This is a genomic window from Cellvibrionales bacterium (genome assembly GCA_016713115.1).
Taxonomy (GTDB): domain Bacteria; phylum Pseudomonadota; class Gammaproteobacteria; order Pseudomonadales; family UBA7239; genus UBA7239.
Genome location: JADJPU010000001.1, coordinates 286,105 through 343,775, shown reverse-complemented (window position 1 = coordinate 343,775; position 57,671 = coordinate 286,105). Strand labels below are relative to the sequence as shown.

Here is a 57,671-nt window from a genome sequence, read left to right as displayed (position 1 = left end):
GTGGGCAGTGTCTTTGTCATCGAACTGCCGTTTGATTTGTCTGCGTAGATTGTTGCCAATGCTGCGAGGCTGGCTTGAACTGCGCGCCAGCATCCCCATCATGTGCTCATAGATAAAAACCTTTTGAGGTTGATCACATGAGAATTGATAAGTTAACTAGCCAGCTCCAAAACGCCCTATCTGACGCGCAATCTTTAGCCGTGGGGCGCGACCACACGCAAATTGCCCCCGTGCATTTGTTGCAGGCGCTGCTCGATCAACAGGGCGGCAGCGTCAGCCCACTGCTACGGAAAGCGCGTTTTGATGTGGCGGGTTTGCGCCGAGCGTTGGATGAAGAATTGCAAAAGCAGGCCACAGTGAGCAACGCAACGGGCGATGTGGCGATGTCGCAAGAATTAGTAAAGTTGCTCAACTTGGCCGACAAATACGCGCAGCAGCAGGGCGATCAATACATCGCTAGCGAAGCGGTGTTACTGGCTGCGGCGCAAGACGGCGGAACGCTGGGTGCATTGCTGAAAAAGTTTGGCCAAGTGTCACAGTTGCAACAAGCGGTTACTGAATTGCGCGCAGGGCAGGCGGTGGATGATCCGAATGCGGAGTCTGCGCGGCAGGCGCTCGATAAATACACCATTGATATGACCGAGCGCGCGGAGAGCGGCAAGCTCGACCCGGTGATTGGGCGCGATGATGAAATTCGCCGCACGATTCAAGTGTTGCAGCGCCGCACAAAAAACAATCCAGTATTGATCGGTGAGCCCGGCGTGGGCAAAACCGCCATTGTGGAAGGCTTGGCGCAGCGCATCGTGAATGGCGAAGTGCCGGAAGGATTAAAAAATAAACGCCTGTTGTCGTTAGATCTCGGCGCGCTGTTGGCGGGTGCTAAGTTTCGCGGTGATTTTGAAGAGCGTTTGAAAGCCGTGCTGAATGAATTGGCGAAACAGGAAGGTAATGTCATTCTGTTTATTGATGAATTGCACACCATGGTCGGCGCGGGCAAAGCCGAAGGTGCGATGGATGCTGGCAATATGTTGAAGCCGGCGCTGGCACGCGGTGAGTTGCACTGCGTGGGTGCGACTACGCTGGACGAATACCGTCAGTTCATTGAAAAAGATGCGGCACTGGAGCGGCGTTTTCAAAAAGTGATCGTCGATCAGCCATCGGAAGAAGACACCATCGCCATTTTGCGCGGTTTGAAAGAGCGCTACGAAGTGCATCACGGCGTGGATATTACCGACAGTGCGATTATCGCTGCGGCAAAATTATCGCAACGCTATATCACCGATCGCCAACTGCCGGATAAAGCCATCGACTTGATTGACGAGGCGGCCTCGCGCATCCGCATGGAAATTGATTCCAAGCCGGAGGAGATGGACAAGCTAGAGCGGCGTTTAATTCAGTTAAAAATCCAGCGCGAAGCGGTGAAAAAAGACGATGACGAGTCCGCCAGAAAATCCTTAGACATTCTCAATGAGCAAATTGCCAAAGTAGAAAAAGAGTTTGCGGATTTAGAAGAAATCTGGAAGGCAGAAAAAGCCTCTTTGATGGGCTCGCAGCAGATCAAAGCGGATTTAGAAAAAGCGCGCATTGATATGGATGCCGCACGCCGCGCGGGCGATCTCACGCGCATGTCGGAACTGCAATACGGCGTGATTCCCGCGTTAGAAAAGCAGTTGGCGGCTGCCGATCAACCGCAACAAATTGAGCATCAACTGCTGCGCAATCGCGTTACCGATGAAGAAATTGCCGAAGTGGTATCCAAGTGGACGGGCATTCCCGTCTCAAAAATGTTGGAGGGTGAGCGAGAAAAACTGCTGCGCATGGAAGATGCCTTGCACAAACGCGTGGTGGGACAGAAAGAAGCGGTGGTGGCTGTGTCCAATGCCGTGCGCCGCTCGCGCGCCGGTTTGTCAGACCCTAATCGCCCCAACGGTTCATTTTTATTTCTCGGGCCTACAGGTGTGGGTAAAACCGAGTTGTGCAAAGCGCTGGCGATGTTTTTGTTCGACACCGAAGAGGCGATGGTGCGTTTGGATATGTCGGAGTTTATGGAAAAACATTCCGTCGCGCGTTTGATCGGCGCGCCTCCTGGCTATGTCGGCCACGAAGACGGCGGCTATTTAACCGAAGCTGTGCGCCGCAAACCGTATTCGGTGTTGTTGTTGGATGAGGTGGAAAAAGCGCATCCCGATGTATTCAATATTTTGCTGCAAGTCTTGGATGACGGACGCTTGACCGACAGCCAAGGGCGCACGGTAGATTTTCGCAATACCGTGGTGGTGATGACATCTAACTTGGGTTCTGATCGCATACAAGATTTGGCCAGCGGTCGCTCGTTTGATTCCGTCAGCTTTGACGGCTTGGAATTGCAAGACGATTCCACGCGCAATGAAAATCGCTACGAGGCGATGAAAGCAGCGGTGATGGAAGTGGTCGGCAGCCATTTTCGCCCTGAGTTCATCAACCGTATTGATGAAGTGGTGGTGTTTCATCCGCTGGGCAAAGAACAAATTCGCAATATTGCCGATATTCAATTGGCGCTGCTGCGCAAACGCTTGCATGAGCGCGAAATGGCAATCACCTTTAGCGATGCCGTCATGCAAGAATTGGTCGAGGTGGGTTTTGATCCTGTGTATGGTGCGCGTCCGTTGAAACGCGCTATTCAACAGCTCATCGAAAATCCGCTGGCGAATGAAATTCTCGCAGGGCATTTTGTGGCGGAGGATACGATTGCGGTCGATTTGTCTGCCGATAATCGCGCTTGTTTTACCAAAGCGGTTGCGGTGTAGCGCAGTGCGCGTTTATGATGCGAGCATCAACCTTGTGTATGTATGACATGAACCAGACCTTGTTTATTAAAGCCGTCTCTGTGCGACTGTGGCATCGCCCACTGTCGCGGCTTTTTGTGCCTGGTTGATCGCTAAACTTGTTTTAGTCCCCGCTCAAAGCCGCTTCTAGCGGCTTTTTTGTTTTTGACTCTTCCAAAACGCAAAGCTGCTGAACCTGCTGAAAAGCGTTGTTTGTTTTGCCGTGTTTTGTTTTGTTTGGGAGTGATGTGATGTTGGCTAAAGCCTTGATGGGAAACAAAAAACGATTACAGCGCGATGCCGGTTTATGGCTGGTGGGCATTGCCGCGCTGTTGTTTGCGTGTAAAGGCACAGTCATCAAGTTGATGTACGCACAAGGCGCAAGCGTGGCGGATGTGATGTTGCTGCGCATGCTGTTTTCTGCGCCTATTTATGTGTGGGTTGCTGCAATGCGCATTCGTCACGAAGCGCAAGCCTTATCAAAAAAGTTGTTGATTTTGGTGATGAGCATCGGCGTGCTGGGCTACTACGTCGCGAGTTATTTGGATTTGTTGGGCTTGCAAACCATCAGCGCAGGGTTAGAGAGAATTATTCTCTACACATATCCTGTTTTTGTATTGCTGTTGTCCGTGCCTTTGCTAAATAAAAAAATATCGTGGTCCGTTGGTGTCTGTGCGGCAATTATTTATGCGGGTTTATTGATGGTGTTTTTTGCGGATATTCGCATGCAGCCTCATGTGTCGCTGACAGAAACCGGCAAAGGTGCACTGTGGGTTTTGTTGAGTGCGTTGTCGTTTGCTTTGTATGTGATCGGCAGTGATTACTGCATGCGTGTGTTGTCCAGTGCGCTGTTTACCGCAGTGGCCATGTTGTCAGCGAGTGGCATGATTGTGTTGCACTACGCCTTCACGCAGCCGTCATTCGCCGCGATATTGCATTTGTCGCCCGCGGTATACGGTTTGGCAGCCATCACCGCAATTTTCTTTACGGTGTTGCCTTCCTTCATGATGTCGGCGGGCATCAAACAAATCGGACCTGATAAGGCTGGCGCAGTCGGCATGATTGGCCCTGTGGCCACGGTGTTGATTGCAGGTTTGGTGTTGGGTGAAGCGGTGAGTGTGTTGCAAATGGCAGGTTTGGCCGTGGTAATGCTCGGTGTGCAGCGGCTGCGTCACAGTTGATCTGTGGCAAAATGCCAACCCCCATCGCGACACATTTCTGTGGAGATTGCCATGACTTCGTCGCTCACGCCGTTTGATTCGGCGCAGTTTTTGCAATGTGCCGAGAGCATTGTGGTCGCCAGCCGCGCGATATACAGCCGTGGTTGGTCACCTGCCACATCCAGTAATTATTCCGTGCGTTTGAATGCAAGCTGCTGCGCTGTCACTGTTTCTGGCAAACACAAAGGTGAGCTGACGGTTGATGATGTGATGGCAGTCGATGTGGATGGCAAACCGTTAATGGATAAAAAACCGTCGGCTGAAACTTTATTGCACACGCAGTTATACAAACGCGATGCCGATATTGGTGCTGTGCTGCACACGCATTCCGTGTGCGCCACGGTGTTGACGATGGCGCAGCCGAATGTCGATACCTTGGTGCTGCGCGGCTATGAATTATTGAAAGCGTTTAACAGTGTGCAAACACACAACACGGAATTGCATATTCCGATTTTTGAAAATACACAGGATATGGTGGAGCTGTCACAGCGCGTGGAAAAACGCATGCAACGCGAAGGCGTGGGCGTGGCGTATTTAATTCGTGGCCACGGACTTTACACCTGGGCGGAAGATTTAGCGGCGTGTATGCGCCATCTGGAAGCTTTAGAGTTTTTGCTCGACTGTGAGTGGCGCCGCTACAGCGCGCGCCCATAGAGCAACGAGAAGCGGGGAAAAATAATGAGTGAGTTGATTGTTTATTCTGAAAATGGCGATCAGCAAATACAAACGCGCGCCGCGCCACAAATAGCACAGACCTTGCGGCAAGTGGGTATTCGCTTTGAGCAGTGGCGACCTAGTGCGCGGGTGCAAGCGGGTGACACGCAAGAAGCTATTTTGCAGGCGTATCGCAGTGATGTAGACAAGATCGTCACGGAATGCGGTTTTGTTACGGTGGATGTCATTAGCATCAACAGCGGCAATCCCAACAAGCAAGCACTGCGCGAAAAATTTTTGAGCGAGCATATCCACACCGAAGATGAAGTGCGTTTTTTTGTTGATGGCTGCGGTCTGTTCTATCTGCACATCGGCGACAAGGTGTACAGCGTGTTATGCGAAAAAGGCGACTTTCTCAGTGTGCCAGCCAATACGAAGCATTGGTTTGATTTGGGCGGTGAGCCCAATCTGGCAGCGATTCGTTTTTTTAACAACGAAGCCGGTTGGGTGGCACAGTACACGGGCAGCGAGATCGCCAAACAGTTTCCTAAATTGGATGGTTGATGTATATGTTCAAAGTCAAAGCCATACTCACCGATATTGAAGGCACCACCAGTTCCATTTCTTTTGTGCGCGATGTGTTGTTTCCCTATGCGGCGCAACATTTGTCGACATTTGTGCGCGCCAATGCGCAAGACCCTGCGGTGTTAGCGCAAATGCGCGCGGTGGCGCAAGAAATTGGCGTGGCAGAAAACAATTACGAAGCCATTATCGCAACGCTGTTGCAGTGGATTGCAGAAGATCGCAAAGCGACGCCGCTAAAAGCTCTGCAAGGCATGCTGTGGGAGCATGGCTATAAAAATCAGGCTTACAGCGCGCATGTGTATGAAGATGCGGTTAAACAGTTGCAGGCGTGGCATGCAGCAGGCATTCCGTTGTTCGTGTATTCCAGCGGCTCGATTCAGGCGCAAAAATTATTTTTTGCCTACAGTGAATTTGGTGATATGACACCGCTGTTTTCTGAATATTTCGATACGACATCGGGCGCAAAACAAGAGGCGGCTTCGTATCAGTGTATCGCAGAAGCTATCCATATATTGCCAGAAAACATTTTGTTTTTGTCGGATATTGCCGCCGAGTTGGACGCGGCCAAAGCGGCGGGTATGCAAACCTGTTGGTTAGTGCGCCCGCAAGACAGTGCAGCTGATAATGCGGCAATTGCCAACAGCCCGCATCCTGCCGTGCACAGTTTTTCTGAGATTGCGACCAGTCTGGTGTAATCGCTTACGGTTTGGGATTGCGTAGGCGCTCTATCACAGCATCGGGCAACACCACAAACGGGCAACTGCTCAAATTGCTTGCTGTTTGTGTGGGCTGGCTCAATAAATGTGCGCGCGCAGTTGTCAGTTCCTCATTGAATGCGCCGGTGTTGATCTGCCAAATCGCTTGTAACCGTTCTTTGCTAAATAGTGGTTCGCTTTGTGTGATTAAACGCAAGCTGTCGTAGTAGCGCGCAATGACTGGGTCAACAATTTCATTGCTGTTGTGCAGCACGCTGCTGCAATAGCCTTCCGGCACTACGCGCAAAAAATGCCCAGCGCGCCAATTTTTTTGTGCGGGATTGTGAGGCATGCGCGCTAACAGCGGGTCGGTAATGCCCAATAAATCGACCATTTTCCCTTCGGTGCCTAAACAAAAACCGTGCATACCCACGGTGTGGCTGGCAGCCACGGCAATGCCTTGATTGCGCTGCTCGTTCCCATCTTGGCACCAGCCAAAATCGTGTATGCCTTCATCACCGCGTTGCAGATAACGGGTGAAGCGCGTGAACCAAAAAAAGAAATAGCGCTCTTGCGTCACGCCATCGGCGCTGTCGCCCATGCGAAACGGTTCTGCGCCCCAGTGTGCGGGTGTGGCCAGCGGTGGTGTCCAGAAAAACCAACTGATACTGGCGACAGCGGCAAAGCCAATGGCGATTACGCGGTAGTGGACGCGCCACTGCAGCAACAAAATCACACACAGCAAATAATCCCAGCCGAAAAAACGGCCACGCATAAAATCGCCGCCTATCCACACAACATAGGCGAGATGCAACAGCACGCCGAGTGTAAGGCAGCGCAGTGTTGTGCGTTTGTTGAACATGCCAATGAGCAGACCGGCAGTCAGTATGGCTAGGCTAATGAAGTCGCGCAGTAGGGAAGTGCTGAAATAGGTGATACCGCGTTGCAGTAAAAATTCGCGCGGTATCACAGCGCTGAGTTTGGCGTAAGCGGTATTTGGAAAAGGAAAGCCGTAGTAGATCAGCGAAAATAATGTCCACACAGCCAGTGGTAAAAGCGCCGCAAACAGCGTAGGCATGCTCTGCTGGCGATAGCGAATAATATTGTGAACCAGTAACGGCAGCACAAATAACGCAGCATCGTGGCGAGTAACCAATAACAAACCGATGGTGATACCGATGCGCAATAGTTTTTGTTTTTCTGGCAGTTGCTCGTCGAGATAAAAACGCGCGATAAAACTCAGTAGGCAATACACCAGCGGATTTTCTAAGCCGGAAGAGGTGAAATCAAAATAGGCTTGAGAAAAAACCAACATCAGTACGGCCAACAGCCAGCGCGGCGGACTGGTGAAGATTTTATGTAGATTCCAAAGAATCAGGGCGTTGCAGACGGCGCTCAGGATGATGCTGTTGAGATAGTGGTCGCGGTGCAGCCAGCCCATGCCGGCCAGCAGCCAGTACCACAGCGGGCAGGTGAATACTTGCACACGCTCGTGGGGGTTCCAGCGTGGACCGTGGCCGCTGAGGAGTTGGTCTAGGCTGCGAAACAGGATGTAGGCATCGTCGCTCACCCAAGCGTTCTTGAAAAAGACGAATCCGTACAGCGTGAATCCAAGAATGAAAAGAAAGCGTGGGGATCGCCAAAATTGCCTAAAAAGCACGCAAGTTTTCCTTGACCGGTGTAGGGCAGCTTTATAACATACGCCGCCTCGAAAGAGACCGTTCCGACTTAGCTCAGCGGTAGAGCAGTTGACTGTTAATCAATTGGTCGGCGGTTCGATCCCACCAGTCGGAGCCATATACATGGGGTACTTGTCGTCTAACGAGGACAGTGCCCCTTTTTTTACCCTGGCAAGGTAGCTCAGCAGGTTAGAGCACAACACTCATAATGTTGGGGTCCCCAGTTCGATTCTGGGCCTTGCTACCATATTCCTCCCTCGGCTGATGGCGTTGCACAGATGACATCAGAATTACCCAAGCCAGAACACAAGCCCTTTGTCGTGGAATCGCGCTTTGCGCCGGCCGGTGATCAGCCGTCGGCGATTGCGGCTTTGGTCAACGGCATTCAATCGGGGTTGATGGCGCAGACGCTGTTGGGTGTGACCGGTTCCGGCAAAACTTTCACCATCGCCAATGTGATAGAGCGCGTGCAGCGCCCGACGATCGTACTGGCGCCCAACCGCACCTTGGCCGCGCAGTTGTACGGTGAGTTTCGCGAATTTTTTCCGCATAACGCAGTGGAATATTTTGTTTCGTATTACGACTACTACCAGCCGGAGGCGTATGTGCCTTCGTCGGATACATTTATCGAAAAAGATGCCTCGGTGAATGAACATATCGAACAGATGCGTTTGTCGGCAACGAAAGCGCTGTTGGAGCGCACGGATGTGATTGTGGTTGCCACGGTGTCGTCGATTTACGGTTTGGGTGATCCTGAACAGTATTTCAGCATGGTGTTGCATCTCAGTCGCGGTGAACGCATCGATCAGCGCGAATTGCTGCGCAAATTGGCAGAGTTGCAATATCGCCGCAACGATATTGATTTCCAGCGCGCCACTTATCGCTGTCGCGGTGATGTGATTGATGTGTATCCGGCCGATTCGGATATGGAGGCCATTCGCATCACGCTGTTTGATGAGGAAGTGGAAAATATTGCTGCGTTTGATCCGCTGACGGGACAGATATTGCGCAAGCTGCCGCGCGCCACCATTTTTCCTAAAAGTCACTATGTCACACCGCGCGATACGGTGTTGTCGCGTATTGATGATATTAAAGAAGAGTTGCGCGATCGCTTGGCACAGTTTCGCCACTTAGAAAACATGTGGAATTCCAGCGTCTTGAGCAGCGCACGCAGTACGACATTGAAATGATTGTCGAACTGGGCTACTGCAACGGTATTGAAAACTACTCGCGCTATTTGTCGGGTCGTGCGCCGGGCGAGCCGCCGCCCACACTGTTTGATTATTTGCCGGAAAATGCCTTGCTGGTGATTGATGAATCGCATGTCACCATTCCGCAACTCGGCGCGATGTACAAAGGCGATCGCTCGCGCAAAGAAACGCTGGTGGAATACGGATTTCGTCTGCCGTCGGCTTTGGATAATCGCCCCATGCGTTTTGATGAGTGGGAAAAAATTGCACCGCAGATGATTTATGTTTCGGCCACACCTAGCGCCTACGAAGAAGCGCACAACGGACAGGTGGTGGAGCAGGTGGTGCGCCCCACGGGCTTGGTGGATCCGGAAATTGAAGTGCGTCCCGCTACAACACAGGTGGATGATTTGCTGTCAGAGATTCGCTTGCGCGTGAAAAGTGGCGATCGCGTGTTGGTAACAACACTCACCAAACGCATGTCGGAAGATTTGACCGATTATTTGATGGAGCACGGCGTCAAAGTGCGCTATTTGCATTCCGATATTGATACCGTGGAGCGCGTGGAAATTATTCGCGATTTGCGCCTCGGCGAGTTTGATGTGTTGGTGGGCATCAACTTGCTGCGCGAAGGTTTGGATATGCCGGAAGTCTCGCTGGTGGCGATTCTTGATGCAGATAAAGAGGGTTTTCTGCGCTCGGAGCGTTCGCTGATACAAACCATAGGCCGCGCTGCGCGCAATATAAACGGCAAAGCGATTCTGTATGCGGATCGCATCACTGGTTCCATGCAGCGCGCGATGGATGAAACGAGCCGTCGGCGCGCCAAGCAAATGCAGTTCAATGCTGATCACGGTATTGTGCCAAAAGGTGTGCAGAAATCTGTGGTTGATATTATGGAAGGCGCTGTGCCGGGCGCGCGCAGCAAGAGCAAAAAGCGCGAACAGAAAGTGGCGGAAAGTCGCGGCAAGTACAGCGTCAATATTGAGGAAATGACGCTAGAGCAGATGGCAAAGGCTATCCAAAAACTGGAAAAACAAATGCTGCAGCACGCCAAAAATCTAGAGTTTGAAGAAGCGGCGGCAGTGCGTGATGAAATAGCGAGGGTGCGAGAGCGTGCGTTTAAATAGAGCGAGTCAGTGTGATGAATAAAAGAAGTATTTCTACATGGGTAGTTTTGGTAATCAGTGCTTTGATTTGGCTTCCCTCTAGCCCTGTCATCAAACTCATTATCGAAAACGATCCGGTGATTCTCGGTCGCTATTCGGCGGGCCATTTTGGCGCGCTGTTGTTGTTGACGGTTATTTTGTGGATCGCAGCGGCGGTGTTGTTTTCAACGCGCAACAAAGCCAAAGGCGAAACAATTTTTGCGCTGGTGATGGTGTATTTGTCTGCCGGTGTGAGCGGTTTTGTGCTGGTGGTTGGCTCAGGCATGATCAACAAACCGCGTTTTATTGAGCAGGCGGTTCACGGTGTAGATCCTGATACGGGCATTGTGTTGAGTGGTGTGGTGCGCCATCGCCCGCCCAATGAGCGTTTTGATTTGCTGCAAAAAGATGTGCCAGAGCAAGTGCGTTCTTATCCCAATGCGCCAGCTGGCTATCCGGAGTTTCCGCTGGTGTTGACCAGTGACAGTCGTGGCTATCGCAATGCAGATAATCTTCAGCAATACGATGTGGTGGCCGTGGGCGATTCGTTCGTCGCGGGTTCACATGTGTCGGATGAACAGGCGTGGGTGGAGTTGTTGCGCAAATCCACGGGACAAACCATTTACAACACAGGTGTGTCCGGCACAGATCCGCTGACCTATTTGAATAATTTCATCACGGTGGGTCGTGCGTTCAAGCCAAAAACTGTGTTGTTGATGTTGTATGAGGGCAATGATTTTCGTGATGCGCCGCCACTGCCAACAGTGGAAAACACGAAAGCATCTGCGTCTGCAGAAGATAAAAGCCACAGCCTTGGTTTTTACGCCAAAGCTTCACCGGTGACGAAAGGCCTGCGTCGACTGGCAGAAGAAGTGCTGGCAAAAATCGGCAGCCAGTGGCCGGTGGCGGGCTACGCTGAAAAGGTAGGTTTTATGCCATTGCGTTTGAATATAAATGGCAAGCAGCAGGCTTACAGCTTTGAGCCTAAGCGTCTGCATTATCTGGCGAATGATGATCAGCAGGCGTTTGCTGCATCAAGTGATTGGAAAAATGTGCGCGATGTGTTGGAAAAGTTTGAGCTGTTGTCGAAAAAGGATGGCTTTCGTTTGGTGATGGTGTACGCACCCAGCACGCCGCATGTCATCTTGCCCTTGATGGAAAAAGAAATTCCAGCGCAACAGTTGCGCAACTTTATGGATATCAAAAACAAAAAAAATATTGCCATGGATGCCGAGGCGTATAAGCAGCAAATATTTTCACGCTTGGATTCCAACGAGGACACCTGGATGGCGTGGTGCAAGGAGCGCGGCGTTGCTTGCGTGAGCACCACTGCGGCATTGCGGCAGGCAGCCGCCAATGGGCAGCAGGTGTACTACACCTATGACCAGCATTGGACGCCAGAAGGTAATGCGGTGACGGCACGCGTCGTAGACGCTTTTTTGCGTCAATTGCCCTGAAATAGGCGGAAAAACGCCGGTGCATCACGGGTTTTGTGGTGTGCTGGTGTAAAATGCCTGCCCCGTTTCTCCCCTGGGTCGAGGTGCAACTGTGGCCGCCAAAACGCTTTACGACAAACTTTGGGATGCGCATCTCGTGCAGCAGCGCGATGATGGCACGGCGTTGATTTATATCGATTGCCAATTGCTGCACGAAGTAACTTCACCGCAGGCTTTCGACGGCCTGCGCATGGCGGGGCGCAAGCCTTGGCGTTTGGACGGCAGTATCGCGACGCCTGATCACAATGTGCCAACCACATTGAAAGAACGCGCAGCCGGTGTGGCGGGCATCGAAGATGAAACTTCGCGCATCCAAGTGCAAACGCTGGACAGCAATTGCGACAGTTTCGGCATCACGGAATTCAAAATTAACGATGCGCGCCAAGGCATTGTGCATGTCGTCGGCCCTGAAACAGGCGCCACTTTGCCTGGCATGACCATCGTGTGCGGCGATTCGCACACCTCTACCCACGGCGCGCTCGGCGCGTTGGCACACGGCATCGGCACATCAGAAGTGGAACATGTGTTGGCAACGCAGTGTTTGATTCAGAAGAAAATGAAAAACATGCTGGTAAAAATTGATGGCCAGTTGGGTGTGGGTGTGACCGCAAAAGATGTGGTGCTCGCCGTAATTGGCAAAATCGGCACCGCAGGTGGCACCGGTTATGCCATCGAATTTGGCGGCGAAGTGATGCGCGCCATGTCGATGGAAGGCCGCATGACCGTATGCAATATGGCGATTGAAGCGGGCGCGCGCGCAGGCATGGTGGCGGTGGATGACATCACGATTGAGTATGTGCGCGGCCGCACTTACGCACCGCAAGCAGAGCATTGGGGCGCGGCTGTTGCGGCGTGGCGCGATTTACACAGCGATGCCGACGCACAGTTTGATGCCGTGGTGGAATTGCGCGGCGAAGATATCAAGCCGCAAGTGAGTTGGGGCACCTCACCGGAAATGGTGTTGCCGGTGGATGCAAATGTGCCGGATCCTGCGCGTGAAAATGATGCAGTAAAACGCGAAGGTTATGAACGCGCGTTGCACTACATGGGCTTGCAAGCGAATCAAGCGATCACTTCCATTAAATTGGATCGTGTATTTATCGGTTCTTGCACCAATTCGCGCATCGAAGATTTGCGTGAAGCCGCGAGCATTGCGAAAGGAAGAAAAGTGGCGGCAAGTGTGAAGCAAGTGTTGATTGTTCCTGGTTCGCAGCAAGTGAAAAAACAAGCGGAAGCGGAAGGTCTCGATAAAATTTTTGTCGAGGCGGGCATGGAATGGCGTGAGCCAGGCTGTTCGATGTGTTTGGCGATGAATGCGGATCGTTTGGGCGAAGGCGAGCACTGCGCGTCCACCTCCAATCGCAACTTTGAAGGGCGACAGGGCTTTGGTGGTCGCACGCATTTGGTCAGCCCTGCGATGGCGGCTGCCGCTGCAGTGGCGGGGCATTTTGTCGATGTGCGCGAAATGATGAACGGAGGTGCTGCATGAAACCGTTTGAAAAACATGAAGGCATCGCTGCGCCTATGGATCGCGCGAATGTCGATACCGACATGATTATTCCGAAACAATTTTTGAAGTCGATTCACCGCACCGGTTTTGGTCCCAACTTGTTTGATGAGTTGCGCTACTTGGATGTGGGACAGCCCGGCATGGATAACAGCCAGCGCCCGCTGAACAAAGAGTTTCCGCTGAATCAAATGCGCTATCAGGGTGCGTCGATTTTGTTGGCGCGGGAAAACTTTGGTTGCGGTTCTTCGCGCGAGCACGCGCCGTGGGCGCTGGACGATTACGGTTTTCGCGCCATTATCGCGCCGAGTTTTGCTGATATTTTTTTCAACAACTGTTTCAAAAATGGCATGTTGCCGATTGTGTTGCCGCACGAGGTGGTGAGCCAGTTGTTTGATGAAATGTATGCGCAGGAAGGCTATCGTTTGACGATTGATCTGCCAGCGCAGCAAGTTATCACGCCGTCGGGAAAAGCATTTGCTTTTGAAGTGGATGCGTTTCGCAAACACTGCTTACTGCATGGTTTAGATGATATTGGTCTGACCTTACAGCAGGCGGATGCGATTCATGCGTTTGAAGCGAAATACAAGCAGTCGTCGCCTTGGTTGTTTGGGCGTTGGTGAACCCCTCCCTGCCTCCCCTTGTCAGGGGAGGTGTTTTGCAGAGTGAAAAGAGAAAATTATGAGTAAGAAAGTATTAATTCTGCCCGGCGATGGCATTGGCCCAGAAATTATTGAACAAGCCGTGGCGGTACTGGATGTCGTCAATCAAAAGTTTGCGCTGAATTTGCAGTGCGAAAACGGTGTGTTGGGCGGCGCGGCGATAGACGCACACGGTGTGCCGTATCCGGATGTCACGCACGAGCAAGCAGTGCAAGCGGATGCAATTTTGTTGGGCGCAGTCGGCGGGCCAAAGTGGGATCAATTAGATACAGCAATCCGTCCCGAAAAAGGTTTGTTGGCAATTCGCTCAAAGCTCGGCTTGTTCGGCAATTTGCGTCCGGCAATTTTGTATCCACAGTTGGCTGAAGCTTCTTCGTTGAAACCAGAAATCGTTGCCGGCTTGGATATTTTGATCGTGCGTGAATTAACCGGCGGTTTGTATTTTGGTGCGCCGCGCGGTGTGCGTGTTTTAGAAAATGGTGAGCGCGAAGGTTACAACTCGGCGGTGTATCGCGAGAGTGAAATCGAACGCATCGGAAAATTGGCGTTTGAGTTGGCGCGCAAACGCGATAAAAAACTGTGTTCTATCGATAAAGCGAATGTGTTGGAAGTGACGGTATTGTGGCGCGAAGTGATGGAGCGTTTGGCGAAGAACTATCCCGATGTGCAGTTGTCGCACATGTATGTGGATAACGCCGCAATGCAGTTGGTGCGCGCGCCGAAGCAGTTTGATGTGATGGTGACGGGCAATATGTTTGGCGATATTTTGTCCGACGAAGCGGCGATGTTGACCGGTTCTATCGGCATGCTGCCATCCGCTTCGCTCGATGTGAATGGCAAAGGTTTGTACGAGCCCTGCCACGGTTCGGCGCCGGATATTGCGGGGCAAGGTGTCGCCAATCCGCTGGCGACAATTTTGTCGGTGGCGATGATGTTGCGTTATTCCTTGGCGGCACCGGCAGCGGCCGATGCTATTGAAGTGGCTGTGGGCAAAGTGTTGGATCAAGGTCTGCGCACGGGTGACATCCTGAGCGCGGGCATGCAGAAAGTGGACACGCGCACGATGGGTGAAGCTGTCGTGAAAGCGCTCGCATAAACTAAAATGAGCAACGAACTTTTTGAAGTGGTGATGGCATGAACAAAGTAGGGTTTGTCGGTTGGCGTGGCATGGTGGGCTCGGTGCTGATGCAACGCATGCAGGAAGAAGGTGATTTTGCCGATATTCATCCTTATTTTTTTACCACTTCGCAGCTGGGTCAGCCCGGACCTGCAATTGGTAAGCCTGTTGATGCACTGCTGGATGCCAATAACATCGAAGCCTTGAAAGCGATGGATGTGATCGTCACTTGCCAAGGCGGCGACTACACCAAAGCTATTTTTCCGAAGCTGGAAGCAGTGGGCTGGAAAGGTTATTGGATTGATGCGGCCTCGGCGCTGCGTATGGATCCCGACGCCGTGATTGTGTTGGATCCGGTGAACAATAGCGTGATTGAGCGCGCGCTGGATCACGGTCAGCGCAAGTTTGTCGGTGGCAACTGCACGGTGAGCTTGATGTTGATGGCGCTGGGCGGTTTGTTCCGCGAAGGCTTGATTGAGTGGGTATCGTCCATGACCTATCAAGCGGCTTCCGGCGCGGGCGCGCAGAATATGCGCGAACTGTTGAAACAGATGCAGGTGTTGGGCAATACCGTAGCCAATGAATTGGCCGATCCTGCGGCGGCGATTTTAGACATTGATCGCAAGGCAATCGCCACGATGCGCTCGGCCGAGTTTCCCGCACAGCTGTTTGGTGCGCCGCTGGCGGGCAGCTTGATTCCGTGGATAGACACGCAGTTGGATAACGGTCAGAGCCGCGAAGAGTGGAAAGGGCAGGCTGAGACCAACAAGATCCTCGGCTTGGAAGGTAAAGACATCATCCCGATTGACGGCTTGTGTGTGCGCGTTGGTGCTATGCGCTGCCACAGTCAGGCAATGACCATCAAGCTGAAAAAATCCGTTTCACCGATTGAGGTTGAAGCTATTTTGGCCTCAGCCAACAACTGGGTGAAAGTCGTGCCCAATGACAAAGCCTTGACCGTGAAAGAGCTGACCCCAACTGCCGTGACTGGCACCTTGGGTATTCCGGTGGGTCGCGTGCGCACACTGAACATGGGCAAGGAGTATTTGTCTGCGTTTACCGTGGGCGACCAACTCCTGTGGGGTGCGGCCGAGCCTGTGCGCCGTATGCTGAGAATCATTGTTGAGGGCTAATGCCTCTTCGGGGTGGGGCGCAATAGCCCCATCATTTGTGATTCAGCGCGCAAAACAATCAAAAAATCCATGTTTACCAGTAGGTTACATGGATAATTGAATGCACATTCTAGTTTTTTTGCTTTCTATCCTGTAAAGTCGCCCAAGCTTGGTATATCGAGAGTGCCCGCCAAGGCGACTCAATCGTGTGCCAGTTGTAAGCGATGTTTCTTCGGATAATAAATAAAGGGCACTACTATGGATCGTAAACTTGTCGTTGCGCTCTCATCCTTGATAGGCGGCATCACTGTAGGCGGCAATGCCTACGCCATCGGTTTGGGCGATATCAAGTTACATAGCGCGCTGAACGAGCCGCTGCGGGCAGAAATCAAGCTAGTGCAGGTAAAAGATCTGACAGAAAATCAGATCATCGTGAACCTTGCGTCGTCGGAAGATTTTGCGAATGCCAATGTAGACCGCGAGTATTTTCTGAACAGTCTGCGCTTTCGTTTGGATTTGGATGACCCGTCCAACCCGAAAGTGGTGGTAACCACACAGCAGCCTATCCGCGAGCCTTTCCTCAACTTTTTGGTAGAAGTGCAGTGGCCTAGCGGTCGTCTGCTGCGCGAGTACACCCTGTTGATGGATCTGCCTACCTACTCAGATGCAAGCCCACAAGACAGTTTTGATGCACCGGTAGCAGAAGAACCCAGAGTCGTTCACCGCGTGAAAAAGGCGGTGCCTGTCGAGCAGCCAGTGGCCGAGCCTGTCCCCGTTGAACCTGCAGTAGCGGCTGCGCCGACACGCAAGACAAAAAAAACTGAAGAGTCTGCACCGGCACAAGCGCCTCAGCCATCAGCAGTAGTAGAACAACCTCAACCGGCAGCTGAAAAGCCAGCCGCCGAATCCGCCGCTGGCTCTTACGGCCCTACGCGCACCAATGACACACTGTGGCGTATTGCTCGCAGTGTGCGTGGCAGCGGCAGCATGCAGCAAAAAATTCTCGCCATTCAGCGCCTGAACCCTGAAGCATTTAGTCGCAACAACGCTAACCTGCTTAAAACAGGCAAAGTATTGCGGCTGCCCAGTGCAGAAGAGATTGCCAGCATTGGTCGCGCTGATGCCTTGGTAAAGATGAAAGAACAAGAAGTGGCGTGGAAATCTGGCGCTACTTTGCCTCCTCCTGCTGGCCCACAAGTGGATGCAACAGGGCGCACGCAACCGGTTGTAGCGGCCGCGCCGCAAACAGAAGGGCAGCTCAAGTTGGCAACGCCGGCACCGGCAACGGCAGATAGTGCTAAAACCGCTCAAGGTTCTGGCGATCAAGCTGTTGGTACAGAGATTACGGCGCTGAAAAATGAGCTGGCGGTAGGCATGGAGGAGCTGAACCGCGTACAGCGTGAGCAGCAAGATGCGACATCGCGCATCAAAGATATTGACGCGCAAAAAACCAGCGCTGATCAGCTGCTGCATTTACAGAGTGCCGAGTTAGCTGCGCTGCAGTTACGGTTGGCAAACGAGCGTGAAGCAGCGGCAAAAGCAGCCGCTGAGGCACAAGCTGCCGATGCGGCCAAAGCGCAAGCTGATGCCATCGCCCAACAACAAGCCGCCGCGTCAACACAGCCTGCCGAGCAGCCGCCGGTTCAGCCTGCAGTGGAAGCTCCAGTTGCACCCGCGCAACCAGCGGTAGAAGTTCCTGCACCGGATGCAGCAGTGCAGCCAGCCGCTGAAGCGCCTGCTGCTGTGCCAACTCCTGCGCCTGCCGAGCCAGCGCCACCAGTTGCAGTGGAACCAACGCCGCCGCCAACATCAAGCGAGCAAAAGCCGGCACCTCAACAGCCTGAGCCATCGTTATTGGATCAGCTGAAGAGCAATCCTGCTATTGCTGGTGCAGCAGCGGTAATTTTGATGTTGTTGGGTCTATTCGGTTACCGCAAACGCGCCACTCGTCATGCTGAGGAGGTGGATGCGACTGAGGAGGAATTGGAGCAGCACACATTTGCAGCAGAAACAGATAACGAAGAGGCTGCGGAGTGGAGTGAGTCTGAAGCGTTTGATGAATCACGAAATGAAATTGCTCAGCCTGTTGCTTTAGCTGATGAAGCTGGGGACATCGTTGCACCTGAGCCGGCACTGCAGGCAGAGTCGGGCGATGTGCTGGGCGAAGCGGATATCTACATTTCTTTTGGCAATTACGACAAAGGCGAGGCGCTGCTGAAGTCTGCTATCGATACAGAGCCGCAGCGCGTTGATTATCGTTTGAAGTTGCTCGAGTTGCATAAAGAGGCAAAAAATCTCGCAGGATTTGACGCTGCGTACAAAGCGCTGATTGATCTCGATGACGATGAAGCTATCGTTAAAGCGGGCACATTGCGTGCTGCCATTCCGGGAGCATCCGACACGCCGTTTGCCTTCGGTGTCACCTCCGCAGCAGCAGAAGCTGGTATCAGCGATGAACCAGAGTTTGATCTGGATTTTGATTTGGATGCTGTTATTGAGTCACCTGTTGCTGAAGCGCCAGTAACAACACCCGTGGCAGCACCGGTGGAAGAGCTGGTGGAAGAACCGGCCTTTGATTTGGATGAAATGGATTTTGCAGCACAGCCAGAAGAGCAGTTTGATGTCAGCTTTGATTTGGATGACGCTGCAGATGTAACGGAATTGCAGACAGTGGATATGGCGCAGCCTGAGGCTGTCGTCGAGGACGCTCATGTAGCGGAAGATGGCGCCTTTGATTTGGATTTCGATCTGGATCTCACCGCGCCTGCTGCTGAACCAGAGCCGGAGCTTGATCTCACCGATATCACACCTGCTGCACAGGAGTTAGATGCTGAAAGCACGGCAATGTTGGGTGCCGTAACAGCAGACGCCGGTGAAATTGACGAGGAGCTGGGTTTTTTGTCCGACGCAGATGAATCGGCTACCAAATTGGATTTGGCACGCGCTTATATCGACATGGGTGATAAGGAAGGCGCGCGCGATATTCTTGCCGAAGTTCTGGACGAAGGCAGGGACGATCAAAAACGCGAAGCACAGGCGCTGCTTGATAGCATCTGAGTATCACCGTAACGCTGAGATTATGCCCGGAGGGAGTCTTCCCCCGGGCATTTCTCGTTTTGCACTGGCGGTAGAGTATTGCGGTAGTCGCTACCACGGCTGGCAGCGTTTAGCGGGTCGATCAGAGCCGACCGTACAAGCAGCGTTAGAGCAAGCACTGAGCTTTGTGGCAGCGGAACCTATCACGGTAGTGTGCGCGGGCAGAACCGATGCCGGCGTACATGCCACCAATCAAATCGTGCATTTTGATGCCGCTGCGCAGCGCGACGAAAAGGCGTGGGTGATGGGCGTGAACTCGCAACTGCCAGCGGATATTCGCGTGCGCTGGGCGCGCCCTGTGCCAGCGACATTTCATGCGCGCTTTTCTGCGCGTGCGCGCACCTATCGCTACTTGATTGCCAATACCTCAGCGCAGCCTGCAATTGCAGCAGGGCAGTGTTTGTGGGTGCGTAAACCACTGGATATTGTCGCCATGCAGCACGCGGCAAATTTTTGTTTGGGCGAGCACGATTTTTCTTCCGTGCGTGGGTCGAGTTGCCAAGCAAAAAGCCCTGTGCGCACTCTGCATCAGTTTGAATTTTCTTGCGTTAATGACTGGGTGATTGCCGAATTGCGCGGCAATGCTTTTTTGCATCACATGGTGCGCAATTTAATGGGCTTAATCCTGCCGGTGGGTTTGGGCTATAAAAAACTGGAGTGGGTGCGCGATGTGCTGGCACTGCGCGATCGCAAGCAGGCAGGAAAAACTGAAGCGCCCCAAGCCTTGTATCTCGTCAAAGTGGATTACGATCAAGACTACGGGCTTCCTGTGTCCAGTAAAGGGCCGTTTATGTTGCCTGACTAGCGCCGAGATTGATGCGGTAGTAAAAATAAAAAAGCCGGAGTTTTTGCTCCGGCTTTTTATTTGCGTAGATGAAGATGGTTTTATTGCACCAGACCAGTGTTGGACAGCGCGTAATCTTTTGCCCATTTGTAATCAGGCTTGCCGGATGGCGAGCGCGCTACTTCGCTAGCGATGTGTAGTTCGCGCGGCACTTTGTAACCGGCAATATGCTGACGCGCTTTTTCTTGCACATCGGCCAGCGTCAGTTTTCTGTTGTCGCGCACAGAAACCACGGCGGTTACTTTGCTGCCAAAGCGCGGGTCTGGTGTGGCGACAACCAGCGCATCAAAAATATCTGGATGTGCTTTCAATGCCTGCTCGACTTCTTCGGGGAAGATTTTCTCGCCGCCGGAGTTGATGCAGTTGCTGCCGCGACCAAAAACAGAAATCGAATTGTCGTCTTCCAATTTTGCTGCATCACCTGTCAGCAACCAGCGTTTGCCATCCACCATCACAAAGGTTTTGTCGGTTTTCACGGGGTCATTGTAGTAACCGGCAGGAATGTGACCCGCGCGAGAGAAAATACCCACTTCACCGGGCTTGGCGTGGCGCATCGGTGTTTCGGTGTCGATGATGACATCCATGAAATCACTTTTGGCCACATTGCCCAAACCGCCTTCGGATTTTTTGTTGCCGCCGTCCATGCCCATTTGACCGGATTCAGAAGAGCCAAATGCGTTAGTGATGAAGCAATTCGGAAAATGTCTTTTGAAATCATTTTGCTTGGCTTCAGAAAATACTGCGCCGCCCGAACCCACATTGAACACGCTGGATAGATCCCACTGGCCGGCGTTTTCTTCCAGTGTATCCAAAAGAGGAATCGCCATGGCATCGCCAACAATTTGTACGGCGTTGCATTTTTCGCGCTCGACAATATCCCACACTTGCGCGCCGTTAAATGAGCGGTGATGGTTCAATACCAATTTGTTGCCCGCCAATAATTGGATGCACGCGTACCACCAAGAAGCACCGTGCATCAGTGGTGCAAGCGCAATACCACACAGCGGAAATTCAGTGATGCGCGTTTTGATGTCTTCCGGTTTTTCGCATTTGCCGTGCGGGCTGAAGTGGCCGCCGCCACCCATCGCTGCAAAGAAAACATTTTCGTGTGGCCACATCACGCCTTTGGGCATGCCGGTGGTGCCGCCGGTGTAGAGAATGAATAAGTCGTCGCCGGCGCGTTGTGCAAAATCGCGCGCGGAAGAACCTTGGTGCACGGCCGCTTCGTATTCAAACGAACCGATGCTGCCCAAATCGTGATGCGTGCCATCTTCCACAGCGACAAACAATTTCAAGCCAGGGGCGGCTTGGCGCACTTCAGCAATCGCGGGTGTAAATTCACGGTGATGAATGCACGCCACCATGTCCGAGTTATCAAAAATATAAAGCAATTCATCTTTAACATAGCGATAGTTCACGTTCACGGGAACGGCGCGAATTTTGAAGCAGGCCAACATGGCTTCCATGTATTCAGCGCAGTTGTACATGTAGAGGCCAATGTGATCACCGGCTTTGATGCCTTGGCCTTGCAGGAAATGCGCAAAACGGTTGGCGCGCTCGTCCAGTTGAGCGAAGGTCACGCGCGAGTTGCCGCACACCAGCGCTTCGCGGTCTGGCACGGTATCCGCCACCATTTCGTACAAGTCGGCGATATTGAATGTTGGCGTGGTCATGCAGGCGTCCTCTGGCAATGCGGAAATCGGAAAGCCGCTGATTCTAGCAGGAGACAGGCAAACAGGGGTGGCGCTGCGGTACGAGTAACGTAGTAGGGGGCGCTGCTGGCTGCGCCCTTGTCAATTGGTCGCGCCAAGGTGGCGCTCCTACAGAAAGGCGCATTGTTTTGTAGGAGCGGCACTTTGCCGCGATCAGTAAAGAGCAGCCCCTGCCAATTCGTACAGTCGCGCATTGGTTTCGTCCTTTCCCTCGCTGGCGCCATTTCTTACAATACGCGCCCGTCGGACGGGCTTGCCGCCGTCCATCCCTGTTTTTTCTGTGAGGTATCCACCGTGCTTGAAGCCTATCGTAAACATGTCGAAGAACGCGCTGCTGAGGGCGTTGTGCCTAAGCCATTGTCTGCCGAGCAGGTGTCTGGGTTGATTGATCTCCTGAAGAATCCTCCCAAAGGCGAAGAGCAGTTTTTGTTGGAGTTGATGACGCATCGCGTGCCGGCCGGCGTTGACCCTGCGGCCTATGTCAAAGCCGGTTTTTTGACGGCGATTGTGAAAGGTGAAGCCAGCTCGCCGTTGATTGATAAAAAGCACGCCGTGAAATTGCTGGGCACCATGTTGGGCGGTTACAACATCACCACGCTGGTGCAGTTGTTGGATAACGCCGAGCTGGCAGAAGCAGCCGCCGCTGAGTTGAAAAACACTTTGCTGATGTTTGATGCTTTCCGCGATGTGGCTGAAAAAGCGAAATCTGGCAATGCGCAAGCCAAAGCTGTAATGCAAAGCTGGGCGGATGCTGAGTGGTTTACTTCGCGCCCCGAAGTACCGCAACAAATTACTGCAACCGTGTTTAAAGTAACCGGCGAAACCAATACCGATGATTTGTCGCCAGCACCGGATGCGTGGAGCCGCCCTGATATCCCTCTGCACGCCAAAGCGATGTACAAAAATCCGCGCGAAGGCATCACCAACACAGAACAGCAGATCAACGAACTGAAGCAAAAAGGCCATCCGGTTGCGTTCGTGGGCGATGTGGTTGGCACTGGTTCTTCGCGCAAATCAGCCACTAATTCGGTGATTTGGTACACCGGTGACGATATTCCGTTTGTGCCAAATAAACGCTACGGCGGTATTTGCATCGGCGGAAAAATTGCACCGATTTTCTTCAACACCATGGAAGATGCTGGCGCGCTGCCGTTTGAATGCGATGTATCAAAACTTAATATGGGTGATGTGATCGTCATCAAACCGTATGAAGGAAAAATTACTAATCAAAACGGTGAAGTGCTGGCCGATTTTAGTTTAAAAACTGATGTGTTGTTAGATGAAGTGCGCGCCGGTGGCCGTATCAATTTGATTATCGGTCGCGGCTTAACTGACAAAGCGCGTGCAGAACTCGGCTTGGAGCCTTCTGCTACTTTCCGTCGTCCGCATCCACCGGCTGATAGCACAAAAGGTTTCACACTGGCACAAAAAATGGTGGGCAAAGCCTGCGGCGTGAAAGGCGTGCGCCCCGGCACTTATTGCGAACCAAAAATGACCACCGTTGGCTCGCAAGACACTACCGGTCCGATGACGCGCGACGAATTAAAAGATTTGGCGTGCTTGGGTTTTTCTGCGGATTTGGTGATGCAATCTTTCTGTCACACTGCGGCGTATCCCAAGCCGGTTGATGTAGAAACACACCACACACTGCCTGATTTCATCATGACGCGCGGCGGTGTTGCGCTGCGTCCGGGCGACGGCATTATCCATTCATGGCTCAACCGCATGCTGATGCCAGACACCGTCGGCACCGGCGGTGATTCGCACACGCGCTTTCCGATTGGTATTTCTTTCCCAGCTGGTTCGGGTTTGGTGGCGTTTGCGGCGGCAACAGGCGTTATGCCTTTGGATATGCCGGAATCCGTTTTGGTGCGCTTCAAAGGTGAAATGCAGCCCGGCATTACCTTGCGTGATTTGGTAAATGCTATTCCTTACGCGGCGATTCAAAAAGGATTGTTGACCGTTGAGAAAAAAGGCAAGAAAAACATTTTCTCTGGTCGCATTCTGGAAATTGAAGGCTTGCCGAAATTGAAAGTGGAGCAGGCGTTTGAAATTTCTGATGCATCCGCTGAGCGTTCTGCCGCAGGCTGCACCATCAAATTGGATAAAGAGCCGATCATCGAATACTTAACTTCTAACATCACCATGCTGCGTTGGATGATTAAAGAAGGTTACGGCGATGCGCGCACGCTGGAGCATCGCGCCAAAGCGATGGAAGCGTGGCTGGCGAATCCGCAATTGATGGAAGCAGATAAAGATGCCGAGTACGCAGAAATTATCGATATTGATTTGAACAACATCAAAGAGCCGCTGTTGGCTTGCCCGAACGATCCCGACGATGTGAAAAAACTCAGCGATGTGCAGAACACAAAAATCGACGAAGTGTTTATCGGTTCTTGTATGACCAACATCGGTCACTACCGTGCGGCGGGTAAATTGTTGTCGAATGTGAAAGACGGTTCATTGCCCACCACGCTGTGGATTGCACCGCCGACGCGCATGGATGAGTTCCAGCTCAAAGAAGAAGGCTACTACGGTATTTTTGGTGCCAGTGGTGCGCGCACAGAAATGCCGGGCTGTTCGTTGTGCATGGGCAACCAAGCACGCGTGCGCCCTGGCTCTACTGTAATTTCAACTTCTACGCGCAATTTCCCGAACCGTTTGGGCGATAACACCAATGTGTTTTTGGGCTCGGCAGAGCTGGCGGCAGTGTCAGCGGTGGTTGGCAAATTGCCAACACCAGCGGAATACTTGGAGTATGCGGGTAAGCTGAACACGATGGGTGCGGAAATTTATCGCTACCTGAACTTCAATGAAATTGAATCGTTCCAGCACGCGGCAGAGAAAGTGAAAGCGATCAAAGTGACGCATGTGCAGGAAGTGGTTTTGTAAAACCATGAGAGCGGGCGGTTGTTAGAAAACACAAACCCGCTTCGGCGGGTTTTTTTATGGGCTTATTTTTTTGGTGGCTTGAGTTGCCAAGAGTATTTGTCTTTGGTCGCTGCGCCAAAATACAACACGCCAGCGTTGCGCCAAGCGTCTAGCACAATGCCGCTCTGCCATGGCTGATCTTTGCCGACAATAACAATGGCATTGTGTTCCAGGATTTGTTTGGGTCTGGCTTGCACGCGATACATCTGCCAATACGGTGCCAGTGCAGGTTGTACAGCTACAGAAAGATCTTTGGCGTATTGGTAGCACAGCCCGCGCTGTTTGGTGCCGGAGTTCACTTCAATGTTGTGCAGCCAGGGCGCGAGCGCGACATCGTAATCTTCGCGTAACTGGCTAGCCGTATTGACAGCAGTTTCCGCTAACTGCTGCGCTGCTTGTGGTGTGCTGTCTGGCGCTAGCTGCTGTAATTCTGAGCGCAAATGGTTTGTGCGTTGTTGTTTTTCTGATGCATTTTCTATGCGGTGAGCGCAGCCAACCAATAATACAATGCACGAAAAAAAAAATATTCTACCGAACATGGTTGAGCGGCCAGCGGTACACAGGCGGAAGATCTTTGTAGTTGATGATGCGTAACGCAGGGTTGTTGAGCAGAGGTAGCAAGTCGTTGCGCAAAAAAATCATATTGGGCGTGAGAAGTCGGTTGTAAGGTAGCGCTGTTGCGTTTGATACAGGAAAGCCGCCTTCTCGATGAATAAGCGTGTAGCCATAAGGTTCTAGTGTTTTGCCGAGTTTTTGTGTCATGTCATTTAGGTCGTAAATAATGTCAGGTGCGACAACGCCACAAGCTTGTTGCAATACAGGAAGATGATTAAAAAAGTCGCGGTACCCCCAAAATAAACCTTGTGGCGCGCGAGGAATGCCGCGTAGTTCTGGACATAGCGTTAAGCTGCTTTCCACCAAGCCACGCAAGTCACGAAAAACAACCTGCCCATAAAACTTTTGTGCGGTGTAGTAAAACACCATGCCAGCTTGTCCCGACATGAAAACGATTGGTCGATTTAGCTGTTGGTGTAGAGGCGGGATAACTTCTGCCAGGTGATCAATCACGGCCATGTCGCGCACATGCTCCTGATTGAGCTGTTCAAATACACCGTAGCGCGCATCGTGTTCTGGCTTAATGTGCGTTTGTATCCATGCAGGAATGCCGTGAGATTGTTGCGTAATTACCGGCAGTTGTAAAAGAAATTGCCCAATAATCAAAAGCAGCAGAATTGCATGAGTTAAAGCGCGGTAGGGTATTTTTTGTACGGCATGCAATATCAATAAGGCGGCGAGAGGAATAATAGGCACAAAAAAGCGCGATGCTTGCATCCAGTCACCGCCGGCTGTCCAAATAAATCCTGCGTAGGCTAGAAAGCTGCAAAGTAGAATGGCTTGTAGAAAATCGAGCGGCTGTAGTGTCTTTTTACACCAAGATTTTGCGAGAAAAAAAAGCATTGGGGCAGACAGTAGCAATACGAATATAGTGATAGGGTTGAGTACGCCACCAAATATCATGTAATAAGTGCCGCGCTGCAGTTGTTCGCTAAATACACCGCCTTGCTTGGCAACGGCAGGCAGCGGCAACCAAGAATTAAAATACCACTGCTGCCATGCAAACAACGCACAAGCTGCGCTGAGGGTCACGGCAAACAAAATCCATGCGCGTTTGCATTGTTCGGCTTGGCGACAACAAACAATAACTAGAGCTGATGTAATGGCTGTAATAACAACGGGTATTTCTGGGCGCACTAAAACCAGTGCGAGCGTGACGCATAATATTTGCCAAAAATATTTACCTAAAACTAGCCAGCGCCACCAACAAAAAATCCCAAGCAACAAGCATAGGGCAGTTAATGGTTCACCCATGCCGCCAAATGACCACAATAAAAAACTAGCACTGCTGAATAGTAGTGTGCCGGCGTAAGCGGTAAGTGTCGGTGCGTATTGCCTTGCGATGATGGTGGTGAGTACGGCGCAGCTGAAGGCGGCTGCTATATCAACGAGATAGCCTGTAGTGACGATGCTGCCTTTGGTGATGAAAACCAATGCTGCGGTGATGAAATCCTGTAGCAGGCTCGTGGTTTGTTCGACGCGCTCACCGTTGTAATTTACCAACTCGCCTTGCGTGAGCAGGGTATGCACATTCCAGAAGTTGATGTGTGAATCGTCGTGGCCAGTAGAACCGTAAACAAAAAAACCAAGCACCAACCAGAATGCGTAAAGTGTCGGCAGAGCTAGTTGGCGCAGCATAGTTTTGTCATTACAAGACGCGTATGGCGTCCTGTTGTTCGCGCAGTTTTTGTAAAGCGCGCTCATTGTCAGCTAATTTTTCCCGCTCTTTGGCAATCACATCCGGCGGAGCTTTGGCGACAAAGCTGTCATTGGATAATTTGCTCTGCTGGCGCTCACAATCTTTTTGCAGCTTGTCGATTTCTTTTTGCAGGCGCGCGAGTTCTGCATTTTTGTCGATCAAGTCGCTCATGGGGATGAGAATTTCCAAGCTGCCGACCAGTGCTGTTGCTGCCAGCGGTGCTGTGGCATTAGCGGTGAGCCAGTCAATGCTGGCGATATTGGCGAGCTTCATCAGAAATAATGGATAGGCGGTGAGTCGTGTGCGGTCGCTGTCGTCGCCGTTGCGCAATAAAACGGGCAGCGGTTTGCCTGGTGGGATATTCATTTCACCACGGATATTGCGAATGCCGAGAATCACTTGTTGCAGCCAAGTAATATCTGCTTCGGCTTGCGCATCGGTTTTTTTGGTGTCGAATTGCGGGTAGCGCGCCAACATAATGCTGTCACCTGCTGCGCCAGCGAGCGCTTTAACACGCTGCCAAATTTCTTCGGTGATGAACGGCATCATCGGGTGCATCAAGCGCAAACTGGCTTCCAGTACGCGAATCAGTGTGCGGCGCGTGCCGGTTTTCTGTGCGGCAGTAGCATTGGTATCGTTCAAAACGGGTTTGGATAATTCCAAGTACCAATCGCAATACTCGTTCCAGAAAAACTCGTACACGGCTTGCGTAGCCAAATCAAAACGGTATTGCGCGATGGCTTCAGCGACTGCTTTTTCCGCCTGTTGCAAGCGCGAAATAATCCAGCGGTCAGCGAGAGAAAGTTCGTAATCGGTAGCGCCGTCTTGTCCGCAATCCTGCTCTTCGCAGTTCATCAACACATAGCGCGAAGCATTCCAGATTTTGTTGCAGAAATTGCGGAAACCTTCGATGCGCCCCACATCAAACTTAATGTCGCGTCCGGTGGATGCTAACGACAAGAAAGTGAAGCGCAGCGCATCAGTGCCGTAGGCGTTGAGGCCGTCTGGAAATTCCTTGCGCGTTGCTTTGGCGATTTTTTCTGCCATCTGCGGCTGCATCATGCCGGCAGTGCGTTTGGCAACCAGCGCTTCCAAATCAATGCCGTCGATCAAGTCGATAGGGTCTATGACATTGCCTTTGGATTTCGACATTTTCTGGCCTTGCGCGTCGCGCACTAGGCCGTGGACATACACGGTCTTGAACGGCATCTGCGGCGTGCCGTCTTCATTTTCATGAAGTGCGTGCTCATCATTATCATTCTGGCTACCCAGAAGAAAATAATGTCAAACCCCGTCACTAAAACATCGGTCGGGTGGAATGTTTTTAACTCGGGTGTTTGTTGCGGCCAGCCCAGTGTAGAAAAAGTCCACAGCGCTGAAGAAAACCAAGTGTCGAGTACATCTTCGTCCTGACGCAAAACCACATCGTTGCCGAGCGCATGTTTGCTGCGCACTTCCTGTTCATTGCGGCCGACATAAACATTGCCGTTCTCGTCATACCACGCAGGAATGCGATGTCCCCACCATAACTGACGCGAGATGCACCAATCTTGAATATCGCGCATCCACGAGAAATACATGTTTTCGTATTGCTTGGGTACGAATTGGATGTGACCGTTCTCCACCGCAGCTATCGCTTCTTTGGCCAGTGGTTGGGTGGAGACATACCATTGATCGGTGAGCCACGGTTCAATTACCACGCCAGAGCGATCACCGCGTGGCACTTTTAAATTATGCGGCTCAATTTTTTCTAACCAACCTTCCGCTTCTGCTTGCGCAACAATTTTTTTGCGAGCGGCAAAACGATCCAGTCCTTGATAGTCGTCGGGAATGCCGAGATCGGCAGCAGCAATAGCGGCATCGCGATCAAAAATATTGAACAGCGGTAAGTTGTGACGCTTGCCGACTTCGTAGTCATTGAAGTCGTGCGCGGGTGTGATTTTGACAACGCCGGTGCCAAATTCTTTATCGACATAATCATCGGCGATGATTGGCACCAAGCGACCAGTGATGGGTAGTGTGACTTGTTTTCCAATTAGATGTTGATAGCGTTCATCTTCTGGGTGTACGGCTACCGCAGAATCACCGAGCATAGTTTCTGGGCGCGTGGTGGCAACGACTAACACATCGCTGCTGCCATCGACGGGATAGCGCAAATGCCACAGAGAGCCGTTTTCTTCTTCGCTGAGCACTTCCAAATCTGAAATCGCGGTGTGCAGTTTTGGATCCCAATTCACCAAGCGTTTGCCGCGATAAATCAAAGCCATCTTCATGCAAACGCACAAAGGCTTCTTGCACTGCTTCGGATAAACCTTCATCCATGGTGAAGCATTCGCGCGACCAATCTACGGATGAACCAAGTCTGCGAATTTGTTGCGTAATTGTGCCGCCGCTTTCTGCTTTCCACTCCCACACTTTTTCTAGAAATTTTTCGCGACCGAGATCGTGGCGCGTGATGTTTTGTGCGGCGAGTTGGCGCTCCACTACCATTTGTGTCGCGATACCGGCGTGGTCCATGCCCGGCTGCCACAGCGTGTTGTGCCCCAGCATGCGGTGGTAGCGGGTGAGGGTGTCCATTACCGAGTTGTTGAAGCCGTGCCCCATGTGCAGGCTGCCGGTGACATTCGGCGGCGGAATCATGATGGTGTAGGGCTTGCCTGCGCCAGCGGGTTTGAAGTAGCCCTGCTGCTCCCACTCGGCGTACCAGCGGGCTTCAATGGCGTTGGGTTGGTAAGTTTTATCCATGGTGATAGCGGTAAATAAAGCCAAAAAACGGCTGATGATTATACCGTTGACCGAAGGGCAAATGGTTACTGCGGGGTGGATGTGTTAGGTTCTCACCCAAGGCATTAGGTCTGGTTCACGGTTATGAAGATCGCCAATCGCAATATCGATATTGAGTTAACGAATCGCTGCAACGCCACTTGCGATTTTTGTCCGCGCGAAAAAACACCGAAGCAAGGATTTATGAGCCTTGATGTGTTTGATCAGGTAATTGATCGCGTGTTGGCATTGGGTAGCCATGCGAAAGCCTCTCTCACAGGGCTGGGTGAACCCATGCTGCATCCACATTTTCTTGAGTTTGTCTCTCATGGCATTCAGCGTGGATTAAATGTAGATATTGTTTCTAACGGCTCGCGCTTAACGCCTGCGTTAACCATGGGGCTGCTAGATGCTGGTTTGAAAAATGTAACTTTCAGCGTGAGTGATATTGGTGCGGCTTACGATCAAATATATGGCCTGCCTTTTGAGAAGACGCGCGACAACATCTTGGAGTTTGTCCGTCAATCGCGCGGGCGCTGTCATGTGCAAATTACCGTGGTGCGCCACGATGGTAATGCACATCAAATCGACGAAATTACTCAGTTCTGGCAGCAGGCGGGAGTGGATTATGTGCATGTGACGCGCGAAGAAAATCGCGGTGGTTCACATGATAAACCGTTTCAGTTTTTAGGTAACCGTACGCATTGGCGTGAGGCTGTTGATGTTTTGCACAACAAAGGATTTACAGAGTTGTGTGCAATTGCATTGTATTCAGTATTTATCGGTTGGAACGGTCAATATTATTTGTGTTGCCAAGATTGGGAAAAGAAGGTGCCACTGGGTTCGGTGTTTGATTTCTCTATTGAGGATATGGATCCTGTAAAGTTGGCGATTAACCGCAAGCAAAAGGGTATTTGTCAGACATGTAGCATGAATCCGGTCAATGAATTGCGAGAAGTGTTATTTGATATTGATCAAGGCTTGCGCGGACGCTTTGCAATTGCCAATAAAGTGAATAGTTTGTGTAGTGGCGCGCAAAGATTGGAAGAGTTGACCCAGCTGTTGCAAGCGCATGGTGAATTCGAGCAAATTATTGCGGTATCGGAAGAGTAAGGTTTTACCGTCCTGCGTGCGTTTGCACCAGCTCCCGAATCACAAACCGCGCAGGAGCCAAGGCTTGCTGAATGTCTTGCGGCAACGGTCGTGGTTCGTGCAGTAATTGCGCAGCTAATAATTCTGCGGCGAGTGGGATGTAACACAGCCCGCGCCCGCCAAAGCCAGTAAAAACCCACAAGCCATTCATATAGCTGCCAGTATTGTTGATAACAACCTTGGCGTTGTGGCGCAGTGCGGAGTAATTGCGTAAAAATATTTCACGATTGGGCAGTGCGCCAACCATCGGCAAATGATCGGGCGTGGTGCAGCGCAACGCAGCGCGACCATGCAATTTTTCGTTCTGCCATGCGTTGTGCAGTGTCGGTGAAATGGCGTTGAGCAGGCTCATGTTGTGTTGCTGTTCGCTGCTACGCAAATCGGTGGCGGTGTCATCGGGAATAAAGCTGGCGCCAAGGCAGTGTTGCTGTTGGTGTGCGGGTGTGAGGTAGCCTTCATCGCACACCACGCAGCACAAAGTTTCGCTCAGAGTGTTGGTAGGCAGTTGCGTGATTTGCCCACGCACAGCGCGCAGTGGCAGCCAAGCGGTTTGTGAAAATTGTTTGGATGCATTGGCGCAGGCAATGATGATGTGCTCGTTGTCGCGCTGTAGCTGTGCAATGCTGCAGCCAAATTTTGTGTTGATATTGGGATGATCTAACAGCGCCTTGCACAATTGTTGTGGATTAATCCAGCCGGATTGCGACAGCCACCAGCCGCCGCGCGTTAACGCAATACCGCTGATTTGAGATGCCTGTTCTGCATCCATCCATTGCGCCAGTTGCGCGTTATTTTTCATCAAATCCAACAAAGATGGATCTGGTTTTTCTTGCAGTTGCAATAATCCGCAATCGTGAAATGCAGTTTTGAGATGGGGTTTCTGGTAGTGCTGTAGTGCAAATTGCAAACTGGACAAACTAAAGCGCGTCAGCGAGGCATTGTTGGCAGAAAGTTTGGTGTACAGCGCACCTTGCGGATTGCCGGAGGCTTCTTGCGCGGCCTGCGCGTGCTGCTCCAAAACAGTGACGCGTATTCCGCGTTCAGCCAGCGCGTGCGCAATATGACAGCCCGCTAAACCCGCTCCAATCACGGTGATGTGTTGTGGTTTTGCTTGTGGTTGCGCGTGCAGCAACCACGGTGTTTTATTGATGATGGTGTGCGATTTTTTTAATTCAGTGAGCGTGGCGACAAGCATTTCGCGTTTGCTGCCATAGCCTGATATTTTTTGACGGAAAATCCTACGGCCGAGAGATCACGCCGCACTTGCCCTGCGGCGGTGAAGGTGGCGAGTGTGGTGCCAGTTTTTGAGAGTGAGGCAATCTGCTCAATTAGTGTGTTTTGCCACAGTTGTGGATTTTTGGCTGGCGCAAATCCATCCAAAAACCAAGCGTCCACATGCCACGGGTTTTGTGCAAAAAAATCGCTGTGTTGGCTATCCAAAAGTTGTGGCAGTGTTTCCTGTGCATCGCCGAATAGCAGCAACAGCGTGACGCGCCCTTGCGCCAAACGCACAACATGAAAACCGGGCAATAAATTTGGATAGTGTTGCAAAAGTTCTTCACTGAGCGGTGCTAGCTCCTGCCAGTGTGACAACGCGCGCTGCAAATCTGCGTGCGTGAGTGGATGCAATTCGGTGGAAATAAAAAATAAAGTGGCATTGGGTGGCGCAGTGTCTAGCCACAACTGCCAGGCCAATAAAAAATTTAAGCCGGTGCCAAAACCGGTTTCAGCAATCACAAATTTTGATGATGGCGGCAGTTGCCGCCAGCGCTCGCGCAAATGATTGCCATCGAGAAAAACATGGCGCGATTCCGCAAGACCGTTGTCGCGTGAGAAATAAATATCGCCAAAATCAACGGCTTCTGGCGTGTCATCGCGCCAGTGCAGTTGTGCGGGTATCAAAGGTTTGCGTGTATTCACAGGTTTTTACTTGGCATAACGAAGAATGGCTGGTATGGTCGAAAAGTACCTACAGCAAATAACAATACTTTAGATAGCGAGGTGTCTGCCATGAAAAAGCAGTTTTGGGCTGGTCTTTTCTCCAGTTTGTTGCCGGTGTGTGCGCTGGCGGCTGCGCCTGGCGACATGGATTTGAGTTTCAATCATCTGGGTTATGTCTCCACTGTGCCGCTTAAAGCGGGAACCGGTTTTAATGGCAACGGCCTTATTCAACAGGCAGATGGCAAGTTGGTCGCGGTGGGCAACACCTACAACGCAAAGGGCATGAAGCAGTTTGCGCTGCTGCGCTACAACTTGGATGGCACATTGGACACCACCTTCAACGGCACGGGCATGGTGATTACCAAAATTAGCGACCTTGCGGTGCCTGTGGACGATGCCAAGGCCGTCATCCAGCAGAGCAATGGGCGCTTGGTGGTGGTGGGCGTGACGGCCAGCGGCGTGAACAATGACTGCGCCTTGGTGCGCTACAACAAAGACGGCTCACTGGATGAAACCTTTGGTGAGCAGGGTATCGTCACGATGGGGTTTGGCACGAAAGACGACACTTGTCTCTCCATTATTCAGCAAGCCGATGACAAATTGGTGGTCGCCGGCGAAACGGCAGGAGCCGGCAATGACAAGGCGGATTTTGCCTTGGCGAGATTTAATACAGATGGCTCACTGGATTCGAGCTTTGGCTCAGGCGGCAAGGTGACCACAGACTTTAATGGCACCGTCAATAACGGTCGCTCGGTTATTCAATTGGCAGATGGCAAGCTGCTGATGGCGGGATACAGCGATTACAACTTCGCGCTCACACGCTACAACACCGACGGTTCGCTCGACACGACTTTCGACGCCGACGGCAAGCTGTTTGTGGATATTGCCTCGGATCGTGATTACGCCATTTCCGTGTTGCAGCAGGCGGATGACCAGTTGGTGCTGGCAGGGTATACCAATGTCAATCCCGGCAATAAAACCAATTTTGCCGTGGTGCGCTTGAATCAGGATGGCAGTTTTGACCCCTCCTTCAACAGTACCGGTAAGCTGGTGTTATCTGTCGATTCCAACAACAACGCCGTCGCCAAAGTGATACAGCAGACCGACGGCAAACTGGTGTTAGCTGGCAGCACCATCACCATCACCAGCAGCAAGCACATGGCGCTGGTGCGGCTCAATACCGATGGCTCACTGGACACCGGTTTTGGCGGAGATGGCAAAGTCACTGCCAACATCGGCACCGTTTCCGACGAGGCGGTGTCGGTGGTGCAGCAGGCTGACGGCAAGCTGACGGTGGCTGGCACCGGCAACAACGGCAAGTTCAACTACATGATGTTGGCGCGCTTTCACGGTGAGGTGGATACCGACGGCGACGGCGTGCCGGATACAGAGGATGCCTTCCCTAACGATGCAGCCGCGGCCGTGGATACCGATGGCGACGGCGACACAGATGCTTGGTTACCCAATAATCCTTCAGCTTGTACTGCCGATGCCCCAGTTTGTGATGCGCTGTTTCGCGACGACGATAACGATGGCGATGGCGTGTCGAATACAGTCGACAACTGCCCGCAGGTAGCCAATCCCACACAGGACGATATCAACGGCGATGGCTACGGTGATGCCTGCGCCAGCGATGCGCCTGCGTTGCACATCACGCGCGGCATCAAAGCCAAAGTGGGTGCAGGTGCTGTGGTGGCGTTTGCAGGCGATTTTGACGAAGACGGCTACGGCGATTACATCGTCGGTTACCCCACCTATGATCCCGTGGGCAAAACCGATGCGGGGCGCGCGGAAATTATTAGCGGACAAACAGGTGGCGTGTTGAAATTTATCGAAGGCAACGCCGCCAAAGACAATATGGGTTTTACCGTGGCAGGCAATGCCGATGTGGATGGCGACGGCCACATCGATGTGGTGGTGGGCGCGCCCAAGGCCGATCCGAATGGTTTGAAGGATGCCGGCACAGTCACCGTGATTTATGGGCCTAATGATTCCAAACCGAGAACTGTGTTGTCTGGCACGCGCGCCAAAGCCTTGCTGGGTTCGGCCGTGGCTTTGGGTGATGTCAACGGTCTTCCAGATGGCGATAGCAGCAACCCGACTGCTGACATTATCGCAGGCGCACCTAAAGACAATGATTTGGTGACCGATCCTTTGGTGCCAGTGATTGGTGCAGGTTCAGTGACTGTGTTTTCTGGCGCATCAGGTAACGCCGTGCTGAACACTTTCTACGGATTTCTGCCCAAATCTTATGCGGGCACCAGCGTGGCAACGGGTGATGTTGACGATGATGGCAATACCGACATCGTATACGGTGCGCCCAACGACGACGATGACAGCGATCCTGATGCCATCATCAAAGACACCGGCAGCGTGGCGGTTTATACCATTGATGGCTCGCAGCTAATGTACGAACCCGGCGCTACCGCAAAAGCCTATTTGGGTAAATCTGTGGCTTCAGCAGATATGGATGGCGATGGCGCAGCAGAAGTGCTGGCTGGCGCGCCAGGTGACGATGTGGTGGACGTTTTAACGGGCAAAGCGATACGCAAAGACGCAGGTAGCGTCAGCCTGTATTCGGGCGGTAGCGGCTCCATTCTCTACTATGGCAGCGTAGCCAAAGCAGGCTTGGGCAATAGCGTGGCATTTGGTGATGTGGATGGCGATGGTCTGAAAGATGTGATTGTCGGCGCATCCAAAGACAACAAACCGGCTAAAAAACCGATCAAAGGCGCGGGCAGTATTTCTATTTGGAGTGGCGATGACTTTGGCTTGATCACCAAGGTTTACGGCAGTGCAAGCAAAGAGGCGCTGGGTACAACAGTGGCTGCAGGTGAAGTAAACGGTGATGGTTATGACGATGTTATGGTTGGCGTAACCGGTGCCGACACTCCGGCTGTTGCGCCAGCCAAGCCCGTCAAAGACACGGGTGCTGTGCAAGTGTTGTCGGGTGCTGCTCTGTAAGAAACGGCAGTCGCGCTGATGGAGCCGCGTTCAGCGCGGCTTACACACCAATAGACAGAGTGTTTCCAGCACATTCCACGGATCGCGGTTGGCCATGCCTTTCACGGCTTGGTCAACGGTTCCCATCAACGCAACCATCTGGCGCGTTTGTGTGACGCTCAGGCGTTGCAGGGCGCGGCTAAACATCGGTTGACGCTTTTCCCACACACCCAACTGACGCATTGCGGCACTAGCGGGCGAGCCGCCGGCAACAGACTCGCTGGCAGCGGCCAGTTGGCGCAGCTCCCGCGTCAGCGCGCCCAGAATGACTAAAGCGTTACTGCCTTCCTGTTTCAGTGTGTGCAAGATTTTTAATGCGTGCGGCGTGTCTCCACTGAGCAGAGCGTCGTTCAGCGCAAAAACATCGTAGTGCGAGCTGTTACCGGCATCGATTTGCTCGGCGCTAACGGTTGTTGTGCCAAATTGCAGCGCCAGTTTTTCCAATTCCTGCACGGCCGCCAATAAATTACCTTCGGTGCGTTCCGCCAAAATTTTTAAAGCATCGGCAGAGAGATTGACGGATTTGCTGCGCGCGCGCTCGGCCAACCAAGCAGGAAAGCGACTGTTATCCAGCGGTGTGATGGGTACAAATGCGCAAGCCTGCTCCATGGCTTTGAACCACTGTGTTTTTTGCGTGCTGCTGTCAACTTTGTCCGTGCGGATTAATAAAAAGCTGTCGCTGCTGGGGCGCGCCAAATATTCCAGTAGCAGTGCATGATCGAGCTTTCCGGTTGAAGTGCGTATATCGAGAAAACACTTATCTGCGAAGAGTGACAGCGCATTGGCTTCGGCAATCACTTCCTGCCAGTGTTCTTTTTTTTCCGGATTAAAAATTTTGCGTTCAGCAAATCCTGCTTTTAGTGCAGCTGCGCGTGTTGCATCGCAGGCTTCCTGTACGAGCAGCGGTTCGTCACCGGCAATCCAATACAGCGCTGCCGGTGATTTTTCGATATGTTGCGCCAGTTTTTCAGGGTATACGCGCACAGCAGAGATTAATCGATGTGTTCTTTTTTGCCGGCAATAAAATTGATGCGGCGCAGAATATTGGCTGCCATTTCTCGGTAGGCATCCTCTTTCATGAGGGCAGTTTCGCGGTCTGTTGCCAACGCGCGGTCGCTATTGGGCTCATAGGGACGCACCACGCGCTCCATGTTCGGCGGAATGATGGTTTCACCTTTGGCGTTGGTCACCGTGAAGTGAGTGGTTAATTCAATTTCAAACATGGCGGCGTTAATACTATCGCTATAAGCGAGCAGGTTTTGGCGCAGGTCTTGGCTGAGAATAGTCAGTGTCAAGCCGTCTGCGCCGCCTTCTTCGATGTGTTGTGCGCGCATTTCAGCACGCAAGGCACGCTCCAGCTTGCCGTAAGTTTGAGCGGAAGTAATGTTGAGCGTTTTGATATTCGTCGCGGCACTGTCGCCGCGTAGGTGCCAGCCGCAGCCAGCAAGTAATACGCAGAGAAAAAGACCCATTAAATTGCGCGTTTTCATGTGTTATTCCACCTGTGGTTTTTTATGCAACAACAATATTAAGAAGTTTTCCGGGCACGAAAATGATCTTGCGCACTTCCTTGCCGTCGATAAATTTTTGAACATTTTCATTTTGCTGCGCAGCCAGCTCCGCATCTGGCTGTTTGGCATCGGGCGCTATAGTAACAGTGCCACGCAGTTTGCCGTTCACTTGCACCGCGATCTCAACGCTGGTTTTGGTGAGTGCGTTTGCATCCACAGCGGGCCATGCAGCATCGATGACAGCATCGCTGTGGCCGAGTGCTTGCCACAGGGTATGCGTGATATGCGGTGCAACAGGTGCTAGCAATAGCACGGCGGCTTCCAAGGCTTCTCGCTCTACGGCTAGGCTTTGTGCGTTGTTGGCATCGGTAACTTTGCCCACTTCATTCAATAATTCCATTACCGCCGCGATGGCCGTGTTGAAGGTTTGTCGCTCGCTGTAATCGTTACTGATTTTGGCGATGGTTTCGTGCGTTTTGCGGCGCAAATCTTTTTGAGATTCCGTCAGTGTGCTGGCATCTAATGCAACAGGCGAGCCAGTTTGCACATGTGCGTAAACTGCTTTCCATAAACGCCGTAGAAAACGGTGCGCGCCTTCCACACCGGCATCGCTCCACTCCAGTGATTGTTCGGGTGGTGCGGCAAACATGATGAACAAACGCACGGTGTCTGCGCCGTATTGTTCAATTAGCGCTTGCGGGTCAACCGTGTTGCCTTTGGATTTCGACATCTTGCTGCCGTCTTTCAACACCATGCCCTGACACAGCAAGCGTTGAAACGGTTCGTCGCACTGCACCAAACCTTCATCGCGCATCAATTTGTGAAAGAAACGCGCGTACAACAAATGCAAAATGGCGTGTTCAATACCGCCTATGTATTGATCGACCGGCAGCCAATAATTGGCGGCATTGGGGTCGAGCATACCTTCGGTAAAGTTGGGGCAGGTGTAGCGCGCGTAATACCACGACGATTCCATAAAGGTGTCGAAAGTATCCGTTTCGTGTTCAATGTCTTTGCCATTGAAAGTCGTTTTGCGCCAATTCAGATCAGATTTAATCGGCGAATTCACGCCATCCATCACCACTTCTTCTGGCAACAACACGGGTAAGCGGTCGAGCGGCACAGGAACCTCGCCACCTTCCGGCAAATTGAACATCGGAATCGGCGCGCCCCAGTAGCGTTGGCGCGAAACGCCCCAATCGCGCAGGCGATAATTCAGTGTGATGCGGCCTTTGCCGAGATTTTCTAATTTGGTGGCGATAGCATCAAATGCAGCATCAAAATCCAAACCATCAAATTCATCAGAATTGATTAGCGTGCCTTTTTCTGTAAAGGCAGCGCTAGCAATATCGCAAGCAGCGCCATCAGAGGATGTAATGACTTGCTCAATCGCCAGCGCATATTTTTTGGCAAATTCGTAATCGCGCTGATCGTGCGCTGGCACCGCCATCACCGCGCCGGAGCCATAATCCATCAACACATAATTGGCGACCCACACCGGTACTGCGCGACCGCTGATCGGATGCAGTGCTTTCAATCCGGTATCGAAACCTTTTTTCTCCATCGTCGCCATGTCCGCTTCGGCAACGGATTGCAATTTACATTCCGCGAGAAATTGTTGCAGCGCAGGATTATTTTTTCGCCGCTGCTTGCGCGATAGGGTGTTCAGCCGCAAGGCTGACATAGGTCACGCCCATCAAGGTGTCGGGGCGCGTGGTGTAGATTTCAAACGAATCGTGTCCTGCTATTTCGGAAGTCAAATCAAAACGCATGGTGATGCCGCGCGATTTGCCTATCCAATTGCGCTGCATGGTTTTAACTTGTTCCGGCCAATGCGGCAATTTTTCTAAATCGGCGAGCAGTTGTTCGGCGTAAGCGGTAATTTTAATAAACCATTGCGGAATTTCTTTGCGTTCCACTAGCGCGCCAGAGCGCCAGCCGCGACCGTCGATCACTTGTTCATTGGCGAGTACAGTGCAATCCACCGGATCCCAATTCACAGTCGCCATTTTTTTGTACACCAAACCTTTTTCATACAGGCGTGTAAAAAACCACTGCTCCCATTTGTAGTAATCGGGGCGGCAGGTGGCAATCTCACGCGACCAATCGTAAGCAAAGCCCAACGACTGCAACTGACCTTTCATGTACTCAATATTTTCGTACGTCCATTTTGCGGGTGCGGAATTATTTTTAATTGCAGCGTTTTCTGCCGGCAAACCGAAAGCATCCCAACCCATGGGCTGCAAAACATTTTTGCCCTGCATGCGCTGGAAACGGCTGACCACGTCACCGATGGTGTAGTTGCGCACGTGCCCCATGTGCAACTTCCCGCTGGGATAGGGAAACATCGACAGGCAATAAAACTTGGGTTTGCTGTGGTCTTCGGTGACGCAAAAACTGTTGTTCGCGCGCCAGTGTTGTTGGGCGGCGGCTTCGACAGCGGTGTGCTGGTACTGCTCGTGCATGATTGACGGTGTCCGGTGGGAAAGGGCAAGCCGTCAATTATAGAGGATAGAGCCCGCTGGGATGCGCGCTCAGGCTTTGGGTGGCGTCATGCCGCCGCTGTGAAAAATGCCGAACAAAAAGACCTGTGCGTAATCTGCACTTGAAGCTTTGGCAGCTTTGAGAAAGGCGGCGTAAATCACCAATTCCAGCGCGTGACTTCCGATGAGAAAGGCTAACAGGCCGATGCCGAGTGTGTGAAAAGTGGCACCTGCATCTGCCAGCAAGAAGCCGGCAAAGCCAATCAGCCAGCCGATACCGACAGCAATTTTTCCAGCGAGCAGCGCTTGGGGTGGGAGTACGGGTGGTTTTAGCATGCGTATGGCTCCTTATTGTGTATTGTTGTCTGGCTTGTTGCGCGTAAATAGTAAAGCAATTATTGCGCGCGGAGGATACGCTTGCCGGCCAGAAAGCGAGGGTTCCAATAGTCGCTTTGCAGGCTATCTACGCGCACTTTACCGCCAGAGCTGGGCGCGTGTACAAAGCGTTGTTCACCCACATAAATGCCAGCGTGATCGGGTTTGTTGCGCCAGCCCGTGGCAAAAATCACGATATCGCCACTCTGTAATTGTTGGCGATTTACCGTGGGATAAGGCGCGGCGTACAAAGCGGAAACGGTACGCGGTACGGCAAGTCCTGCAGCATTGCGGTAGGTGTATTGGATCAAGCCGCTGCAATCGAATCCTGTTTGCGGTGAGCTACCGCCGTAGCGATACGGTTTTCCTGCTTGCTGCATAGCATTGAAAACAACTTCGCTGGCGAGTGGAGATGTTGCTTCTGACGCAGTTTGTTGGCTAGAACATCCGAAGAGAAATAGCGTGTGCAGAAAAATACCGGCAATAAAAAACCCGCGAGCATTGCGTGCTGCGGGTCTTTTTCTACACATCAACACCGGTTATTTTTTCTTTGATGTGGTGGTTTTTTTAGCCGCTTCTTGTTCAGCGATTTTTGGCGCTAAGGCTTCAGCAGCGGCTTTGGCTTCTGCGTTGCCTTGGGCTGCAGCTTTGGCGTAGAAGTCGGCTGCTTTTTTGTAGTCTTGTTTTACACCCTTGCCATGCTCAAACAGCGTGCCAAGCTGATATTCAGCGCGTGAGAATTTTTCTTGGCTGCTTTTTGATACCAGCTGATGGCAGAGGCATAGTTTTGTTTGGTTCCTTGGCCGAGTTCGTACAAAAGTCCTAGGTTGAACTGTGCTTCCGCATTTCCTCTTTCAGCAGATTTTGAAACCAACTTTTGGCGGTTTCGTAATTTGCTTCCACACCGCGACCGTAGAGATACGCAGAGGCTGTGGACAGTTGTGCAGCCGCATCGCCTTTTTTGGCTTTGGCAAGGTTGTCGTCAAAGGCCTGGTCTGCAAAAGCAAATTGGCAGCTGGCAGCTAAAAGCGTCATCAAAGCGAGCTTGCGAATCATAAACATCTCCGTGTGTGGGTATGGGGTGTGGTGCGCTGGCGAAAATACCTGTGTCTGTGTTATCTGTCTACTGATAAAACAGAGGTCTGTGCGTGTCAGAGCAGAGCAATGCAGCGATAGTTCCGCTATGGCTACACAAACTTCAGCAGCTTTTCCTCACAATCAGAAAAATCGCGCACACAACCAGCCGTGCGCACACCGTGTTCGATAGCGGGGTGGCTGTAGGTGTAGCAGGCACCGCCCATGCCTTCTTGGCTGGCGAGAGCAGGTTCACCGGCCATCTGCTCCACATCAAAAAAGCGCGCCAGTGACACAAAATACCCTTTTTGCAGGATGAAAGCGGCTTCCAGTTCGTCGCCCTCAAAACATTTGGTCGCCCATTTGCCAAAGCCTAAATAGAACGGATTGCCAGCAAATTCAGCGGGTTGTGTGAGCTGTAGATCGCGCGCCTGCCACTGAAAAACCTGCTCGCCGTCGCGCAGCACGGTGCAGATGGCATCGCGCGCCTCGGTTTGATCGGTCACGGTAATGTCCCACTGTCGCACGGGTTTGGCGCTGGCGGCGTGTCGTATCGCCATCACCGTCAAATCCAGCAAGTGCGTGCAATTAGATGACGGGGGCATGTGGAAATTGAGATCGCGCAGGCTGGCGTGAATGCTGGTGCCGATGTAACCATTGATCGGTTCCACCGCGCCGGGGCAACTGGTATAGGGAATGCGCTTGGTCTGTGCGTCGATGGCTGTGACGCGCTCGCCATCGTGCGTCACGGTGACAGTAAAGCCGTGGTTGGTGTCCTCCAGCGCGCCGAACACCGCGCCCTCGCGCTGCTCAAGGCGAATGCGACGACGGTAAGCGCCTGTGCCGTAGTGTGGATTGCGTGGGTAGTCGGGGAGTGCCATGGCCAGTGTTCGCTCTGTTGCAAAAAATGAGTAGAGAGAAAAGTGTAGAGCGAATGCGGAGCAAGCGCGAACCTAATGAGACTGCTGTGCACGCATTTGTGGAAATAACCTAGATAGAGTGGGCTTTGCAGCCTGCGACATCATGTCGCATTCCCTGTGGAATTTTGATTCCTATACTGCTGCTCCTGTTGATAGACCGTATTGCTGTGCATGACAGGAGAATTTTCAGTGGGTGTCATTTGTTTTTCCCGCCGCGCGTGGTTTTTTCTTGTGTAGTCGTGTTGATGGCTTTCAGTCTATTGGGCTCTTTTTCTGCGCAGGCGGAGGAAGCGGCTGTGTTGGAAACCATCGTCGTGCAGAGTGAGCAAGAAGAGCAACCCCTGAAAGATGAGCAAGCTGGTATTCCCGGCGCCACAACCATTATCGATGGTGAAAAACAGTATCAACGCGCAGTAAATAATTTGGCAGATACTTTTCGCTACGCGCCCAGTATGTGGGCGCAAAGTTTTAGTGGTGGTGATTCGGTTTTCTTTTCGAGCCGCGGCTCCAATTTGGATGCCACCAATTACGACGGCAACGGCGTGAAAATGTTGCAAGACGGCATGCCTGTCACCACGGCAGATGGCAATAATCACAACCGTTTTATCGATCCTCTGCTGGCGAAAAATATTGTTATTGCACCGGGTGCCAATGCTCTGACTTACGGCGCGAGCACGCTCGGCGGCGCAGTGGATTTTATTTCACCGACAGCGCTTGATGTTGCGCCAACGGAGTTGTTTATGAGTGCTGGCAGTGACGGTCAGCGCACGGCGCGCGCCACTGCCGGCGTAGTGTTGGATCAGTTTGATGCCTTGATAACTGTTGGTGATAAAGACTGGGATGGATACCGGCACCACAGTGAGACGGATCAGCAGAGTGTTTATATCAATACCGGTTGGAAAATTTTTGACGATTTGGAAAATCGTTTGTATGTGGATTACATCAATAGCGATCAAGAGTTGCCAACAGCGCTGACCAAAGCAGAATTTAAAGCGAATCCACATCAAGCGGGTGATTCGGCACTGATAGGAAATTTTGCAAAGAATGTTGAAACTTGGCGTGTGGCGGATAAAACAACTTGGCGTATCGATGAGCGCAGTTCATTGGAGCTGGGTGTTTCACACGCGCAAGAACAGTTATATCACCCCATTGTTGCGCCGGTGATGGTGGATTTTGATGGCCCAGGTCCGTTGCCGCCCGTGGAAGTATTTAGTTTGTTGGTCGATACAAAAAGCAAAGAATCTAGCGCAATGTTGCGCTACAAGTTGCAGTTGGATGATCACACACTGCTGGCGGGTGTGGATTACGGTTATGGCGATGTTGAGGGTGGCAACTATCGCAATGCTTATGGCAAGCGCAATGGACTTACAGAGAAAGTAGACAACAACGCAGAGACATTAGAAGCGTATGTGATGGATCGTTGGGCATTAGGGCGTTGGACTTTAGTGTATGGCGCGCAAGGCGTGAGTACACAGCGCGATACAAAAACCACAGCGGTTGCAAGCGGCGTTGAACGCAATCCTGAGGCGGATTATCACAGCATCAATCCGCGCGCCGGCGTTATTTATGCGCTTTCAAACAACAGCCAATTGTTTGCCAATGTCAGCCGACTTTTTGAACCGCCCACCAATTTTGAATTGCAAGACGATGTGCGCGGAAGCAATGAAACATTAGATCCTATGCATGGCAGTGTGGTTGAGTTTGGATCGCGCGGACAGATGCCGTTGGGTGATAACAACATGGGGTATTGGGAAGCAACACTGTATTACGCTCAGATACGCGATGAAATTTTATCGAGAGATGACCCTGCAGCGCCTGGCAACAGCCTTTCTACCAATATTGATAAAACAGTACACGCTGGGATTGAAACATTGTTGGGTGCTAATTTTGCTTTGGAAGATGGCAGTAGCTTGGAGCCATTATTGAGTGTGACCATCAATCATTTTCGTTTTGATAATGACGATGTGTATAACAACAATAATTTGCCTGCCGCACCGGATTATGTGATGCGTGGCGAGTTGATTTATCGCCAAGCAAACGGCTTTTATATGGGGCCAACCTTTGATTGGGTGGGCGATCGCTACGCGGATTTTAGTAATCAATACAAAGTGGATGATTACCAGTTGTTGGGTGTGCGTGGCGGTTACGAAGGCAAGGACTGGGAAGTGTTTGCAGAAATGAAAAACCTAGCAGATAAAGATTATGTTTCTGCGGTCAATGTGTTGGATTACGCCGACAGCAATGCTGCTGTGCTGTATCCGGGCGCGCCGCGTTCCGTGTCGGTTGGGTTACGCGTGAAATTTTGATTAGGAATGGCCAGAGAGCGCAAATACACCAATTTTCTTCCAGACCTGATCCGCGCCACATCTGCCGACAACAATGCTGTCTGCCGTAAATTGCTTTTGTGTCACAGCGTCTGTGTTGCTTGCCATCGCCAGTGTGGCTGCTTCATGTGACAAGCCTTGCGCCAGTGTTAGATGTGGGTAGTAAGTTTGAATTTCTTGCGCAACAGTCAGGTGTTCTGTCATGCCGCCGATAACAGAAACTGCTTGCACGAGCTTTTGTTGGAGCTGCTGTAATTCGGGAGAAAGGGTAACGCGCACATGTACAACAGTGCCGTGAGTGGGGGAGTCAAAACGGTCGACTTGCTCCAGTGCAATTTGCAAGGGGTCGTGTTGTGCGCAAATGTTTTTGTCGCTTGCAAAGTGCTTGTTCTGCGGTTTTTGATCGCCAACCATCGTGAATGGCTGCTTCAGCGTGATATGTGGAAAAGTTTTATTGCTGCGCGATGGGTCGAATTGTTTTCTAATTTCTGAACAGGTAGCCGAGATCTCTGGTGGCGGCACCAGTGCCATGGCGTAAATAAAAGCGGGTTGCGTATTTTCAATACTGCTGGCGCGTGCAGGTAGTAAAGCTGCACCGCACAGCAGAGAGATATTTTGTAGCAGTGCTCGACGAGAAATTGAGAATCTTGTAGGGTTCTTCATGTTTTTTGTGTGTCGTGAATGTGAGAAATCATGTCGTTTTTTCTAGTGTGATGTGGCGTTGCTTTCATATTCTTTTAGGTAATTGTAGCTGCGCGCGCTGCGTTCTTCATCGTCAATGAGTGGGCAGCTAGTGCAGAAGCTGCGATCAGGCCCGAGATAGTACAGGCAGCAAGCATGGCGTTTCTGAAACAGTCTTTGTTCTGTGTTGTATTGCAGGCTGTAGAAAATAGGTTTGTTGCGGTAGAGTTCTGGACGGTATTGCAGCATTTTCTCTGCCATCACATAGCCGGCATTACGATTCTTCCAGATAGATTCCGCCATGCGGACGCATTGCGAACTCCACGACGAAACAATCATTGCCCAAATAGCCCGTCGTGAAAAACGCGACCAGCTATGCAGGGCTTCAACAATGTGTGTGGCCTGAGAATAAAGTTGCTCAGCCATTGCGGTGATTTGCGTTTCGTTTGGCGTATTTATCATCTCCTGTTTGTGGAATGAGTCGGTGCTGTGAAAGCTGTAATGCTGATACAAGCCTGAGCGACAGAATTTCAAGCTGATGTTGTCTAGCGATAGGTTTATCACCGCGCCATGATTCATAAAGTAATGAAGTGGCGCACCAGAAGACCAGCCATAACGCAGGGCAAAGCTGGCAGCAATCACGCGTTTGTTGTTGGTGTTGATGGTCGCACCAATTTGTTGCAATAACTGCTGAAATAAGCTGTTTTGTGGATCTGCTAGTGCTGTGCCATCTATCCATCCGCTGCCGTTGGGTTTGCCAAAACGGTAGGGTAGTGGTTCTGTCATAACATCAGTCATGACGAAAACCTTTGCCGGCGCGATCAATGTCTTCCGGTGCAATGTTGAGATAGGTTTTGCGCAAGTAATCCCACAGTGCTAAGTTTTCAAATTGCGGCTCTTTCAATATTTTTTGTTCAACACTCAAAAAGGGACTGGGGAGAAAGACGGTCATTTGCTGCTCGCCAGCACCGTTAAACATACGGAAGCCCCAGCTGGTTGGAATGCCGTTTTCATTCAAGCGGCGATACAGTTCTGCGCGTGCTGTGCGGCGATGTTTTGCCAATTCTGGTGGGCATGGGTTGCGCTTGGTTCCTTTGTGTTCGCCGATGCACATATGAAAATGCCAGTGGCCAAAATCTATAGTCAGATAACCATCCAGCATGCCAATTTTTTCTGGCGCATTGGGCGCGCGACATTCAAAAATTCCGCCCTGTACAGCGGGCCCAAATAAAATGCTGTCCCAGTGGTCCTTGAACATATCGGTCAGTGCTGCCAGCAAAGTATCACTGTCAGTTGGGAAATCAAAAATTTCCAGCGTGCCGTTGCCTGGCTCGACAACAATGGTGGATTTTTTGGTTGGCAGAGTTTCAATAGTTGTTTGCATGGTGAGTCCTCGTGTTGGTGGTTTTTTAGATGAGTGATTGCAACGGTGTGATCATTAGTCCATTTGTGTGATGCGCTACTTCCACCACGGTGTCCACGGAAAAATATTGGCGCAGACGGTGTTGAGTGAGTGTCTCGACAGGGCTGCCATTGGCGACTAACTGGCCTTGGTTGAGCATCAATATGCGGTTGCAAAATCGGGATGCCATGTTGAGATCGTGAATGGCTGCGATGACAAGATGGCCTTGGTCGGCCAGTTTTTTGGCAGCGGTGAGTACATCGAGTTGATGGCAAACATCGAGGCTGGCCGTTGCCTCATCTAACAAAATAATGGGCGTTTGTTGCGCGAGTGCGCGTGCAATCATCACGCGTTGTCGTTCGCCGCCCGAGAGTGCTGTGACTGGGCGCTCGGCGAATGCGTCTACGGCCAGCGCTTGCATGGCCGCTTGCACAATGGCCATATCGTGTTGGGATATTGGCGTAAAGCGCCGCAAGTAAGGGTGTCTGCCCATCGTCACCAGCTCGCGCACAGAAAATGGGTAGCTAATTCCCGTGTCTTGCGGCACTAAGGTGATCTGTCTGGCGAGCGCGCGGCGTGAATAGTGCGTGGTTGGTTTTCCGCGAATCCACACGCTGCCTGCGCTGGGGGTAAGTAATCCCATGAGTAGACGCAACAGCGTGGTTTTGCCTGTGCCATTGGCGCCAATGAGTCCAACAAACTCACCGGCGTGCAGAGCGCAATCTATCCCTGTCAGGATGCTGCGTGTATCGGTGCGGAATTCAAGCTGCTTTACTGTTAACAATCCCATGATGTCTCTCTTCTTATTCTCTGCAATTACAAAAACAGCTGGCGACGACCGCGATACAGCAGCCATAAAAAGAATGGAGCGCCCATTGCCGCTGTAAAAATGCCTACGGGGATGTCATTGCCGTCCCAGCCGACGCGTAAAACCCAGTCGGCACCGGCCAGCATGAGTGCGCCGCCCAAGGCGGACAGTGGAATGAGGTGGCGGTGATGAGGCCCCGTTGCCAAACGCACAATGTGCGGCACGACCAAACCGACGAAGCCAACCCCGCCGGCAACGGACACAGAACCTGCAATGAGCAGGGAGACCATCGCCAGCAAAATGAGACGGGTTTTGGTGATGTTGACGCCCACGGCAGCGGCTTGTGTTTCGCCAGCGAGGAGAATGTCGAGTTCGCGGCAGTGCGCCAAAGTTACGAGCAGGCCGATCGTTAGCAGCGGAGCAATCAGCGCCACATGGTGCCAAGTGCGGCGATCCAAGCCCCCCATATTCCAATAGACGATGGATTTGCCCACTTCCCACTTTTCTAGTGCAAGGGCTTGCACCAGTGAGCTGGCGGCAACATTCAATGAGCCAACGGCAATACCGGCGAGCAACAGCGTGGCAACAGGTGCTTGCCCGCGCTCACTGGCAATGCTGTACACCAGTAGCAAGCTCAGTGTGGCGCCGACAAAGGCCAAAATCGGCAGCGCCCAGATGGTCGTCGTGGTCAAGCCCAGATAGATCGCCAGTACACCGCCCAGCGATGCGCCTGAGGAAACGCCCAATGTGTCGGACGATGCCAGTGGGTTGCGGAATAAGCCCTGCAGCACGGCACCACTGGTTGCTAACGCAGCACCCACGAAAACAGCAACGAGCACACGCGGTAGACGCACTTGCCAGATGATGGTGTCTTGCCAGCTAACCGCCTCGGTAATAGGCAGGCCATCGATACGATCCAAGAGGCGCGCGATGCCGGCCAGCAAGGCGGAAGCGGTATCGCGCCATGTGATATCGGCAGGGCCAACCGTAATCCCGCTGAGTACGATGGCTAACAGCGTCAGTCCCATTGCGATAAAACACAGTCTAAAACGGGTGCTATTCATAGCCATTTCGCCACTTCTTCAGCGTCGCTGCTGCGTGCCGCGACATGGTTGGGGTGAAGCAGATGCGCGATGGTTTCAACGCCGATCACGCGAAAAGGGGAGCATGTTGTTGCAATCGCTGCATTCACGACATAAACCCGCCCCTGTTTTACAGCGGGAACGCCGCGCCAAGCGGGGTCTTGCAACATGGTATTAACGGCAGCGGGATCACCGTTCGTGGTTCCCCAGATATCCAACAGGATGACTTCCGGTTGCAGGGCAATGGCTAGCTCTTGCGAAATAAGCGAAGAGCCTTTTAGGCCGGTCTCGCGGATGACATTGAAGCCGCCAGCGAGTGTGATCGTCTCATCGGACAAGGTGCCTATCCCTGCAGCAGAGCCGCTGGGGCTGTAATACAGAACGCGCGGTTTGGGCTGGTCTTTGACGGCATTCGCTACAGCGTCTAAACGCTGCTGCATCCGCGCTAAAACTTCTGCGCCGCGTTCTTCCTCTCCAATCGCGCTCGCCAAAGTCATGGTGTTGCGCTTGATATCGGCAAAGCTGGTGAACTCTGGTATCCGCAATACTGGGACATTGGTCGATAGCAGTAAACGCACAGTGGCAGCATCGCTATAGGCAGCGACGACAACCATGTCGGGTGCAGTAGCTATCCTCGCTTTTATCGAGTTTGGTCGCATTCACAACCAGCGTGTCGAGCTCGGTAGAGGGCGTGGCATTGGTTTCGGTGGCAAATGTTGATGCGCTGGAAAATGCGCCAAGAATAACGAGCGCGCGCGCGCCCACAAATAAAACGCTATGTTTTTTCATTGGAAAAACCCTGTGCAAATTTCGATCGCAGCACCCCAGCGCATTGATCAAACACAGCACAGCATCACAAGGTCGATGAATACACGACACGACTAAACACCATTGCAATGATGCTTGGCGGGTCAGTGAAAAACATCAGAAGTTCATCGGCATGCCAATAAACCAGGAACAAATCCGACCCCGGATTCTGTACCAATCCACGACAGGCCGGTCTCCGGACTCACGAGTGAGCGCGTCTATGCGCTCCGATGGGCACCTTCCCATGTTGTTGGCCTTGCGACCTGAAACACAGTGGTTATTGCCGATCTCTACTCGCTTACCGTTGCGGGGGCAGTGCCGGAATAGTCTTCCCGTAGGGTTGACGCACCGGCTTCCCGTTTCACCCTCAGAGCGAATGCTCGTCGGGCACCTGAAGCGGGGCGAACTCTAGCGAGGTTTGTGGCGGTACCGAAAGTAGATATTCTGGATAATGCGCTACAATGTGAAGGTAGTTTTTAGCAATGCGAATCAGCCCAGCACGCACTGGGCTTTTTTGTGTCTGTCTCATATGCGCCCCCTATGCCTGTTTCGCTAAAAGGGCATAAACGTCTTCGGCGCGCCAGACTGTAACGCCAGCCGATAACCTCACGGGTTGGGGGTAGCGGCCGGAAGCCACGCCAGCCCACCAAGTAGATTTGCTAACTGGAATAATGGCTGGAATGTGGGGGCGGGGGCGCGTGTGCTGTCTGCCAGCTTCCTTGTTTTTCCGTGCTTGCTCTGCCGTGATTTCTTGCTGGCCAACAATCTGTGGGAGTCTTAAAAAGCCGGTTTCTATAGTTCTGTGTTGCATAGTGCGTACCTCGTTTTGTTAGGACGGGGTAAGCCTGACAGCCAGAAAAAAACCAGAGGGGTGATGGTCTGGTATTTTTATTACTTGGATTTGTTTTTCTTGACCAGGTAAGTGTTGAAAAAGTGTTTCTGGGTGATTTTTTGTTCTTCTTGCCCATCCATATTGAAAAAAAGTTCCTCGCCATCCCTGTAGTATTCAATATCGCCATCAGCCGTTTCTAGTATGTCTAGGTTGATTTGGTCTTTGCTGATTTCTCGCCATATTTTCGGCTTGGTTTTGTCTGGGTGCTGCTTTAGTAGGTGTTGGGCAATGTCCTGTGCACAGGTTTCAAAGGTGCTGCTCAGTGCAATCCGCTTGGCTGCTTTTTCGGCTTTTCGCTCTGCACTTGGGTTTTTCCCTTGTGCTAGAAGTTGCTTGGCGTTGTGGCGCAATAGCTTGGCATCTTGAAGTCCAATGTAGGGATACATGCCAAGGGATAGCATTTGCTCCTTGCCCATATAGAAATAGCGCAAGCGCCAGCGTTTTTTTCCTGTTGGCAGTATTTCCAAGAACAAGCCTTCGCCAGCGGCTAGCTTGTATGGCTTGGCTTCGGGTTTTGCTTTTTCTGCTTGTATGGCGCTAGTGAGTGGTTTGCGCGTCATGGCTGCCAGCCTAATCCCGTTTGGATTTTGAGTTACCCAGAAAGTTACCCAGATAATACGCGGATTGTGGTGGTTTTGGTAGGATTGCTTTGGATGGTGCTGAAACAAAAAAGCCCCTGAAATCAGGGGTTTAGTTGATTGTCCGTACGGTATAGGACAGGTACATGGTGCCGGAAGAGAGACTCGAACTCTCACTCCTTTCGGAACACGAGTTTGAGTCGTGCGCGTCTACCGATTCCGCCATTCCGGCTAAGGAGGCGCGCATTCTAGCGGCAGCCGTGCGGTAGGGCAATGCACTTTTGCGTGTCGCTGCCGAATGAATGTGGAACAATGCCGCCCCGACTTCAGCTACCTCACTCCCTTTGCATGTTGCGCCAGCATTTTCACTATCACTTGCCTCCGAGCTTGATCGCCGCCGAACCCTGCGCTGAACGCACAGGCAGTCGTCTGCTGTGCTTGGACGGCGAAACAGGCGAGTTGGCGCACCGCCAATTTTCTGCACTGCTGGATTGGGTGCAGCCAGGCGATGTGATGGTGTTCAACAACACGCGCGTAATTCCTGCGCGCCTGCTGGGGCATAAACCCAGCGGCGGCAAAGTGGAAGTGTTGGTGGAGCGCGTGCTGAACGCGCAGGAAGTGTTGGCGCATGTGCGCGCTAGTAAGTCACCCAAAGCGGGCGAAGAATTATTATTTGATGATGGAAAAAATGTTTTGCGCGTCACGATGTTGGAACGCGACGGCAATTTATTTCGTTTGCAATTTGATGCTGCGCGCTCGGTACATGAGTGGTTGGATTTGCTGGGGCATATGCCGCTGCCGCCGTACATTCAGCGCGCCGATACAGAAGTGGATCGCGAACGCTATCAAACCGTTTACGCGCAAACACCAGGCGCTGTTGCAGCACCCACAGCGGGTTTGCATTTTGATGAAACGATGATGGCGGCGCTGCGTGGAAAAGGTGTGCAGACGGCTTTTGTGACGCTGCATGTCGGCGCTGGCACATTTCAACCGGTGCGCAGTGACGATATTCGCGATCACCACATGCACAGTGAATACATTGAAGTAACGCAGGCGGTTTGCGATGCCGTACACACTGCAAAAAAACGCGGCGGGCGCGTGATTGCAGTGGGGACGACCAGTGTGCGCTGTTTAGAAACCGCCGCAAAAAATGGCGAGTTGCAGCCGTACGCTGGCGATACCGATATTTTTATCTACCCTAGCTATAAATTTCAGGTGGTAGATGCCTTGATTACCAATTTTCATTTGTCGGAATCCACCTTATTGATGTTGGTAAGTGCTTTTGCCGGTTATCAGAATACCTTGCGCGCTTACCGCGCGGCGGTTGACGAGCAATACCGTTTTTTTAGTTATGGCGATGCCATGTTGATTAGCAAAAATACAAAGGCCAGTGAGGATATTCCAGTATGACGCGCGAATGCCGTATGCAGTTTGAGTTATTGGCAACCGACGGCGCGGCGCGGCGCGGTGTGTTGCGCTTCCCGCGCGGCGAAGTGAATACGCCGGCGTTTATGCCGGTGGGCACTTACGGCACGGTAAAAGCCATGAAACCGCACGATATTGAAGCCATCGGTGCAGAAATTTTATTGGGCAATACTTTTCACTTGATGCTGCGCCCCGGCACCGAAGTGATCGAGCGTTTTGGCAGTTTGCACGGCTTTATGCAGTGGCAAAACCTATCCTCACTGACTCTGGCGGTTTTCAAGTGTGGAGTTTAGGCAAGCTGCGCAAAATTAATGAAGCGGGTGTGTCTTTTCGTTCGCCGGTGGATGGCAGCCCTGTGTTTTTGGGTCCGGAAGAAGCGATTGCCGTGCAGCACAAGCTCGGCTCCGATATCGCGATGATTTTCGATGAGTGCACGCCGTATCCTGCAACAGAAGAGCAGGCAAAATCTTCCATGGAATTGTCGCTGCGTTGGGCAAAACGCTCGCGCGAAGCGCACGGCGATAATAGCGCCGCGCTGTTTGGTATTGTGCAGGGCGGCATGTATGAACATTTGCGCCACAAATCACTCGATGGTTTGCAAGAAATTGGTTTTGACGGTTATGCGCTGGGTGGTTTGTCAGTCGGTGAGCCAAAAGAAGAAATGCTGCATGTGTTGGATGCCGTGGTGTCACACATGCCCAAAGATAAGCCGCGTTATGTGATGGGTGTCGGCACGCCGAATGATTTGGTGGAAGCCGTTCGTCGCGGCGTGGATATGTTTGATTGCGTGATGCCAACGCGCAACGCGCGCAATGCTTATTTGTTTGTGCCACAAGGGAAGTTAAAACTGCGCAATGCACAGTACCGCCACGATGAACGCCCGCTAGATGAAACCTGCGATTGCTACACCTGTCAGCATTTTTCTCGCGCCTATCTTTACCATCTCGATAAATGCGGCGAGATACTCGGCAGCATGCTAAACACCATCCACAACCTGCGCTTTTATCAGCGCCTGATGGCAGGTTTGCGCAATGCTATCTCCGCTGGGCAGTTGGATGCCTTCGTTGCACAGCACTACGCCGCGCAGGGTTTGTCGGTGCCGGCGTTGTAAAACTTTTTTGGTGGTTAAAGTGAGCAGTAGTATTCGACAAAAGGAGAAAATGCCTTCCATCGTGCAAAAAAACGCACAGCCTTACAGTCTTTCTGATTTGGGTGCCATGGAGTTATTGCAGTAACGGAAAGTTGCTCCGGCAAAATAAACTCAAAATTTCCTGTGCTAACGACGACACGATAGTTGTCTGGCGTAATTTTTCGTTTATCCAAGAGAATTGTCAGTGTGTTTGCCTGGTGTATATTTAAGTTGGCTGCTGCGCCGAGAGTGATTTTGTATTTCTTATTCGATCCGCACAAAAACAGTTGTGGCGAGTTAAATTTTAGAGTTTCTGATAGCTGTATCTCGGCCTGTAATGCAGCCGCCATATCGTTTGTTTCTGCTTGTAATTTTCCATAGCTATCTTTGGGTTGTGGGCAGTTTTCAATGGGCTGTAAGGCTTGTGCTATTGGTAGGCTGTCATGGTTTTGCAGTGGGCGGTAGATGTCTGCTGAAATCGCATGGCGTAAAAGTACACCTTCCCATGAGTTTGCGCGTTTCCCGCTGCTGAGTAATAGTTCTTGTAGCTCAACGGTTGCCCTTTGTTTTTTTTCTATCATTTTAGGCAGGTTGCCTATCAGTGCATTTGCATTGAAGGCGATTGCTGCGATGACTAGTAAAGCGGGGATGCGCCGGTCTCTGCGGTTAATGTGTGACGATGCAATTACAAATAGGGCTGCGTAATTGGTGGCGGTGAAGATTTGATATCCGTCGTTTCCTCCAGCGGAGTAGCGAAACAAAGAAGTGAGAAAAATGGTTCCTGTGCTGAATAGCAGTAAGCCTACCATGGCAGAGTTTTTCCATGAGCGCGGTGAAGCAAGTAGTACAGCTATTGTTGCCAGAATGATTGCGCCAAGCGTAATTTTTCCTTCGCGGTATTCGTTAGGAAAAAATGGAGCTGCCCCCATGGATTCAACAAAGTCTACAAGTCGACTAGGGATATCAATAAAAGATTCGCGCACAGACTTTGCGCCAAACAGCTCAGTGGAAAATACATTCATTGTGGTTAGGTGCAAAATAATCCCAGCAAAGGCTCCAATCACCCAGATGGCAAGTTGAGACCGTGTGTAACGACGATGATAGGTGTGGTTGTATAATAGAATTGCAGAGCCTGCCACGACAGCCAGTAAGCCATTTGCCATAGTGAACATTGCAAGCCAACTGCAAATAACAGCAGCCAGTACGCGCGCTTGAGTGAGATCAAGTAGCAAGAAAGTTAGAAAAGAGAATGTTAGTGTGGGAAAATAAAACAAAGCACATTCAGGCCATGTGGTGATTGTCCAAGAATAGACGCTGAGAATCATCAGCGAGGCAACAAGGCTCGTGTAAGCTGGCGCTCTATGTTGATAACAGCTGAGTGTAATCAGCGCGACAAGTGCCACCAGCATGGAGTTGCTAAACAGGCCTTCGATTCGTAAATCAATAGCTCCTTGTATGGCATACAGCAGTAGCGTAATGAACTTAGAAAAGACTGCTCGGTTTTGGAAATAAGTCCACCATGTGTTGCTTAGTTGCTCGCTGAGTGTGCTGCCCTCTTGCCAATACAGCACGGTAAACAGTGACTGGATATAGCCATCACCGTAAGGCGTGTTGCTGGTTGTTAGCCAAGAAACATAAAGGTAAGCAATGGCAGGTAACGATGCGAGAGCAATTATCAACGGATAGTTGTGTACCCACCAAGGCTGTGCTGGTGTTAGAGATGGATGGGCGCTTGGAAAACTCATTGACAACATGCCTGAAAAATGTGCTCGGATACTGATCGAATAAACACCCCCACGCAACAACTGCTACAATCGCCAGCCATTTTTTGACCAGTGGTTCCACAGGTTTTTAGGGGGAAATCGGGCATGCCCAATCGCTATCCATTATGGAAGAACATTCTTGTTGTGTTGATTTTGGCCATGGGCGTGATTTACGCCGTGCCCAATCTGTATCACCCCGATCCCGCTATTCAGATCACTGGCGAATCGGGCGGCACGGAGATGACGCCTGTGATGCAGGAGCAGGCTGTTGCTGCTTTGCAGCAGGCGCAGATCGACATCAAAGCGACGGAATTCAGTAAAGGGTCGATTCTGATTCGTTTGGTATCGCGCGAGCAACAATTGGCGGCTAAAGATGCAGTGGAGAAAGCCTTGGGTGGCGATTTTATTGTTGCGCTCAATTTGGCATCGACTACGCCTGCGTGGTTGACCAGCATCGGCGCGAAGCCGATGAAATTGGGTTTGGATTTGGCAGGTGGTGTGCACTTTTTATTGGAAGTGGATACCAGCACGATGTTGGCAAAAAAAGTCGAAGCAGTGGCGGCAGATTTGCGTCGCGAATTGCGCGATGCCAATTTGCCGAGCAGACAGTGGTCAGTAAAACAAGACGGAAAAACGGTAGTGCTGCGCTTTCCTGATGAAGCCAATCGTAGTGCAGCGATGACCGCAGTGCGCAAAGTGGCTGGCGATATGACGCGCACCACTTCAGAAAAAGACGGTCAATTTTTAGTGTCGCTGACCTTGAGCGAACAAGCGCTGAATGAGTTGGAAGGTTACGCGGTGTCGCAGAATGTCGTGGCTTTGCGAAATCGTGTCAATGCGTTGGGCGTAGCGGAACCTTTGGTGCAAAAACAAGGACGCAATCGCATCGTGGTGGAATTGCCTGGCGTGCAAGATGCCGCACAAGCAAAACGGATTATTGGTAAAACCGCCAACTTAGAATTTCGCTTGGTCGCTAATGCAGAAACACCACCCTCGCAGCGCGAAAAATTTAGTTTTCGCAACGAACCAAGTCGTGAAGTGGAATTGGAAGAAAGTGTGATTGTGACGGGTGATCAGGTCACTAGCGCCAATAATCAGGTGGATCCGGAGACCGGCACACAACAAGTTAACATCACGCTGGACAGCAGCGGCGGTCAAAAAATGAATCGCGCGACACGCAACAATATTGGTCGACCCATGGGCGTGTTGTTTATCGAAACAAAAGCGGAATCGAGCAGACAGCGCAATGCTGACGGCACAGAAACCATTGTGCATACGCCGAAAACAGAAAAGTCTTTGATCAATGTCGCTACGATTCAAAGCGCCTTGGGTGTGCAGTTCCGCATCACCGGTTTAGACAGCCAAGCAGAAGCGCATGAACTAGCGCTATTGTTGCGCGCCGGTGCGCTGGCTGCGCCGGTGTACATCATTGAGGAGCGCACGATTGGCCCATCTTTAGGTGCGGCGAATATCAGCCGCGGTTTCCACTCCACGCTGTGGGGTTTTGCGGCGATTGCTGTGTTCATGATTATTTATTACCAAATGTTTGGTGTGGTTTCCGTAACGGCGTTGGCATCCAACTTGGTGTTGTTGGTTGCGGCGCTGGCGGCTTTACAGGCGACTTTGTCGCTGCCAGGTATTGCAGCGATTGCATTGACACTGGGTATGGCAATTGACGCCAATGTATTGATAAACGAGCGTATTCGCGAGGAGTTGCGCGGTGGTGCCAATCCGCAAGCGGCAATTATGGCGGGCTACGATCGCGCATTCAGTACGATTGTGGATTCGAATGTCACCACCTTTATTGCTGGTTTGATGTTGCTGTTGTTTGGCACGGGGCCGGTGCGCGGTTTTGCTGTAGTGCACTGCTTAGGGATTTTGACTTCCATTGTTTCATCCGTATTTATTTCGCGCGCACTGGTGAATTGGATTTACGGTAGTCGCAGGCAGTTAGCCAGCTTGTCCATCGGGCAGGTATGGAAAGCTGGCATCACCGTTGCGCATCGTTGAGGAGTATTGTCATGGAATTTTTCCGCATCAAAAAAGATATTCCTTTCATGCGCTATGCGCATGTATTCAACGCCATCTCGCTGATTGTTTTCGTGTTGTCAGTTTTCTTTTTGGCAACGCGTGGCTTGCACCTGTCGGTAGAGTTTACCGGCGGCACCTTGGTAGAGGTGCGCTACCCAGAAGCAGCCAATCTAGAAAAAATTCGCGAAGTGTTGAAAGGCAGTGAGTTCGGTGAAGCGCAGGTACAAAATTTTTGGCTCGCCACAGGATGTCATGATTCGCGTGCCGCTGTTGCAAGACGGTGATTCCAGAAAGCAGGGCGAATCTGTGATGACGCTGTTGAAAGACGCGGTGCCGAATGGGCAGTTGCAGCGCATCGAGTTCGTTGGTCCGCAAGTGGGTGACGAGTTGGTGCACAAAGGTTTGACCGCGCTGTTGCTGGTTGTTATTGGCATTATTATTTATTTGTCGATGCGTTTTGAGTGGCGGTTTTCTGTGGCGGCAATTTTGGCAAACTTGCACGACGTCATCATCATTCTGGGCTTTTTTGCCTTCTTCCAGTGGGAGTTTTCGCTGTCGGTGTTGGCGGCGGTGTTGGCGGTTTTAGGGTATTCGGTGAACGAATCGGTGGTGGTGTTTGACCGTGTGCGTGAAACCTTTCGCTTGCGTCGCGACATGAATACACAGGAAGTGGTGAACCACGGCATTACCAGCACGATTTCACGAACCATCATTACACACGGCGCTACGCAGTTGATGGTGCTATCCATGCTGATTTTCGG

General features: G+C 51.8%; 40 protein-coding genes, 3 tRNA genes, 5 pseudogenes and 1 riboswitch (2 of these 49 only partly in view). Of the genes and pseudogenes, 24 read left to right on the top strand and 24 right to left on the bottom strand.

Annotated elements, in window-relative coordinates; translation table 11 throughout:
* The 6 genes from IPK30_01645 to mtnC form a co-directional block, all read left to right on the top strand.
* A protein-coding gene (locus IPK30_01645; GenBank protein ID MBK8102026.1) for a hypothetical protein crosses the window boundary here: on the top strand, positions 1-48 show its 3' portion. It extends 1,887 nt beyond the left edge of the window; only the last 48 of its 1,935 coding nucleotides appear in the window; the start codon falls outside the window, past its left edge; it ends in the stop codon at positions 46-48.
* A gap of 89 nt (positions 49-137) precedes the next feature.
* Complete coding sequence (clpB, locus tag IPK30_01640) at positions 138-2,786, top strand: ATP-dependent chaperone ClpB (GenBank protein MBK8102025.1); 2,649 nt, start codon at positions 138-140, stop codon at positions 2,784-2,786.
* A 269-nt stretch (positions 2,787-3,055) separates the two neighbouring features.
* On the top strand, positions 3,056-3,985 hold the full coding sequence (locus tag IPK30_01635; GenBank protein ID MBK8102024.1) for a DMT family transporter: 930 nt from the start codon (positions 3,056-3,058) through the stop codon (positions 3,983-3,985).
* Positions 3,986-4,036: 51 nt separating this feature from the next.
* Positions 4,037-4,678: a methylthioribulose 1-phosphate dehydratase gene (locus tag IPK30_01630; protein ID MBK8102023.1), complete on the top strand. Its 642-nt coding sequence runs from the start codon at positions 4,037-4,039 to the stop codon at positions 4,676-4,678.
* A gap of 24 nt (positions 4,679-4,702) precedes the next feature.
* A complete protein-coding gene (locus IPK30_01625; protein MBK8102022.1) occupies positions 4,703-5,242 on the top strand; it encodes a cupin in 540 nt (179 codons plus the stop codon).
* 5 nt (positions 5,243-5,247) lie between these two features.
* Positions 5,248-5,958, top strand: coding sequence for an acireductone synthase (mtnC, locus tag IPK30_01620; GenBank protein MBK8102021.1), 711 nt, complete (start codon positions 5,248-5,250; stop codon positions 5,956-5,958).
* Between the two features lie 4 nt (positions 5,959-5,962).
* Here the strand turns inward: mtnC and IPK30_01615 are convergent, their stop codons facing one another.
* Entirely contained in the window at positions 5,963-7,528 is a 1,566-nt protein-coding gene (locus IPK30_01615; protein ID MBK8102020.1) for a hypothetical protein, read from the bottom strand.
* A gap of 152 nt (positions 7,529-7,680) precedes the next feature.
* On the opposite strand from IPK30_01615, the gene IPK30_01610 reads away from it, so the two are divergent.
* The 10 genes and pseudogenes from IPK30_01610 (at position 7,681) to truA (ending at position 19,770) form a co-directional block, all read left to right on the top strand.
* Positions 7,681-7,755, top strand: a tRNA-Asn gene (locus IPK30_01610).
* Between the two features lie 52 nt (positions 7,756-7,807).
* Positions 7,808-7,884: transfer RNA gene (locus IPK30_01605), tRNA-Met, on the top strand.
* Between the two features lie 31 nt (positions 7,885-7,915).
* Positions 7,916-9,957, top strand: a pseudogene (gene uvrB / locus IPK30_01600) (excinuclease ABC subunit UvrB).
* Between the two features lie 14 nt (positions 9,958-9,971).
* Positions 9,972-11,432 carry a hypothetical protein gene (locus tag IPK30_01595; protein ID MBK8102019.1) on the top strand — a complete coding sequence of 487 codons (1,461 nt, stop codon included), beginning with the start codon at positions 9,972-9,974 and terminating at the stop codon, positions 11,430-11,432.
* A 91-nt stretch (positions 11,433-11,523) separates the two neighbouring features.
* Positions 11,524-12,960 (top strand): 3-isopropylmalate dehydratase large subunit, encoded by a 1,437-nt coding sequence (leuC, locus tag IPK30_01590; protein ID MBK8102018.1) that lies wholly within the window; start codon positions 11,524-11,526, stop codon positions 12,958-12,960.
* Positions 12,957-13,601 carry a 3-isopropylmalate dehydratase small subunit gene (gene leuD / locus IPK30_01585; GenBank protein ID MBK8102017.1) on the top strand — a complete coding sequence of 215 codons (645 nt, stop codon included), beginning with the start codon at positions 12,957-12,959 and terminating at the stop codon, positions 13,599-13,601. Before leuC ends, leuD begins: the two co-directional genes overlap by 4 nt.
* A gap of 58 nt (positions 13,602-13,659) precedes the next feature.
* The gene (leuB, locus tag IPK30_01580) at positions 13,660-14,736 is read left to right on the top strand and encodes a 3-isopropylmalate dehydrogenase (GenBank protein ID MBK8102016.1); all 1,077 of its coding nucleotides are present in this window, start codon (positions 13,660-13,662) and stop codon (positions 14,734-14,736) included.
* Between the two features lie 38 nt (positions 14,737-14,774).
* Positions 14,775-15,890 (top strand): aspartate-semialdehyde dehydrogenase, encoded by a 1,116-nt coding sequence (asd, locus tag IPK30_01575; protein ID MBK8102015.1) that lies wholly within the window; start codon positions 14,775-14,777, stop codon positions 15,888-15,890.
* 237 nt (positions 15,891-16,127) lie between these two features.
* Positions 16,128-18,926, top strand: coding sequence for a hypothetical protein (locus tag IPK30_01570; GenBank protein MBK8102014.1), 2,799 nt, complete (start codon positions 16,128-16,130; stop codon positions 18,924-18,926).
* A 22-nt stretch (positions 18,927-18,948) separates the two neighbouring features.
* A complete protein-coding gene (gene truA / locus IPK30_01565) occupies positions 18,949-19,770 on the top strand; it encodes a tRNA pseudouridine(38-40) synthase TruA (GenBank protein ID MBK8102013.1) in 822 nt (273 codons plus the stop codon).
* An 80-nt stretch (positions 19,771-19,850) separates the two neighbouring features.
* Here the strand turns inward: truA and IPK30_01560 are convergent, their stop codons facing one another.
* On the bottom strand, positions 19,851-21,482 hold the full coding sequence (locus tag IPK30_01560; GenBank protein ID MBK8102012.1) for an acyl-CoA synthetase: 1,632 nt from the start codon (positions 21,480-21,482) through the stop codon (positions 19,851-19,853).
* Positions 21,483-21,815: 333 nt separating this feature from the next.
* On the opposite strand from IPK30_01560, the gene acnB reads away from it, so the two are divergent.
* Positions 21,816-24,413 carry a bifunctional aconitate hydratase 2/2-methylisocitrate dehydratase gene (acnB, locus tag IPK30_01555; GenBank protein ID MBK8102011.1) on the top strand — a complete coding sequence of 866 codons (2,598 nt, stop codon included), beginning with the start codon at positions 21,816-21,818 and terminating at the stop codon, positions 24,411-24,413.
* A gap of 62 nt (positions 24,414-24,475) precedes the next feature.
* Here acnB and IPK30_01550 read toward each other — a convergent pair whose 3' ends face one another.
* From IPK30_01550 to IPK30_01540, 3 genes and pseudogenes are all read right to left on the bottom strand, one after another.
* Positions 24,476-24,952: a hypothetical protein gene (locus tag IPK30_01550; protein ID MBK8102010.1), complete on the bottom strand. Its 477-nt coding sequence runs from the start codon at positions 24,950-24,952 to the stop codon at positions 24,476-24,478.
* Between the two features lie 28 nt (positions 24,953-24,980).
* Positions 24,981-26,705: a hypothetical protein gene (locus tag IPK30_01545; GenBank protein MBK8102009.1), complete on the bottom strand. Its 1,725-nt coding sequence runs from the start codon at positions 26,703-26,705 to the stop codon at positions 24,981-24,983.
* A 10-nt stretch (positions 26,706-26,715) separates the two neighbouring features.
* A pseudogene (locus IPK30_01540) lies at positions 26,716-29,511 on the bottom strand (valine--tRNA ligase).
* A 123-nt stretch (positions 29,512-29,634) separates the two neighbouring features.
* Here IPK30_01540 and IPK30_01535 point away from each other — a divergent pair.
* Complete coding sequence (locus IPK30_01535; protein ID MBK8102008.1) at positions 29,635-30,642, top strand: radical SAM protein; 1,008 nt, start codon at positions 29,635-29,637, stop codon at positions 30,640-30,642.
* Positions 30,643-30,646: 4 nt separating this feature from the next.
* On the opposite strand, the gene mnmC is transcribed toward IPK30_01535, so the two are convergent.
* Together mnmC and mnmD are read right to left on the bottom strand one after the other, a co-directional pair.
* On the bottom strand, positions 30,647-31,876 hold the full coding sequence (mnmC, locus tag IPK30_01530; protein MBK8102007.1) for an FAD-dependent 5-carboxymethylaminomethyl-2-thiouridine(34) oxidoreductase MnmC: 1,230 nt from the start codon (positions 31,874-31,876) through the stop codon (positions 30,647-30,649).
* Positions 31,849-32,601, bottom strand: a complete 753-nt coding sequence (gene mnmD / locus IPK30_01525; protein MBK8102006.1) for a tRNA (5-methylaminomethyl-2-thiouridine)(34)-methyltransferase MnmD — start codon at positions 32,599-32,601, stop codon at positions 31,849-31,851. Before mnmD ends, mnmC begins: the two co-directional genes overlap by 28 nt.
* Positions 32,602-32,691: 90 nt before the next feature.
* On the opposite strand from mnmD, the gene IPK30_01520 reads away from it, so the two are divergent.
* Positions 32,692-35,586 (top strand): FG-GAP repeat protein, encoded by a 2,895-nt coding sequence (locus IPK30_01520; GenBank protein ID MBK8102005.1) that lies wholly within the window; start codon positions 32,692-32,694, stop codon positions 35,584-35,586.
* 30 nt (positions 35,587-35,616) lie between these two features.
* On the opposite strand, the gene holA is transcribed toward IPK30_01520, so the two are convergent.
* The 8 genes and pseudogenes from holA to IPK30_01480 all read right to left on the bottom strand — a co-directional run bounded on the left by holA (position 35,617) and on the right by IPK30_01480 (position 41,949).
* Positions 35,617-36,609 carry a DNA polymerase III subunit delta gene (holA, locus tag IPK30_01515; GenBank protein ID MBK8102004.1) on the bottom strand — a complete coding sequence of 331 codons (993 nt, stop codon included), beginning with the start codon at positions 36,607-36,609 and terminating at the stop codon, positions 35,617-35,619.
* Positions 36,610-36,617: 8 nt separating this feature from the next.
* The gene (locus IPK30_01510) at positions 36,618-37,115 is read right to left on the bottom strand and encodes a hypothetical protein (protein MBK8102003.1); all 498 of its coding nucleotides are present in this window, start codon (positions 37,113-37,115) and stop codon (positions 36,618-36,620) included.
* Positions 37,116-37,137: 22 nt separating this feature from the next.
* Positions 37,138-39,601: pseudogene (locus IPK30_01505) on the bottom strand (leucine--tRNA ligase).
* 69 nt (positions 39,602-39,670) lie between these two features.
* The gene (locus IPK30_01500) at positions 39,671-39,955 is read right to left on the bottom strand and encodes a hypothetical protein (GenBank protein ID MBK8102002.1); all 285 of its coding nucleotides are present in this window, start codon (positions 39,953-39,955) and stop codon (positions 39,671-39,673) included.
* 59 nt (positions 39,956-40,014) lie between these two features.
* Positions 40,015-40,524, bottom strand: coding sequence for a C40 family peptidase (locus IPK30_01495; protein ID MBK8102001.1), 510 nt, complete (start codon positions 40,522-40,524; stop codon positions 40,015-40,017).
* 9 nt (positions 40,525-40,533) lie between these two features.
* A complete protein-coding gene (locus IPK30_01490; GenBank protein MBK8102000.1) occupies positions 40,534-40,761 on the bottom strand; it encodes an SEL1-like repeat protein in 228 nt (75 codons plus the stop codon).
* A 55-nt stretch (positions 40,762-40,816) separates the two neighbouring features.
* The gene (locus IPK30_01485) at positions 40,817-41,050 is read right to left on the bottom strand and encodes a hypothetical protein (protein MBK8101999.1); all 234 of its coding nucleotides are present in this window, start codon (positions 41,048-41,050) and stop codon (positions 40,817-40,819) included.
* A gap of 131 nt (positions 41,051-41,181) precedes the next feature.
* Positions 41,182-41,949, bottom strand: coding sequence for a DUF2889 domain-containing protein (locus IPK30_01480; GenBank protein MBK8101998.1), 768 nt, complete (start codon positions 41,947-41,949; stop codon positions 41,182-41,184).
* Between the two features lie 284 nt (positions 41,950-42,233).
* Between IPK30_01480 and IPK30_01475 the strand changes: the two genes are divergently transcribed.
* Positions 42,234-44,294 carry a TonB-dependent receptor gene (locus IPK30_01475; protein MBK8101997.1) on the top strand — a complete coding sequence of 687 codons (2,061 nt, stop codon included), beginning with the start codon at positions 42,234-42,236 and terminating at the stop codon, positions 44,292-44,294.
* On the opposite strand, the gene IPK30_01470 is transcribed toward IPK30_01475, so the two are convergent.
* The 8 genes from IPK30_01470 to IPK30_01435 all read right to left on the bottom strand — a co-directional run bounded on the left by IPK30_01470 (position 44,295) and on the right by IPK30_01435 (position 50,794).
* Positions 44,295-44,975, bottom strand: a complete 681-nt coding sequence (locus IPK30_01470) for a 2'-5' RNA ligase family protein (protein ID MBK8101996.1) — start codon at positions 44,973-44,975, stop codon at positions 44,295-44,297.
* Positions 44,976-45,017: 42 nt separating this feature from the next.
* A complete protein-coding gene (locus tag IPK30_01465; GenBank protein MBK8101995.1) occupies positions 45,018-45,791 on the bottom strand; it encodes a (2Fe-2S)-binding protein in 774 nt (257 codons plus the stop codon).
* Positions 45,784-46,377 (bottom strand): hypothetical protein, encoded by a 594-nt coding sequence (locus tag IPK30_01460; GenBank protein ID MBK8101994.1) that lies wholly within the window; start codon positions 46,375-46,377, stop codon positions 45,784-45,786. The genes IPK30_01465 and IPK30_01460 overlap by 8 nt, the downstream gene beginning before the upstream one ends.
* Before the next feature lie 25 nt (positions 46,378-46,402).
* Complete coding sequence (locus tag IPK30_01455; GenBank protein ID MBK8101993.1) at positions 46,403-47,185, bottom strand: ABC transporter ATP-binding protein; 783 nt, start codon at positions 47,183-47,185, stop codon at positions 46,403-46,405.
* Between the two features lie 26 nt (positions 47,186-47,211).
* The gene (locus IPK30_01450; protein ID MBK8101992.1) at positions 47,212-48,273 is read right to left on the bottom strand and encodes an iron ABC transporter permease; all 1,062 of its coding nucleotides are present in this window, start codon (positions 48,271-48,273) and stop codon (positions 47,212-47,214) included.
* Positions 48,264-48,899 carry an ABC transporter substrate-binding protein gene (locus tag IPK30_01445; protein MBK8101991.1) on the bottom strand — a complete coding sequence of 212 codons (636 nt, stop codon included), beginning with the start codon at positions 48,897-48,899 and terminating at the stop codon, positions 48,264-48,266. Before IPK30_01445 ends, IPK30_01450 begins: the two co-directional genes overlap by 10 nt.
* 362 nt (positions 48,900-49,261) lie before the next feature.
* A riboswitch (cobalamin riboswitch) is annotated at positions 49,262-49,502 on the bottom strand.
* A 481-nt stretch (positions 49,503-49,983) separates the two neighbouring features.
* Positions 49,984-50,739 carry a DUF4102 domain-containing protein gene (locus IPK30_01440; GenBank protein ID MBK8101990.1) on the bottom strand — a complete coding sequence of 252 codons (756 nt, stop codon included), beginning with the start codon at positions 50,737-50,739 and terminating at the stop codon, positions 49,984-49,986.
* Positions 50,710-50,794, bottom strand: a tRNA-Leu gene (locus IPK30_01435). The genes IPK30_01440 and IPK30_01435 overlap by 30 nt, the downstream gene beginning before the upstream one ends.
* Positions 50,795-50,910: 116 nt before the next feature.
* Here IPK30_01435 and queA point away from each other — a divergent pair.
* Positions 50,911-51,972: a tRNA preQ1(34) S-adenosylmethionine ribosyltransferase-isomerase QueA gene (queA, locus tag IPK30_01430; protein ID MBK8101989.1), complete on the top strand. Its 1,062-nt coding sequence runs from the start codon at positions 50,911-50,913 to the stop codon at positions 51,970-51,972.
* Positions 51,969-53,098, top strand: a pseudogene (tgt, locus tag IPK30_01425) (tRNA guanosine(34) transglycosylase Tgt). The gene queA and the pseudogene tgt overlap by 4 nt, the downstream one beginning before the upstream one ends.
* Positions 53,099-53,112: 14 nt before the next feature.
* Here the strand turns inward: tgt and IPK30_01420 are convergent.
* Entirely contained in the window at positions 53,113-54,861 is a 1,749-nt protein-coding gene (locus IPK30_01420) for a hypothetical protein (GenBank protein MBK8101988.1), read from the bottom strand.
* A gap of 123 nt (positions 54,862-54,984) precedes the next feature.
* Between IPK30_01420 and secD the strand changes: the two genes are divergently transcribed.
* Positions 54,985-56,889 (top strand): protein translocase subunit SecD, encoded by a 1,905-nt coding sequence (gene secD / locus IPK30_01415; protein ID MBK8101987.1) that lies wholly within the window; start codon positions 54,985-54,987, stop codon positions 56,887-56,889.
* Positions 56,890-56,900: 11 nt separating this feature from the next.
* Positions 56,901-57,671, top strand: a pseudogene (gene secF, locus IPK30_01410) (protein translocase subunit SecF); it runs 199 nt beyond the window's last position.

Coding starts and splice junctions, on each gene's coding strand:
- secD (MBK8101987.1), top strand. CDS start 54,985: ATGCCCAATCGCTATCCATTATGGAAGAACATTCTTGTTGTGTTGATT.
- queA (MBK8101989.1), top strand. CDS start 50,911: ATGTTGCGCCAGCATTTTCACTATCACTTGCCTCCGAGCTTGATCGCC.
- leuD (MBK8102017.1), top strand. CDS start 12,957: ATGAAACCGTTTGAAAAACATGAAGGCATCGCTGCGCCTATGGATCGC.
- IPK30_01480 (MBK8101998.1), bottom strand. CDS start 41,949: ATGGCACTCCCCGACTACCCACGCAATCCACACTACGGCACAGGCGCT.
- IPK30_01545 (MBK8102009.1), bottom strand. CDS start 26,705: ATGCTGCGCCAACTAGCTCTGCCGACACTTTACGCATTCTGGTTGGTG.
- asd (MBK8102015.1), top strand. CDS start 14,775: ATGAACAAAGTAGGGTTTGTCGGTTGGCGTGGCATGGTGGGCTCGGTG.
- IPK30_01460 (MBK8101994.1), bottom strand. CDS start 46,377: ATGCAAACAACTATTGAAACTCTGCCAACCAAAAAATCCACCATTGTT.
- IPK30_01625 (MBK8102022.1), top strand. CDS start 4,703: ATGAGTGAGTTGATTGTTTATTCTGAAAATGGCGATCAGCAAATACAA.
- IPK30_01475 (MBK8101997.1), top strand. CDS start 42,234: ATGGCTTTCAGTCTATTGGGCTCTTTTTCTGCGCAGGCGGAGGAAGCG.
- IPK30_01630 (MBK8102023.1), top strand. CDS start 4,037: ATGACTTCGTCGCTCACGCCGTTTGATTCGGCGCAGTTTTTGCAATGT.
- IPK30_01595 (MBK8102019.1), top strand. CDS start 9,972: ATGAATAAAAGAAGTATTTCTACATGGGTAGTTTTGGTAATCAGTGCT.
- IPK30_01635 (MBK8102024.1), top strand. CDS start 3,056: ATGTTGGCTAAAGCCTTGATGGGAAACAAAAAACGATTACAGCGCGAT.
- IPK30_01470 (MBK8101996.1), bottom strand. CDS start 44,975: ATGAAGAACCCTACAAGATTCTCAATTTCTCGTCGAGCACTGCTACAA.
- IPK30_01560 (MBK8102012.1), bottom strand. CDS start 21,482: ATGACCACGCCAACATTCAATATCGCCGACTTGTACGAAATGGTGGCG.
- IPK30_01520 (MBK8102005.1), top strand. CDS start 32,692: ATGAAAAAGCAGTTTTGGGCTGGTCTTTTCTCCAGTTTGTTGCCGGTG.
- IPK30_01445 (MBK8101991.1), bottom strand. CDS start 48,899: ATGGTTGTCGTCGCTGCCTATAGCGATGCTGCCACTGTGCGTTTACTG.
- IPK30_01455 (MBK8101993.1), bottom strand. CDS start 47,185: ATGGGATTGTTAACAGTAAAGCAGCTTGAATTCCGCACCGATACACGC.
- truA (MBK8102013.1), top strand. CDS start 18,949: ATGCCCGGAGGGAGTCTTCCCCCGGGCATTTCTCGTTTTGCACTGGCG.
- mnmC (MBK8102007.1), bottom strand. CDS start 31,876: ATGCTTGTCGCCACGCTCACTGAATTAAAAAAATCGCACACCATCATC.
- clpB (MBK8102025.1), top strand. CDS start 138: ATGAGAATTGATAAGTTAACTAGCCAGCTCCAAAACGCCCTATCTGAC.
- IPK30_01535 (MBK8102008.1), top strand. CDS start 29,635: ATGAAGATCGCCAATCGCAATATCGATATTGAGTTAACGAATCGCTGC.
- leuB (MBK8102016.1), top strand. CDS start 13,660: ATGAGTAAGAAAGTATTAATTCTGCCCGGCGATGGCATTGGCCCAGAA.
- mtnC (MBK8102021.1), top strand. CDS start 5,248: ATGTTCAAAGTCAAAGCCATACTCACCGATATTGAAGGCACCACCAGT.
- IPK30_01495 (MBK8102001.1), bottom strand. CDS start 40,524: ATGTGTAGAAAAAGACCCGCAGCACGCAATGCTCGCGGGTTTTTTATT.
- IPK30_01570 (MBK8102014.1), top strand. CDS start 16,128: ATGGATCGTAAACTTGTCGTTGCGCTCTCATCCTTGATAGGCGGCATC.
- IPK30_01450 (MBK8101992.1), bottom strand. CDS start 48,273: ATGGCTATGAATAGCACCCGTTTTAGACTGTGTTTTATCGCAATGGGA.
- IPK30_01500 (MBK8102002.1), bottom strand. CDS start 39,955: ATGCTAAAACCACCCGTACTCCCACCCCAAGCGCTGCTCGCTGGAAAA.
- IPK30_01420 (MBK8101988.1), bottom strand. CDS start 54,861: ATGAGTTTTCCAAGCGCCCATCCATCTCTAACACCAGCACAGCCTTGG.
- IPK30_01510 (MBK8102003.1), bottom strand. CDS start 37,115: ATGAAAACGCGCAATTTAATGGGTCTTTTTCTCTGCGTATTACTTGCT.
- IPK30_01465 (MBK8101995.1), bottom strand. CDS start 45,791: ATGACTGATGTTATGACAGAACCACTACCCTACCGTTTTGGCAAACCC.
- IPK30_01485 (MBK8101999.1), bottom strand. CDS start 41,050: ATGATTCGCAAGCTCGCTTTGATGACGCTTTTAGCTGCCAGCTGCCAA.